The sequence below is a fragment of the Nonomuraea fastidiosa genome (genome assembly GCF_042751225.1).
In the GTDB taxonomy this organism is placed as follows: Bacteria; Actinomycetota; Actinomycetes; order Streptosporangiales; family Streptosporangiaceae; genus Nonomuraea; species Nonomuraea fastidiosa.
Genome location: NZ_CP170570.1, coordinates 3753328 through 3810674, shown reverse-complemented (window position 1 = coordinate 3810674; position 57347 = coordinate 3753328). Strand labels below are relative to the sequence as shown.

The window sequence follows — 57347 nt, the reverse complement described above, 5'->3', positions numbered from 1 at the left end:
ACGCGGCCCGGGGTGGCGCAGCCACCGATGGAACCCGGCGAGCGGTGCTTGCGCTGCGTACCGTGCGACGCGCCCAGACCACCGAAGCCGTGCCGCTTCATGACACCGGCGAAGCCCTTGCCCTTGCTCTTGCCAGTCACGTCGACGTACTGGCCGGCCTTGAAAGTGTCGGCCAGCAGCTCCTGGCCCAGGGTGTAGTCGCTCGCGTCGTCGGTGCGGATCTCCGCGAAGTAACGGCGCGGGGTGATGTCGTGCTTACGCAGGTAGTCGCCGAGCGGCTTGTTGACCTTCCGGGGGTCGACCTGCCCGAAGCCGAGCTGGATGGCGGAGTAGCCGTCCTTCTCGGGGGTACGGACGCGGGTCACCACGCACGGACCGGCCTCGACCACGGTCACCGGGACGATCCGGTTGTCCGCGTCGAAGACCTGGGTCATGCCGAGCTTCTTGCCCAGGACGCCCTTGATCGTCTTAGCCATGTCAGTGCGTTCCCTCAGAGCTTGATCGAGATGTCGACACCCGCGGGAAGGTCGAGTCGCATGAGCGAGTCGACCGTCTTGGGGGTCGGGTCGATGATGTCAATCAGCCGCTTGTGCGTGCGCATCTCAAAGTGCTCGCGGCTGTCCTTGTACTTGTGCGGCGAGCGGATGACGCAGTACACGTTCTTCTCGGTCGGCAGCGGCACCGGGCCCGCGACCTTCGCGCCAGTCCGCGTCACCGTCTCGACGATCTTCTTGGCCGAGCTGTCGATGACCTCGTGGTCATAGGCCTTAAGCCGGATGCGGATCTTCTGTCCCGCCATAGTGGCCTCGGTGTCCTTCGCTGTCGTCTGAAAAAGTATCGTGCGGCCTGTTGCCGCTGTTCTTGCAGGTAAAAGCCCGCGTAACCCCACGTGGCAGACGTAGTCGATCTGCCTTTTTCTTCCGTGATCCGGCAGTGACTTCGGTCACGTGGTACCGGCCGAAGCGACTGCTGGATCACGGTGTCCCGCGTGGGGCTTCCCGCGCCGGCTCCGCCCGCTCTCGCGTACGGGTTCCGGCTGGGACGTGGTGCGGCGGCCGGTCCCGGAGCCCGGGCCGGCCGCCGCCCCGACGGTCTGGCTACTTGATGATCTTCGTGACCCGACCGGCGCCGACGGTGCGGCCACCCTCGCGGATCGCGAACTTCAGGCCTTCCTCCATGGCGATGGGCTGGATCAGCTCAACGCGCATCTCGGTGTTGTCGCCCGGCATGACCATCTCGGTGCCCTCGGGCAGGTGCACCACGCCGGTCACGTCCGTCGTACGGAAGTAGAACTGCGGGCGGTAGTTGTTGAAGAACGGCGTGTGGCGGCCGCCCTCGTCCTTGGACAGGATGTAGACCTGGCCCTCGAACTCGGTGTGCGGGGTGGTCGTGCCCGGCTTGATGACACACTGGCCGCGCTCGACCTCGTCGCGCTTGATACCGCGCAGCAGCAGGGCGGCGTTGTCACCGGCGTGACCCTCGTCCAGCATCTTGTTGAACATCTCGATGCTGGTGACGGTGGTCGAGATCTTCTCCGGCTTGATGCCGATGATGTCGACCTGCTCGTTGACCTTGACGACACCGCGCTCGATACGGCCGGTGACGACCGTACCGCGACCGGTGATGGAGAAGACGTCCTCAACCGGCATGAGGAACGGCTTGTCCGTCTCACGCGGCGGCTCGGGGACGTTCTCGTCCACGGCGTTCATGAGCTCGATGATGCTGTCGGCCCACTTCTCGTCACCCTCAAGGGCCTTGAGGGCGGAGACGCGGACGACCGGCACGTCGTCGCCGGGGAACTCCTGCGCGGTGAGGAGCTCACGGACCTCGAGCTCGACGAGCTCCAGGATCTCCTCGTCGTCGACCATGTCGGCCTTGTTGAGGGCCACGACGATGTAGGGGACGCCGACCTGGCGGGCCAGGAGGACGTGCTCCTTCGTCTGCGGCATCGGGCCGTCGGTGGCGGCGACCACGAGGATGGCGCCGTCCATCTGGGCGGCACCGGTGATCATGTTCTTCACGTAGTCGGCGTGACCAGGGCAGTCGACGTGCGCGTAGTGGCGCTTCTCGGTCTGGTACTCGACGTGCGCGATGGAGATGGTGATGCCGCGAGCCTTCTCCTCCGGCGCCTTGTCGATCTTGTCGAACGGCGTGGCGGCGTTGAGGTCAGGGTAACGGTCGTGGAGCACCTTGGTGATCGCCGCGGTCAGCGTGGTCTTGCCGTGGTCGATGTGCCCAATGGTGCCGATGTTCATGTGCGGCTTAGTCCGCTCGAACTTGGCCTTGCCCACTGGTTCTCTCCTTAGAGAATCTGACTGACTTTCGTCTACACACTCGGGCCCGGGTGATCCGAACCCCTTGGCGGTGCGGCGGCCGTTGTGACCACCGCACCTAGGGACCAGGACGTACGCCCGGTCCGCCCGCTCGCGCGGCCGGATCGGAACTTACTCGCCCCGGGCCTTCGCGACGATCTCCTTGGCGATGCCCGGAGGCACCTCAGCGTAGGAGTCGAATATCATGCTGTAGCTCGCCCGCCCCTGCGTCTTGCTACGCAGGTCGCCCACGTAGCCGAACATCTCAGACAGCGGCACGAGCGCCTGGACGACACGGCGCCGGCCCGCTCGTCCATCGCCTGGATCTGCCCCCGGCGACCGTTGAGGTCACCGATGACATCACCCATGTAGTCCTCGGGGGTGGTGACCTCGACGGCCATCATCGGCTCGAGGAGCACCGGCTCGGCCTTACGGGCGGCCTCCTTGAAGGCCATCGAACCGGCGATCTTGAACGCCATCTCCGAGGAGTCGACGTCGTGGGCCTGACCGTCGACCAGCGTCACCTTGACGCCGACCATCGGGTAACCGGCCAGCACGCCGAACTCGGCGGCCTCCTGGGCGCCGGCGTCGACCGACGGGATGTACTCCCTCGGGACGCGGCCACCGGTGACCTTGTTCTCGAACTCGTAGCCGTCGTTGCCCTCGCCCAGCGGCTCCAGGTCGATGATCACCCGGGCGAACTGACCGGAACCACCGGTCTGCTTCTTGTGGGTGTAGTCGACCTTCTCCACCTTGCGGCGGATGGTCTCGCGGTAGGCGACCTGCGGGCGGCCGACGTTGGCCTCGACCTTGAACTCGCGGCGCATGCGGTCGACGAGGATCTCCAGGTGAAGCTCGCCCATGCCCCAGATGACCGTCTGACCGGTCTCCTCGTCACGGCGGACCTGGAAGGACGGGTCCTCCTCGGCCAGCCGCTGGATGGCGGTCGACAGCTTCTCCTGGTCGCCCTTGGTCTTGGGCTCGATGGCGACGTTGATGACCGGAGCCGGGAACGTCATCGACTCGAGCACGACCTGGTTCGCCGGGTCGCACAGCGTGTCGCCGGTCGTGGTGTCCTTCAGACCCATGACCGCGACGATCTGACCGGCGATCGCCGACGGGCGCTCCTCACGCTTGTTGGCGTGCATCTGGTAGATCTTGCCGATCCGCTCCTTCTTGCCCTTCACAGAGTTCATGACCTGTGAACCGGCCTCGAGCTTGCCCGAGTAGATGCGGATGTAGGTGATCTTACCCAGGTGCGGGTCGCTCGCGATCTTGAACGCCAGCGCGGAGAACGGCTCGTTCACGTCCGCGTGACGCTCGACGACCTTCTCCTCGTTGCCGACCGCGTGGCCCTTGAAGGACGGGATGTCGGTCGGGGCCGGGAGGTAGGCGACGATCGCGTCGAGCAGGGGCTGCACGCCCTTGTTCTTGAACGCGGTGCCGCACAGCACGGGGTTGACCTTGCCGGCCAGCGTCGCGCGGCGCAGCGCGGCCACGAGCTGGTCCTCGGTGGGCTCGGTGCCCTCGAGGTAGAGCTCCATCAGCTCGTCGTCGTTCTCGGCGACGGTCTCGATGAGGCGGTCGCGCCACTCGCGGGCGGCCTCGGCGTGGTCGGCGGGGATGTCGACGGTGTCGTACATCTCGCCCTTCGCCGCCTCGGCGCTCCAGACGAGGCCCTTCATCTTCACCAGGTCGATGACGCCCTTGAAGTCGGCCTCGACGCCCAGCGGAAGCTGGATGACGGCCGGCGTGGCGCCAAGACGGCTGACCATCATGTCGACGCAGCGGTGGAACTCGGCGCCGACGCGGTCCATCTTGTTCACGAAGCAGATGCGCGGAACGTTGTAGCGGTCAGCCTGCCGCCACACCATTTCCGACTGGGGCTCGACACCCGCGACGCCGTCGAAGACGGCGACGGCCCCGTCGAGGACGCGGAGCGAGCGCTCCACCTCGATCGTGAAGTCGACGTGGCCGGGAGTGTCGATGATGTTGATGGTGTGACCGAGCCACTCGCACGTCGTCGCGGCAGACGTGATGGTGATGCCGCGCTCCTGCTCCTGCTCCATCCAGTCCATCGTGGCAGCGCCCTCGTGGACCTCACCGATCTTGTAGTTGATACCGGTGTAGAACAGGATGCGCTCGGTCGTGGTGGTCTTGCCCGCGTCGATGTGGGCCATGATCCCGATGTTGCGGACCTTGGCCAGGTCAAGAGCGGTCGTGGTGGCCACTTCTCTCGCGTCCTCGTCGTCTCGTCGGATCCACTACCAGCGGTAGTGGGCGAAGGCCTTGTTGGACTCGGCCATCTTGTGGGTGTCCTCGCGCTTCTTCACGCTCGCCCCGAGGCCGTTGCTGGCGTCGAGGAGCTCGTTCATGAGGCGCTCGGTCATGGTCTTCTCGCGGCGGGCGCGGGCGTACTGCACCAGCCAGCGCAGGGCCAGGGTGGTGCTGCGCGCCGCGCGCACCTCGACAGGCACCTGGTAGGTCGCGCCACCGACGCGACGGCTGCGAACCTCAAGGGTCGGCTTGACGTTGTCAAGCGCGCGCTTCAGGGTGACGACCGGGTCGTTGCCCGTCTTCTCCCTGCAGCCCTCGAGCGCGCCGTAGACGATCGACTGCGCGATGGAGCGCTTGCCGTCCAGGAGCACCTTGTTGATCAGGGCGGTCACCAGCGGCGAGCTGTAAACCGGGTCAGCCATGAGCTGACGACGGCCAGGAGAACCCTTACGCGGCATTGTTAGCTCTTCTCCTTCTTCGCGCCGTAGCGGCTACGGGCCTGCTTGCGGTTGCGCACACCCTGGGTGTCGAGCGAACCACGGATGATCTTGTAGCGAACACCCGGCAGGTCCTTCACACGACCGCCGCGCACGAGCACGATGGAGTGCTCCTGGAGGTTGTGGCCCACACCGGGGATGTAGGCCGTGACCTCGATGCCGTTCGTGAGCCGAACGCGGGCCACCTTACGCAGTGCCGAATTGGGCTTCTTCGGGGTGGTGGTGTAAACGCGCTGGCACACGCCGCGCCGCTGCGGACTCCCCTTGAGGGCAGGAGTCTTGGTCTTCGCGACCTTGTCCTGCCGGCCCTTGCGGACCAACTGCTGAATAGTGGGCACTGCCACTCCGTTTCGTGCCTTGGCCGGTGTTACGTCATGTGTCTTGTCGCAGGTACTGCCGGTGTCATGACCTGCTGATTTTTCTTGCCTCGGTGCCCCCGCGCTCGGGCGTGTCGCGCTATTCGCACAGACACGTCCGCGAGGATTACGAGCCAGGAAGCCGTCCCGCGCCGCAATGAGCGCACGGTCGAGGGCCCGCTTACGACGGGCACGAAGCACAAGACTACCTACGCCTCTGCGACACGTCAAAGCGGCGCGGCAAAGCGGATAAGCCTTGCCACTCCGGGACGCCGAGCCTGTTCAGCCGGGCTCGGCTACAGCCCCGCGCCCATGATATCGGGACGGCGAGGTGATCTGTGACGGGTTCGCGAGTACTGCCAGAGCCGCCGCGTGCAAAGCGGTGACCCCCGCTCGCAACGTCGGCACCGGGTCGGGACAGAAGGTCCCGGTATGGGGGTGTCCGACCCGGCCGGTACGGGGGGCCGCGCCCACGTACCAATAGACGGACGGAACACCGTACAGGGGGAAGTCCTCGCAGGCGGCACCGCCCGGGGCGGTGACGACCGTGCCCAGGGCCGCCTCGTGCGCCTTGCGTACGGTAGCGGTGGCCACCGGGTCGTTCGCGCCCTGCGGCACCCGGGAGACCACGGTGACCTCGGCTCCCGCGTACTCCCCCGCCAGCCGCGTGATCCGCGCGACGGCGCGGTCCACCGCGTCCAGCGTGGCGGCCCTGACCGTCAACCCCGCCTCGGCGACGGACGGCACCACGTTCGGCCGCTCGCCCGCGTGCAGCGTCCCCACGGTGACGGTCGCCTCGTCGAAGGCCGTCCCGTCGATCCGGTGGACGAGCGCGGCGAGCGCCGGCACCGGGTTACGCGCGGCCCGTGCGGCGTGGCGGGTGACGTGGCCGCCGTCGCCCCTGACGACCAGGCGCAGCTCGGCCCCCGCCGCGGTGGGCGGGTCCGCGTAGGCGATCAGGCCGGCGGGGAAGGGCGAGACGTGCTGGGCCAGCGCCACGTCCGGCGTGCCGAACCGCTCGTACAGGCCGTCGGCGAGCATCGCCGCCGCGCCGTCCAGCGTCTCCTCGGCGGGCTGGCCGACCAGCAGGACGGTCCCCCGCCAGCCGTCCGACGCCGCCAGCCGCCCCGCGACGCCGGCGAGGCAGGCCAGGTGCAGGTCATGGCCGCAGGCATGCGACACGGGCACCGTCCTGCCGCCGGGCGAGGTCGCGGTGGCGGCGCTGGCGTACGACAGGCCGCTCTCCTCCTTGACGGGCAGCGCGTCCAGCTCGGCCCTGAGCATGACCACGGGCCCGTCGCCCCGCGACAGCCGCCCGACCACGCCGTGGCCGCCCACCCCGGTCGTGACCTCGCAGCCGGCGCTGGCCAGCCGCTCCGCCAGGCGGCCGGCCGTGCGCGACTCCTGATGGGACAGCTCGGGGTGCGCGTGCAGGTCGGCGCGGAAGATCGCCAGGTCGCGTAGCTCGTCCGTCATGGGAGGCCCGTCATGGGAAGGGGTGCGGATCGGGGTTCAGGTCGGCGGGCGTCAGCGGCGCGTCGCGGTGGCCCAGCCGATAGGGCACCTCAAGAGGCCGGCTCAGCCCATGGACCCTGCGGTTGCGATGGCCGAAGGTCATCGGCAGCGTCCCCGGCACCAGCACCTTGACACAGCGGAAGCCGCCCGCGCGGTGCTCCGGCGTCGTCTGGTCCACGACGACCACGTCCATGCCCTCGGCGAGGAAGCGGTCCACCAGCCGCCCGGTGTCGAACGGGCCCGGTACGCGCGCCATGTCCGGCAGCCGCCTCACGTCCGTGCCCCCTGTCAGGCCCCCTGTCAGGCCCCCTGTCAGGAAGGACAGCCGCTCGAAGGCGGCGTCCGCGCCGTACAGGGTGGAGTGGTCGTGCATGGTGGTCACGAGGTCGGAGTCCGCCACCATCTCCCGCGCTCTGTCCATCTCGTCCGGGTAGCGCCGGATGAGGTCGGCCAGCAGCGGGCCGAGCTCGCTCAGCGCGCTCAGCACGGCCTTCTCGGGATCGAGGTGCGCGCCCGCCGCGCACACCATGCGCGGCCTGCGCTGATCGCCGTCCTGCCGTACCCCCATCGCCCACACGCTGGGGATGCCGTGCTCCATCGTCGTGTCGTACAGCTCGACCCGGTAGCCGGTCTCCGCCGTGATGGCGGCCGCCTGGAGGGGGATGGTGCGGTCGCGGGCCGTGGCGAGGTCGATGCGCGGCACGGCGAGGCGGGCGTACCACGTCATGAGGAACGCGTCCCGCTCGACCGTCTCCAGCAGCCCGTACAGCAGGGCCTCGGCCATGCTGCCGCCGAGCGCGCACCCGTTGGAGATCTCGAACAGGAACGGCCGGTCCTTCCCGCGCACGTAGTAATACGCCACGCTCTCCGGCACCAGGACGGGGGCGCGGCGGGCGAAGGAGTACCCCCACACCCAGTCGCAGACGGCGTGCTCGGTGAACGGCCGGAAGCCGAAGCCCTCCCTGGCGTACGACGAGGGGTCGTGCACGCCCAGCGTCCGCGGGTCGAGCGCATCCTCGGCCACCTCCGCGTACGAGGCCCGCACGCGGGTGCGTTTGCCGCCCGGCTCGACGCCGCCCCACCGTTCGAGCGCCTCCAGCATGGCGGTGACCTCGCTGGAGCGGTATCCCCGCGTCCTGCCGACGCCGGGCTCGGAGCCGCCGTCGAAGCGCAGTGGCAGCATCGCCCCGGCGATCACCAGGCCACCGAGCGTGTCCCTGACGAGCGGCCTGATCAGGCCGCATTCGCCGTCCACGTACGTATCGAGCAGCTCGCCGTGCTCGGCGAGCACGTCCCTGACCCGGTAGGCGGGCGGCTGCGGGAGGTCTCCCGGCTCGAACACGGCGGACGCGCGGTCGTCGTCCGGCAGGTCGCCGCAGTCGGGGCAGTGCGGCTCCGGCAGGAACGGGTGGCGTTCGACCGTGAGCGTGCGCAGGTCGACGTACCAGACGGTGCACGTGGGGCCGTCCACGGCGTGCGCGGCCAGCGCCGCGACGGTGCCCGCCGCCAGCCGTCCGAGGTACGGCGACGGCCGCTCGGCCAGCTCCTCGCCGTGCGCGGCGAGGATGGCGGCCCGGTCTGCGCTGTCGGTCCTGATCCGCTCGCGCCGCGTCTCGAAGCAGGTGAGGCAGCCGGGCTCGCCGGGCCTGCGCAGCGGGCCGACGACGGCGACGTTGTACTCCACCCGCACCGGCAGCCACGCCGCCGCGCCGGTCTCCGGCGTCCTGTCGCACGCCCAGCCGTCTTCTGCGCTGATCACCACCTGGGACTCTCCCCGGTCGTCGCGGTGCTTCAGCGCGATCTCGATCTCCTCGGCCAGCAGGCCCGTGCCGATGACCTCAGCCATGAAGCGGCTCCTGGAGGGGGTGCGTGACGACGCGGACGACATGCGGCACGAGCGCGTGCACCGCCATGTCGTGGTCCAGCGGAACGGCGCTGACCCGCAGCCCCTCACCGGCCAGCGCGGCGGCGAGCCGCGCGGCGCTGAGCGGCTCCGCGTGCGCGTCCACCGTGATCGGTGGCCGGTCGGCGGCGGTCAGGTGCAGGTCGGGGAGCGGAGCGGCGGGTGGAATGCCCTGGTACGCGGCGAGCATCCCTTCGAGCGTGGCCCGCAGGGCGGCCAGGGGTGTGACGCCCGCCGCCCGCGCCACGAGCCTGCCGTCCAGCGTTCCCGCGTACACGGGCACGCCGGAGGGGCCGGTGGCGTCCAGCACCTGGTGGTCGAGGCCGGTCGCGTCCAGGAGCGCGAGCGAGCGGTCGGTCTCGGTGTCCGCCGCCCGCGCGCCGGCCGCGTCCACGGGCGGCAGCGGCCCGTCGCGTCCGGCGCTGGCGGCTGCGCAGTGCTGGAGCAGCGCCGCCACCAGCGCCTCCTCGGCCGAATAGCCGGCGGCGGCCCCGGTGGCGTGCGGGTCGAGGAACACCTCGCGCGCGGGCAGCAGGACCTCGTCGCCGTTGACGAGGTCCCGGCCGCGGACGAACGCCTCGGCCCGCCCCGCCGCGACGTCTTCGAGCAGGCTCGCGTCCATCACGGCGGCTTCGAGCAGGCTCGCGCCCGTCACGGCGGCTTCGAGCAGGCTCGCGCCCGTCACGGCGGCTTCGAGCAGGCTCGCGCCCGTCACGGCGGCTTCTGAGAGCGGCGGCGTGCTGTCGCCCGGCAGGCGCCCGTCCGGCGCGGCGGCCTCGGGGAGCAGCGGCTTGCCGTCCGCCGTGACGAGGCGGCGCGGGTCGCAGGCGAGCAGCCCGTGAACGGCGAGCGCCTTCAGCGCCGCCCGGTACCGCGCCACGGCGAAGTCGTGCCCCACGCCGATCACCCGTGGCCTGGCCTTGCCCAGCACGCCCATGGGGTCGGCCACCGTGGTGACCGACACGTGCAGCGGGAGCTGGCCGTACTCCCCCTCGTCGATCTCGGCGAACACGCCGGTCCGCGAGTCCATCAGCCTGGCGGCCCGCCGGGAGAACTCCTCCTCCGTCAGCTCCTCCATGAAGGGCCCCGCCTGCGCGCTCCCGGCCGGCCGCACCACCGCGGGATGCGGCAGGAAGGTGTGCGTACGGGTGTGCAGCCCGGCGAGGTCCACCACGTGCAGCCGGGGATCGCCGTCCGCCCGCGGCGTCCCCGACAGGCGGCGGCCCAGGTCCGCCGCGACCTGCCCGGCGACGACGGCGGCGGCGACGGACGACACGCGGGCGGGCCCGGCCTCGGGCGGGCCGGCGTCCATGGCGGCCAGCCGCCGCCAGCCCGCGGCCAGCGGTGGTACCTCGCGGCCCGCGATCCCCGCCTCGCTCCACCACGCCTCGCCCGCGCGCAGCAGAACGTGCGTGACGGGCACCCCGTGCTCGGCGCTCAACCGGTCGAGTTCCGCGGCGGCGGCCAGCCCGTCCGCGTCGGCCGCCGCCAGGTGCACCACCGCGTCGCACGCCCCTGGCAGGCCCGCCGCCCTGCCGGCCGCCGCGTCCGCCGCCCCGCCGGCCGCTGTGCCCCACGCGCTGCCGGCCGCTGTGTCCCCCGCGCTGCCGGCCGCTCTGACGACCTCCAGCCCGAGCCGGGTCAGGGCGTCGGCCAGAGCCGCGGGCAGCGCGCCGAAGCGGCCGCCGCCGCCCAGTAACGAGCAGCGCAGGCCCGCGGGCAGGTCCAGCGCCCCGGTCCGGGCGCGCCCGCCGGGCCGCGCCGCGTCCTCGACGAGGCCGCGCTCGTGCAGCTTGGTCAGCAGGCCCGTCACGAACGCGCGCCGCTCATCGGGCAGCCCGGCGGTCAGCTCGGCCACGGTCCTGCTCCCGTCAAGGTACGTGGCCAGCCGCTCCATCCACAGGTGGGCGGAGGCGCCGTTCATCCGCACGATGCCCTCCCTGGTGAGGAAGGCGACACCGCCGGAGGTGGGCGCGAAGCGGACGTCGGCCGGCAGTCGGGGCTTGAAGTCGATCAACGCGGTGCCTCCACGGTTCCGATCATGAATTCGCCCACCGCGCACTCCTCCAGCGGGTCCCGTCCGGTCGCCTCGGCGAACGCGACCGAGTCGCCGCTGCCGAGCCCGCAGGCGGCCAGGCCCATCGCCGTGGCCACGCAGTAGAGCGTCTGGTAGAGCACGCCCACGTGCTTGAGCGTCAGCGCGTACCCCATGCCTTCGTACTTCCAGAGCAGCCGGCCCGCCCTGCTGGAGATCGCGAGCAGGACCTGGGGGCGCTGTCCGGTGGCGGCGCCGTGGCCGGCGACGGTCAGCAGCCTGCGCACGGCGGGATGCGCGGCCTCGCGCACCTGCCGCAGGACGTGTTCGTGCGCGTCGTAGTGGTACATGCCGGGTTCGAGGCCGGCCACGTTCCGCACGACGGGGTAGATCTCCAGCTCGTAGACGGATCCGCCGGAGGGGTACGGCTTGCTGGTGTACTCGACGCCGTCCGCGACCCAGGTCTCGCGCACCCTGGACGTGCGGTAGAGCAGCTCGCCGAGCAGGTCCAGGGTGATCGGGCGGGTGTCGTCGTGCTCCCGCCTCGATCTGCGGCCTTCCAGGACGTCGGTGAGCGTGGGGTCCTTCTGCCGCAGCTCCTCCAGGTCGGGGACGCGCAGCCCGATCACCTCACCCGGGTACGGCTCCGGCCTGGCGCGCAGCGGCTCGAACCGGCCGCGCGCCCAGAACGTCCCGCCGAAACCGTCGCCCAGGTAGCCCCGGTAGCCGACGCGGCTGCGTTCGTGGAACTCCAGCTCGTGCGGCGCCCACTGCCTGACGCGCAGCTCGGCCTCCTCGGAGCCGCGGGCCACGGCCAGTCCCGCCCACGCCAGGTCGGCCAGCAGTGCGCCTGCGGGGCTGACCACCTCCGCCACCAGGGCCGGATCGTGGATCCGCAGGTCGCACCAGGCGAGCGGGGAGCTCGCCACCAGCGTCTCCCCGTCCCGCCGCAGCGCGGCGAACCTGGACAGGACCGGCTCCTCCGGCACCGGGGGCCGGGGCGGCGGCGGGCGGAGCGGGTCCAGGGTGTAGAGCGGCCGGTCCCCATCGGTCACCGTGATCTTGAGCCAGCCGCCCGCGCGGAGCCGTTCGACGAGCGGCCCCGAGGCCGGGCGGGGTCCCTTGGCCAGGTCGCGGAGCAGGTCCAGCTCGGCCTCGGTCAGGTCGCCGAGCGTCTCGGCGTGCGGCCAGGCGAACAGGCGGGCTCCTGAGCCCAGCCTGGCGAGGTGCACGCCGGGCCGCAGCTCGTACCGTTCCTCTCTTATAAGGAGACTCATGAGGCCACCGCCCGGTAGACGTCGTCGGCGGCGTTCGCGGCGAGGTAGCAGACGAGGAAGCGCCGGTCGGGCGAGAGCCCGAGCCGGGTGAGGTGGAGGTACGTGCAGTTCAGCACCAGCCGGTACGCGGCGAAGGCAGGGGTGTCCTTGACCGCCAGCCAGGTCTCGTCGGTCTCCAGGCGGCGGTGGAACGCCGAGACCTCGGCGAGCGGCGGCTGCGTGGCGGTGCCGCCGGTGTCGTAGCCGAGGCGCAGGCGGCCCTCGTCGATGAGCGCCCTGCCGCGGTCACGGGTGCGGCGCAGCGTGTCCAGCCAGCCGGCGGGCTCGGCGGTGGCGGTCAGGGCCTCGATCCTGGCGGTCAGCGCCGCCCTGTTGCGTTCGTAGTGCGCCTGCCAGCGCTCGCGCAGGCCGGGCGTGCGCGCCAGGTACGCCTCGGCGTGCGAGCGCAGCGACGTCCTGGCGGCGGGCAGGCCGCCACCGGACAGGTGGTGCACGGTGGAGACCACCAGGTCGAAGGCGATCCCCGGCAGGGGCGTGCCGCCGCGCACCCGGTCGAGCGCCTCGAAGGCGGCCTCGGTGGTGTCGGCGTAGAAGCCGGCCAGGAACCGGTCGAGCTCGGTGTCAATGCCGAGCGGCTCGGCGGTGACCGTGTTGTCAGGTTCCCACGGCATCAGCGGCCTCTGCTCGCCTTCCAGCTCGGCCAGGCGCTCGTGCAGAGGGAGCAGCGACTCCGGCGCGGTGGTGCCCGCGGACGGATGGGCCGCCAGGTACCGCTCGATCGCGCGGACGGTCCGCCTCGCGTCGCCGTCCACGAAGACCCGCAGGTGGGGGCCGCGTATCCAGTGGCGGACGAAGTATCCGCGGGTACCCTCGCGCCAGGCCGGGCGCAGCGCGTCCAGGATGAGGTCGTCCATCGGGCCGTCGTGATAGTCGACCCGCAGCCGTGTCCACGTCATCCGACGCTCACCTCCGGCTCCCGCACGGCTCCCGTCGCCAGGTGGCGCAGGCGCGCCTCCTCCTGCACGCGGATGCCGAGCCTGTTGGCCAGCAGATGGGCGGCGAGATCGACGGTCTCGCCGGTCCGCCGCGCGTCGAACCCGGCCGCCGCCAGTTCATCGGCCAGCCGGGCGATCGAGGCGTACCAGCTCGCGACCACGCCGGCGGGCTCGCTCTGCGGTGGCTGCGCCGTCACCGTACGAGCGTGCGCCGCCAGCGCCGCCAGCCGCTCGCGGGTCGCCCGGTCGTGCGGCGCTTCGACCGGCGCGCCGGGCGGCGGCGCGAACATCCGGCCTTCCCCCGCCACCTGCCAGGCCACCAGCAGCATGGTCAGCCAGGCCGCGCCCCGGCGCGCGGGAGGAAGCCCGGATCTGATCAGCTCAAGGGCGATCCTGCTGGACTCGTGGAAGTGCCGCTCCGCCGCGTCGAGCGAACGGCCGGTGCCGTAGCGGTGGTGTTCCGGCCGGTATGGGATGAGGTGCACGGAGTCGTTCGGATAGAGGCGGCCGGTGTGGCCGGACAGCCCTTCGCGGGCGGCGAGGGTGGCGGCGAGCCTGGCGTACTCCTCCGGGTCGATCACCGCCTCGGACGGGTGGTCGCGCAGGTACGCCTCCGCCCGCGCCACGACGTGCTCGGCCGGGTGCGACTTGACCCTGATCCGCAGGTGCGGGCCGCCCTCCCAGTAGCGCAGGAAGAAGCCGTCGTCCCCGAGCAGCGGCCCGGCCAGCTCCATGATCATCTGGTCGAGCGGTCCCTGCGAGAAGACGTGCACGCTCACCCAGCTCATCGGCCCCCCATCTCGATCAGGTATTCGGTCACCCGGTCCGGCCCCGGATCGGGCAGCGCCTCCTCGAAGAGCGCGAACGCGCAGCCGCGTATCTGGCGCTCGAAGTTCTTGACCAGGAACAGATCGGCCAGGTCCAGGAAGAGTGGCTTGCGCGCCTTGTCCTGGCCGGCCTGTCCTGTCTGCTCCGGCCAGGCCCGTACGAACGAGCGGTGCGGCACGCCGTACTGATCCGCCCACGCGATCAGCCGCACCAGGTACGCCGCGTCGTCCTCGCCCTTCGGCCGGACCGGCAGCGTCGCGGCGGGCGCCAGCCAGCGGCGGCGCTGCACGACCACCCGCCCGGCCTCGACCCGCGGATAGCGGGTGACCTCCGGCGGCACCCTGCCCATCCGGACCAGCGGCGGCGAGCTGGGATGGAGCAGGAAGCCGGGCCCGAAGACGCGTTCGAGGAACCGCGCGGCCGGCGGGAGCTGGAACTCGGCGGCCATGCCGAGGTGCAGCGGGATCACCCGGCGGCCGAGCCGCTTGGAGCGCAGCTCGGGCAGGCCGGTCCCGGAGCCGAGCGTCACGTGCAGGTCCGTGAGCGGCAGCCGCAGCTCGGGCGGGCGGGTGCCGGGCGAGTGCGGGTAGTCGATCTCGTAGCGGGTGCTCGGCGGGCGGGCGTTGAGGCTGGAGCCCAGGTCGCCGGAGATCTCGGCGTACACCGCGTCAGGCGGATCCTCGACACGGTGCGGCGTGGCGCGCTCGGCCGGGTGGCCGGTACTGGCCCGCACGACGCTGCCGGCGGCGCGCTCGATGAGGTGGTCGAGCCTGCGCAGGGCCCGGCCGTGGCCGCAGTGGATCACGTTGAGCACCAGCGAGCCGCCGGCTGCCTGCACGTAGCAGGCGGAGGACTCGGGGATCGCAAGCCAGGAGGGCCACGACTCCAGCTGCTCGGCCAGCATCCCGGGCGCGACACGGCAGGTGCCGTCGGGGTCCTCCACGCGCAGCGCCAGCTCCCGCGCCCCGGCGCGCAGGCGTTCCAGCTCGCGGATCCTGGGCACGGCCGACGCGGCGAGCGGCTGCGTCCAAGCCGCCGTCGGGCCGAGGAAGGCCCGCAGTTCCTTGCCCGCCTCGCCGGTGCCGGCGAGCTCTTGCTGTACGTGGCGGTGCAGGGTGAGGAACGGCACCGCGGGGTCAGGGCCGTAACGGGTGGTGAGGTAGTCGGCCACGGCCAGGCGCATGGCGTGCTTGGGATCGAAGACGGCCAGCCAGCGGCGTACGACGTCGAGGTCCGCCAATCCGTCGCGCCACCGCTCGAGGTCGAGCTCCGCGACGGGCCGCGTGGTGACGGTCACCTCATGGACCGCCGCCGTCTCCTCGACGCCCTTCTCCGCGCCGACCGCGCTCTTCTCTGCGCCGCCCGCGCTCCCGCCGACCGCGCCTTTCTCGGCGCTGCTCGCGCCGCGCGCGTGAGCCTCCGCACCGCCCGCGTGCGCTCGCGCGGCGGCGGTGAGCCGGCGGAGCTCACGGCGGTAGGCGGCCGGATCGGCGGCGCGCTCGGCACGGGCGATCCCCTCCCGCAGCTCGGCGGGCAGGCCGGCCGGGCGGGCTTCGAGCAGCCCGGCCGCGATCAGCTTGCCGACGAACGCGGCGACCGCGGCAGGCTCGGCACGCAGCTCCTCGGCGAACCGATCACGGTGCACCCAGTCCCCGCCCGCCACGACGCGCAGGCACGCGGCGACGGCCTCGGTCGTCCCGATCGACACCAGCGCCTCCCCCGGCGGCGGCCCGATGAACTCCACCTTGCCGCCCGCGACCGTGGCCGACGGGTTGAGCCGCACCCACTCGCCCGCATGCGTCCTGACGCCGTCGAGCTCCAGCACCGGCACCGGCTCGCCAGCGTCGAGCGGCCGCTCCGCGCTCCCCCAGAGCGCGGGCCCGGTGCTGGTGAACGTGCTGTACGGGCTGGTCTTCACCGCCGCCCGCGCCAGGTATTTCGCCAGCCTGAGGAGCTTCTGCGGCTTGGGGCGGCGGCGTGGATCGGCGAGCCAGCGCTCCAGTTCGGCCGCGAGCTCCGGCCCGGCGAGCGACAGCCCGCGGCGGAAGGCGGGGTCACCGGCCACCGCGCGCAGGCGTTCCTCCCGCTCCAGGCTCTCCTCGGCGACCACCTCGGGCAGCCGCGACCGCAGCTCCGCGCACTCGCGCGCCCGCCGCACCCACGCGGCCACCTCTTCCTTCAGCTCGTACGGCAGCGCCGCCTCGACCTCCGGCCCCCACTCGCGCCCCGCGGGCAGCCGCCCCGCGTGCAGCGCCCTGCGCAGCCCGACGAGCAGGGGCCGAGGCCCGGAGGCGCCGAGGCCACCGATGACGTCACCGATCTCCACGGCCAGCCGCCGCCCGTCGGCCTCGACACCGGCGGTCTCGGCGAGCAGCCGGGTCGCCAGTGTGTAGGACTCCTCCCAGCGCAGCGATTCCAGCCTCTCCGTCGCGACCCCGCACGTGCGCACCGCGACCGGCGGACCTTCCCGTTCGGTAAGCGTCATCACCTGTGCCCCATTCGCTCCTTCACCGGCAGGAAAACGGGCGCGGACGCCGCAGCGGCACGGCGTCCGCGCCCGTGGGTCAGGCGCTCGAGCAGGAGCAGCAGATGTAGCAGAAGCAGTTGCACGAGGCGCCGACCTCGGTCATGCCGTGACCAGCGGTAAGGGACTCCACGGCGAGGTCGTCTCCGGCGAGTTCGAAGACGTCCATGGGCAGGTCATTGAGGTCCATTAGGACTCTCCTTCCCGGGGGTGGATACCCCCATCGACTTTCCACGCAAACGCACAGATGTGCATCGCTGGGGGGTGATCGCCGGGTATGTAACACCCTTGCGACATCGCCGACGCTAGGTGTACATATGGATAAGAGTCAATAATGCGAACTGTCTGACTGAAATCGAAGATTGGTCAGACGGTCAGGGGGAGGACACAAGGGGGACATCCGGCTGCTGGGAGCCGGACATTTCAACTTATTTGAAAGCTACCCTCTATAAGGAGCCAGAGCCGGCGTCGGCTTCTGACATGCCGCTATCTCGATTGCACAAAGGGGGCCAATTAGCGATCGGAACTGTCGGGAATCCGGCAGGCGCACCAGCTCTTACGGGGAGGAGTCACCCAGCCATGAGCACCGTCTCGACCGGCAGCACGGGCGGGAGGACCAGTGACGACCGCGTACGCAGGACGATGGACGTCACCAGGAGCCTGCTCCTGCGGTCCGGCTACAAGCGGACCACGATGGACGAGATCGCCCGCCGAGCGGACATCGGAAAGGGCACAATTTATCTCAGCTGGGACACCAAGGACGATCTGATAAGAACACTCGTCATCCAGGAAATCGCCGGAGTGTGCCAGGACATTTCCCGGATTGCGCTCCTGCGGCCCGCCGTCGCGCGGCTCTCGGAACTGACCCGAGAACTTTTCACGCTGGTCTTCAGATATCCACTTTTCCGAGCGCTCTACACTCACGACAAAGAGATCCTCGGAAAGGCGTGCGACGACCCGCGGTTCGATTTCCAGTGCTACCGCTTCACCACGTTCGCGCCATTCCGTGAGTACCTCGGGATGCTGCACGGCAAAGAATTGTGGAACCCCTGTGACGGCTTCGCGCTCGATGCCGTTCTCTCCGGATTCATCAAGCTCCATCTGCACGCCGAGATCGCGGGGGCGACGTTAGACGCGGGTGCCCGCGCCGACTGCCTGGCCGGCGTGGTCAGGAGCTCGTTCGAACCCGCCGTCCGGCTCCCCGCCGAGGAGCTGAGCGAGGCCGCCCGGCGTACCGTCGAGATCTTCGACGAGGCCGCGGCGAATTACCGGGCGCAACTGATCCGCCTGCCCATGGCCGCCTCCGTCTAAGGAGCCGAAAGTGAACGAGACCCACGTGCGACCCGACGCGACCATGCCGATGCCCGCCGACGCCCGGCCACGAATCAAGGACGGCGGCGGTGCGCTGCTCAAGTGGCTCGGCACTATGCGGGACGAACAACCCGTCTGGCGCGACGTATTCGGCATCTTCCACGTTTTCCGGCATGCCGATGTACAGCGGGTGATGTCGGACTACGCGACGTTCTCTTCGGACATCAACCGGCTGCGTCCCGGAGGCGACCCGTTCAGCGCGGGCAGCCTGATGCTCACCGACCCTCCGGAGCATCGCAAGCTCCGCAAACTCATCAGCCAGGCGTTCACCCCGAAAATGTCCGCCGACATGGTCCCCCGGATCGCGGAGCTGACGACAGCGCTGCTGGACGACATCGACGAGGACGAGTTCGACCTGGTCGAGAAGATCGCGCACCCGCTGCCCGTGATGGTGATCGCCGAGCTGCTCGGCATCCCGATCCACGACAGGGAGATGTTCCGCACCTGGGCCGACCGGCTGGTCGCCCTGCACGTCGAGGACCCCAGGGACATCGAGATCGGGCGCATGGTCGGCCAGGCCATGCGCGAGATGGGCGAGTACGTCCTCACCCACGTGCACGAGCGCCGCGCCCGGCCGCAGGACGACCTGGTCAGCCGGCTCATCGCGGCCGAGGTGGACGGCGACCGGCTCACCGACGCCGAAATCGTCAACTCCTCGTGCCTGCTGCTGCTCGCCGGCCAGATCACCAGCACCATGGCGCTGGGCAACGCGTTCCTGTGCTTCCGCGACGCGCCCGGCGTCGAGAGCGCCATCAGAGCCGACAGGGAGCTGATCGGGGCGGCGTTCGAAGAGGTGCTCAGGCTGCGTCCGCCGCTCACTCAGGCGGCCCGGCTGTGCACGACCGACGTCGAGGTGGCGGGAACGCCGATCCCGGCCGGGTCCATGGTCATCAACTGGCTGCTGTCGGCGAACTACGACGAGCGCCAGTTCCCCGACCCCTACCGGCTCGACCCGAGCCGCCAGCCCAACCGCCAGTTCGCCTTCGGCCACGGCATCCACTTCTGCCTGGGCGCCCCGCTGGCCAGGGTAGAGGGCAAGGTCGCGCTCGACCTGGTGTTCGACCGGTTCGAGCACATCGAGATCCGGCCGGACGCGACGCTGGAGTACTACGAGGACCCGATGTTCGGCGTGAAGAGCCTTCCGGTACGCGTCAAGCGGGCGGCGCGATGACGGCCGCCGCCCACTCCCCCGCAGAGCCCCCGGCCAGGCAGCCCTCGCCCGCTCCAGCGGATCTTCCCGCCATGCCGCCCTCGCCCGCTCCAGCGAGGCCCCCTGCCGGACCACCCGCCGGACCACCCGCCGGACCGCCCGCAGGACCGGCCGCCGGACCACCCGCCGGACCGCCCGCGCCTGCCCTGGCGGGGCCCCAGGCAGGGCTCCCCGCCGGGCCGCCTTCGTCCGCCGACGGCGGTACCACGCTCTTCGCTTGGTTACGCACGATGCGGGACGAACATCCCGTCTGGCGGGACTCGTACGGGATGTATCACGTGTTCCGCTACGACGACGTCCGTGCCGTCCTGGCGGACCACGAGCGGTTCTCCTCCGACCGCACCAGGCTCATGGGGCAGCAGCCGTTCGGGCAGGGCGGCATCACGATGATCGACCCGCCTGAGCACCGCCACCAGCGCCGGCTGATCACCGCCGCCTTCACGCCCGCCTCCATCGCGGCGCTGGAGCCGCGCATCGCCGCGATCGCCGACGAGCTGCTCGACGCCCTCCCGGGCCCGGACTTCGACCTGGTCGAGCACCTGGCCTACCCCCTGCCGGTCATCGTCATCGCCGAGCTGCTCGGCATCCCGCCGGGTGACCGCGACCTGTTCCGCACCTGGTCGGACCGGCTCATGTCGCTGCAGGTGCCCGACTTCACCGACCCCTCGCTCGCCCGGCGGGTGGCCGAGGCCATGGCGGAGATGAACGCCTACCTGCGCGCGCACTGCGCCGAGCGCCGCACCCGCCCCCGGGACGACCTGCTGAGCCGCCTGGTCCACGCCGAGGTGGACGGCGAGCGGCTGGAGGAGGAGCAGGTGGTCAACACCGCGAGCCTGCTCCTCCTGGCCGGGCACGTCACGAGCACCGTGCTGATCGGCAACACCGTGCTCTGCCTGGCCGAGGCCCCCGAGGCCGAGCGCCGGGTCAGGGCCGACACGTCGCTCGTACCCAAGGCGCTGGAGGAGAGCATGCGCCTGCGCTCGCCGTTCATGCAGGCGGGCCGGGTGACCACGCAGGACGTGGAGCTGGCCGGCGAGACGATCCCGGCCAACAGGTTCGTCATGGCCTGGCTGCTGTCGGCCAACCACGACGAGCGCCAGTTCACCGACCCCGAGCTGTTCGACCTGGACCGGCGGCTCACCGGCCAGCTCGCCTTCGGCCACGGCGTGCACTTCTGCCTGGGCGCCCAGCTCGGCCGCCTGGAGGGCCGCATCGCGCTGGAGCGGCTGCTCGGGCGCTTCACCGAGCTGCGACCGGCCAAGCTCGCCTTCTACGAAAGCCAGATCTTCGGCGTCAGGGAGATGCACGTGAGAGGTTCCTCATGACCAAGCCCCTGCTCATCTACGCCAACGTCCCGTTCTGCAACTCCAAGTGCCACTTCTGCGACTGGGTGGTCCAGGTCCCCGTACGCGACCTGCGGCTGAACGAGCAGAGCCCGGGGCGGGTGGCGTACCTGGAGGCCATCAGGACCCAGATCCGCGTGCAGGCGCCCGCGCTGAGAGAGCACTATCACCCCGAGATCGTCTACTGGGGCGGCGGTACGGCGAGCATCCTCGGCCCTCAGGAGATCGAGTCCCTGTACGGCACGCTGTCGGCGGAGTTCGACCTCAGTACGGTCAAGGAGGCGACGATCGAGGGCAGCCCGGAGTCCCTCGACCCCGGCAAGCTGCGCCTGCTCCGCGAGCTGGGCTTCAACCGGATCAGCATCGGCGTCCAGTCGTTCGACGACACGCGCCTGCGCCGCCTGGGCCGCGCCCACGCCGCCGCCCAGGCCGTGGCCGCCGTCGAGAACGCCCGCGACGCCGGCTTCACCAACATCAACATCGACCTGATCGTCGGCTTCCCCGGCCAGACCGGAGACGAGGTCGCCGAGTCCGTACGCAGGGCCCTGGCCCTGCCCATCAACCACTTCTCGATCTACCCGTACCGGGCGAGCCCTGGCACGGTGCTGCGCAAGCAGGTCCACAGGGGCGCCAAGCTCGACCTCAACCAGCAGCTCCAGGCGTACGCCATCACCAAGGAGCTGCTGGAGGACGCGGGCTTCCCCGAGTACGCCATGTCCTACTTCGGCGCGCCCCGCTGCCAGTCGGACGAGGCGTACTACCAGCTCCGCATGGACTGGATCGGCTTCGGCTCGGGTGCCAACTCCCTGATCGGCCGCCGCTACCTCAGCTACCAGAAGGGCAAGCTGGCCCATTACAACGCCAACCCGCTGGCCTTCGACGTCAACGCGCCCGCGGACGCGCCGCAGCTCACGCTGCACTTCCTGTCCCAGGCGCTGACCACGGTGGAGGGCATGGACGCCCGCCTCTACCAGGAGCGCACCGGCGTCCCCCTGCGCACCGCCTGCGAACAGCCGGAGGTCATGGCGTACCTGGAACGCATGAACAGCCACGGCCGGGTCATCGTGGACCGCACCGGCATCCGCATCCACCCCGACGACCTCGCCCGGGTCTTCATCGCGCTCAACTGGATCGACACCCCGGACACCACGGCCGGCGAGGTCATCCACCTGGAGCCGACCCGGGCCTGAGCCCGCCGTCCGCACCGCCCGGCCGCCGCCACAGCGCGGCGCCGGGCCCGGCCCGGCCACACGTCGCGACGCACTCAGCCCAGGCCGGGCATCACCACACGGACCCGACACACGCCGGACATCACGAAGCTGAAACAGCAGCGCGCCCGGGCCCCTCTTTCGGGGGACCCGGGCGCGTCGCTCTTGGCTATGTCAGCCGCTTACCGGTTGTACTGACCGAAGTCGTACTCCTCCAGCGGCACGGCCTCGCCGCTGCCGGTGCCGAAGGTGTAGTCGGCGGCCGAGCCGTCGTAGCCACCGACGGTGTACATCGCGGCCTTGGCCTCCTCGGTCGGCTCGACCCGGATGTTGCGGTACTGCGGCATGCCGGTACCGGCCGGGATGAGCTTACCGATGATGACGTTCTCCTTCAGGCCCAGCAGCGAGTCGGACTTGGCGTGGATCGCCGCGTCCGTCAGCACCCTGGTCGTCTCCTGGAAGGAGGCCGCCGACAGCCAGGACTCGGTGGCCAGCGACGCCTTCGTGATGCCCATGAGCACCGGGCGACCGGCGGCCGGCTGGCCGCCCTCGGCCACGGTCTCGCGGTTGATCTGCTCGAACCGCGGCCGCTCGACGAGCTCGCCGGGCAGCAGGTCGGTGTCACCGGACTCCAGCACGTTCACGCGCTTGAGCATCTGCCGCACGATGATCTCGATGTGCTTGTCGTGGATCGACACACCCTGCGAGCGGTAGACCTGCTGGACCTCCGCCACCAGGTGCAGCTGCACGGCGCGCGGACCGAGGATGCGCAGCACCTCGTTCGGGTTGACCGCACCGGCGACCAGCTGCTGGCCGACCTTGACGTGCTGGCCCTCCTGAACGAGCAGGCGCGAGCGCATCGACACCGGGTAGGCGACCTCCTCCGACCCGTCGTCGGGGATGATCACGACCTTCCTGGTCTTGTCGGTCTCGTCGATCCTGACGCGGCCCTCGGCCTCGGAGATCGGGGCGACACCCTTGGGGATGCGGGCCTCGAAGAGCTCCGTGACACGCGGCAGACCGTGGGTGATGTCGGCACCGGCCACACCACCGGTGTGGAAGGTACGCATCGTCAGCTGCGTACCGGGCTCACCGATGGACTGGGCGGCGATGATGCCGACGGCCTCACCGACGTCCACCAGCTTGCCGGTGGCCAGCGAGCGGCCGTAGCACTTGGCGCAGACACCGATCTTGGCCTCGCAGACGAGCGCGCTGCGGGTGCGGACGGTCTCGACGCCCGCCTCCACCAGCTTCGTCACGTGGCTGTCGTTGATGTCGACACCCGCCGGGACGATGACCTTGCCGTCGACCACGACGTCCTCGGCCAGGATGCGGCCGTGCACGTTGGACTCGGCGTTCTCCGCCTTGACCAGGTTGCCCGCGGCGTCGCGCTCGGCCACGTTGAGCGGGACCGCGCGGTCGGTGCCGCAGTCGACCTCGCGCACGATGACGTCCTGGGCGACGTCGACCAGACGACGGGTCAGGTAACCCGAGTCGGCGGTACGCAGAGCGGTGTCGGCGAGACCCTTCCGCTGACCGTGGGTGGAGATGAAGTACTCCAGCACCGACAGGCCCTCGCGGAACGAGGCCTTGATCGGCCGCGGGATCGTCTCACCCTTGGTGTTGGACACCAGGCCGCGGATACCGGCGATCTGCCGGACCTGCATCTTGTTACCACGGGCGCCGGAGTTGACCATCATCCAGACCGGGTTGGTCGCCGGGAAGGCGTTGACCATGTCGGTCTCGACGTCGGCCGTGGCGTGGGTCCAGATCTCGATGAGCTCCTGGCGGCGCTCCTCGTCGGTGATCAGACCACGCTCGTACTCGCGCTGGACCTTGTCGGCCCGGCGCTCGTAGTTCTCCATGATCTCGGTCTTGTTCGGGGGCGCGACGACGTCCTCGATCGAGATCGTGACACCGGAGCGGGTCGCCCAGCGGAAGCCGGCGTCCTTGAGCGCGTCGAGCGAAGCGGCCACCTCGATCTTGGGGTAGGTCTCCGCCAGCTCGTTCACGATCTGCGACAGCTGCTTCTTGCCGACCTGGAAGTCGACGAAGGGGTAGCTGTCCGGCAGCGTCTGGTTGAACAGGCACCGCCCGAACGTGGTCTCCAGCCGGATCGGGTCGCCCGGCTCCCAGCCCTCGGGGGCCACCCAGTCGCGCGGCGGCAGGACGTCCTTGAGGCGAATCTGGATCTTCGCCTGGATGTCCAGCTCACGACGGTCGAAGGCCATCTGCGCCTCGGCGATCGAGCCGAACACGCGGCCCTCGCCCTTCGCGCCCTCCTTCATGGTGGTCAGCCAGTAGAGGCCGATCACCATGTCCTGGGTGGGCATGGTGACGGGCTTGCCGTCGGCCGGCTTGAGGATGTTGTTGGTCGAGAGCATCAGGATGCGCGCCTCGGCCTGGGCCTCAGCCGACAGCGGCAGGTGCACCGCCATCTGGTCGCCGTCGAAGTCCGCGTTGAACGCGGTGCAGACGAGCGGGTGGATCTGGATGGCCTTACCCTCGACGAGCTGCGGCTCGAACGCCTGGATGCCCAGACGGTGGAGCGTGGGCGCGCGGTTGAGCAGGACCGGGTGCTCGGTGATGACCTCTTCGAGCACGTCCCACACCACGGGGCGGGCACGCTCGACCATCCGCTTGGCCGACTTGATGTTCTGGGCGTGGTTGAGGTCGACCAGCCTCTTCATCACGAACGGCTTGAACAGCTCCAGCGCCATCTGCTTGGGCAGACCGCACTGGTGCAGCTTGAGCTGCGGACCGACGACGATGACCGAACGGCCGGAGTAGTCGACTCGCTTGCCCAGGAGGTTCTGGCGGAAGCGACCCTGCTTACCCTTCAGCATGTCGCTGAGGGACTTCAGCGGCCGGTTGCCGGGACCGGTGACCGGGCGACCGCGGCGGCCGTTGTCGAACAGCGCGTCGACGGCCTCCTGCAGCATCCGCTTCTCGTTGTTCACGATGATCTCGGGCGCGCCGAGGTCGAGCAGACGCTTGAGGCGGTTGTTCCGGTTGATGACCCGGCGGTACAGGTCGTTGAGGTCGGAGGTCGCGAACCGGCCACCGTCGAGCTGCACCATCGGGCGCAGGTCCGGCGGGATGACCGGGATGCAGTCGAGCACCATGCCGCGCGGCGAGTTGGTCGTGTTGAGGAACGCCGACACGACCTTGAGCCGCTTGAGCGCGCGGGCCTTCTTCTGGCCCTTGCCGCTGCGGATGGTCTCGCGCAGGCTCTCGGCCTCGGCCTCGAGGTCGAAGTTGATCAGGCGGTCCTGGATCGCCTGCGCGCCCATGCCGCCCTTGAAGTAGCGGCCGAAGCGGTCGCGCATCTCGCGGTAGAGCAGCTCGTCGCCCTCGAGGTCCTGGACCTTGAGGTTCTTGAAGCGGTTCCAGACCTCCTCGAGCCGGTCCAGCTCGCGCTGGGCACGGTCGCGGATCTGGCGCATCTCGCGCTCGGCGCCCTCGCGGACCTTGCGCCGCTGGTCGCCCTTGGCGCCGGCGGCCTCGAGCTCGGCCAGGTCGGCCTCGAGCTTCTTCTGCCTGGCCTCGATGTCGGCGTCGCGGCGCTGCTCGATGTGCTGCCGCTCGACGGAGATCTTCGCCTCCAGCGAGGGCAGGTCACGCTCACGCATCTCGGTGTCGACATGCGTGATCATGTACGCCGCGAAGTAGATGACCTTCTCCAGGTCCTTCGGAGCCAGGTCGAGCAGGTAACCGAGGCGCGACGGCACACCCTTGAAGTACCAGATGTGCGTGACCGGGGCGGCCAGCTCGATGTGGCCCATCCGCTCACGACGCACCTTGGCTCGGGTCACCTCGACACCGCAGCGCTCACAGATGATGCCCTTGAACCGGACCCGCTTGTACTTACCGCAGTAGCATTCCCAGTCGCGGGTCGGACCGAAGATCTTCTCGCAGAAGAGCCCGTCCTTCTCCGGCTTGAGGGTGCGGTAGTTGATGGTCTCCGGCTTCTTGACCTCGCCGTGCGACCACTGACGGATATCGTCGGCCGTCGCCAGCCCGATCCGAAGCTCGTCGAAGAAGTTGACGTCCAGCATTTGTGCGATCTCCCCCTCAGACTTCTTCCACGCTGCTCGGCTCACGCCGGGACAGATCGATACCGAGCTCTTCCGCCGCGCGGAAGACGTCCTCGTCGGTGTCGCGCATCTCGATGGACATGCCGTCGCTGGAGAGCACCTCGACATTCAGGCACAGCGACTGCATCTCCTTGATGAGGACCTTGAAGGACTCGGGGATGCCCGGCTCGGGGATGTTCTCGCCCTTGACGATGGCCTCGTAGACCTTGACTCGGCCGAGAACGTCGTCGGACTTGATGGTCAGCAGCTCCTGCAGAGCGTACGCGGCGCCGTAGGCCTCAAGGGCCCACACCTCCATCTCTCCGAACCGCTGGCCGCCGAACTGGGCCTTACCGCCCAGCGGCTGCTGCGTGATCATCGAGTAGGGGCCGGTGGACCGCGCGTGGATCTTGTCGTCCACCAGGTGCAGCAGCTTCAGGATGTAGATGTAGCCCACCGCGATCGGGTAGGGGAACGGCTCGCCGGAACGCCCGTCGAACAGCTGCGCCTTACCCGTCGGCTCGACCATGCGCTGGCCGTCGCGGTTGGGGATGGTGTTCTTGAGCAGGCCGACGATCTCCTCCTCGTGGGCGCCGTCGAACACCGGCGTGGCCACGTTGGTGCGCGGCTCGACCTTCTCGAAGCCCTTCTCGCGCAGGCGCTCGGCCCACGCCTCCTGGACTCCGGAGATGTCCCAGCCTCTGGCGGCGATCCAGCCCAGATGTGTCTCCAGGACCTGACCGACGTTCATTCGGCCGGGAACGCCCAGCGGGTTGAGGATGATGTCGACCGGGGTGCCGTCCTCCAGGAACGGCATGTCCTCGACCGGAAGGATCTTGGAGATGACGCCCTTGTTGCCGTGACGGCCGGCCAGCTTGTCACCGTCGGTGATCTTGCGCTTCTGCGCGACGTAGACGCGCACCAGCTCGTTGACACCGGGCGGCAGCTCGTCGCCCTCCTCGCGGGAGAACACGCGGACTGCGATGACCTTGCCCTGCTCGCCGTGCGGCACCTTCAGGGAGGTGTCGCGCACCTCGCGGGCCTTCTCACCGAAGATCGCGCGCAGCAGCCGCTCCTCCGGGGTCAGCTCGGTCTCACCCTTCGGGGTGACCTTGCCGACCAGGATGTCACCGGGCACGACCTCGGCGCCGATGCGGATGATGCCGCGCTCGTCGAGGTCGGCCAGCACCTCCTCGGAGACGTTGGGGATGTCGCGGGTGATCTCCTCAGGGCCCAGCTTGGTGTCGCGGGCGTCGACCTCGTGCTCCTCGATGTGGATCGAGGAGAGCACGTCGTCCTGCACCAGCCGCTGGGACAGGATGATCGCGTCCTCGTAGTTGTGGCCCTCCCACGGCATGAACGCCACCAGGAGGTTCTTGCCCAGCGCCATCTCGCCCTGGTCGGTGCAGGGACCGTCGGCGATGACCTGGTTGACCTCGACCCGGTCGCCCTCGGAGACGATCGGCTTCTGGTTGAAGCTCGTGCCCTGGTTGGAGCGCTTGAACTTCGCCACGCGGTACGTCGTCCGCGTGCCGTCGTCGTTCATGACCGTGATGTAGTCGGCCGAGACCTCCTCGACCACGCCGGCCTTCTCCGCGCTGATGACGTCGCCCGCGTCGGTCGCGGCACGGTATTCCATGCCGGTGCCGACCAGCGGCGCCTCGCTCTTGAGCAGCGGCACCGACTGGCGCTGCATGTTGGAGCCCATGAGCGCGCGGTTGGCGTCGTCGTGCTCGAGGAACGGGATCATCGCGGTGGCCACCGACACCATCTGGCGCGGCGAGACGTCGATGTAGTCGACCTCCTCGGCGCGGGCCAGCTCGGTCTCACCGCCCTTGGTGCGGACCAGGACGCGGGCCTCGGCGAACGAGCCGTCGGGGTTGAGCGCCGTGTTGGCCTGCGCCTTGACGTAACGGTCCTCCTCGTCGGCGGTGAGGTAGTCGATCTGGTCGGTCACCTTGCCGTCGACGACCTTGCGATACGGCGTCTCGACGAAACCGAAGGCGTTGATCCGGCCGTAGGAGGCCAGCGAGCCGATGAGGCCGATGTTGGGGCCTTCAGGGGTCTCGATCGGGCACATCCGGCCGTAGTGGGACGGGTGCACGTCACGGACCTCGAAGCCCGCCCGCTCACGCGACAGACCACCGGGGCCCAGCGCGGACAGACGCCGCTTGTGCGTCAGACCGGCCAGCGGGTTGGTCTGGTCCATGAACTGCGACAGCTGCGAGGTGCCGAAGAACTCCTTGATCGAGGCCACCACGGGGCGGATGTTGATCAGGGTCTGCGGCGTGATCGCCTCGACGTCCTGGGTGGTCATGCGCTCGCGCACGACCCGCTCCATGCGGGCGAGACCCAGGCGGACCTGGTTCTGGATCAGCTCGCCGACGCTGCGCAGGCGGCGGTTGCCGAAGTGGTCGATGTCGTCGATCTCGACCAGAACGTCGCCGTTGGCGCCCGGCATCGACTCCTCGCCGGCGTGCAGGCGCACGATGTACTCGATCGTGGCGACGATGTCGTCCTCGGTCAGCGTGCCCTGGGTGATGTCGGCGTCGACGCCCAGCTTCTTGTTGATCTTGTAGCGGCCGACCTTGGCCAGGTCGTAGCGCTTCGGGTTGAAGTACAGGTTTTCGAGCAGGGTCTGCGCCGACTCCTTGGTCGGCGGCTCACCCGGCCGCAGCTTGCGGTAGATGTCGAGCAGCGCGTCGTCCTGACCGGCCGTGTGGTCCTTCTCCAGGGTGGCCCGCATCGACTCGTACTGGCCGAAGCGCTCGAGGATCTGCTCGTTGGTCCATCCCAGAGCCTTGAGAAGCACGGTGACGGCCTGCTTGCGCTTGCGGTCGATGCGCACACCGACGCTGTCGCGCTTGTCGATCTCGAACTCCAGCCACGCACCCCGCGACGGGATGACCTTGCAGCCGTAGAGGTCCTTGTCGGACGTCTTGTCGACGGTCCGCTCGAAGTAGACACCGGGCGAACGGACGAGCTGGGACACCACGACACGCTCGGTGCCGTTGATGATGAAGGTGCCCTTGGGCGTCATGAGCGGGAAGTCGCCCATGAACACCGTCTGGCTCTTGATCTCACCGGTGGTGTTATTGATGAACTCCGCCGTGACGAACATCGGGGCGGAGAAGGTCATGTCCTTCTCTTTGCACTCATCTACGGAGTACTTCGGCGGCTCGAACCGGTGGTCACGGAACGACAAGGACATGGTCCCCGAGAAGTCCTCGATAGGACTGATCTCTTCGAAGATCTCTTCGAGACCCGACTGGGTCGGGACGTCCTTGCGCCCGGCCTGACGAGCCGCCTCTACCCGGGCTTTCCACTTCTCGTTGCCGAGCAGCCAGTCGAAGGACTCGGTCTGCAGAGCAAGGAGGTCAGGAACCTCGAGGGGCTCCTGGATGCGCGCGAAAGAGACGCGACGGGGACCGGCGGGTACGGCGGAGGCGTTGCGCGAGGCTGCCAACAGATGTCCTTCCGAGGGCTCGCGGCGGACTGACTACACGCACGCCAGACAACCTCGCAACGTGAGCAAGCATCGCGGGTCGTCAAAGGGCAGCGCAAAGGGGCAGTGTAGCCGAACGGCACACGCCTGTCCACTTCGCCCTCGCTGCATGCTCCACGTTGGTCGCAGCATCGCCCGTTCAGGCGGAAACGTCAAGCCCGCGAACCCGACTTTCAGCCGACTCAGGGCCCGGACGCTGGGTTTTCTCCCCTGCGTGACTGATCGCCTACCGCCAGGCCCAAGACGATACCCGCGAACGGGGGCGGCTAACGCTCCGTCACACCGGGAGGCGAACCCATGCCGACAACCGGTGTTGCTGTGACTGAGGTACCCCCGCCAAAGGCTGCGCTAAACCTGAATTTTGGTAACAATTGAAGATAGCGGCGCGCCGGTGATCTCCACGACCTCAGGCGGTGCCCAGCAGCGTGGACAGGCCCGCCACCAGCCAGCGCGAATCTTGCCGGACCATGACGAACCTCGCCCGGTTCTGGGTGAACTCTTGCTGGAGCCCTTCTTTGCCGGGGATCTCCTTGACCGTACCAGTGTTCACGAACAGCAGAACCTCTACCCTGCCGGGTTCGGCGCGCTCGACACCGGCCGCCGCCACGGAGACGTTCTGGACGATCTTCTGCTCTTTCGCCCGGGAGACGAGGGTCTTGGCCAGTTCCTTGTAGTGCTCGGTCAGCTCGCCCGTGGTGAACGTGCCGGCGCGCGCCAGGTCCTCCTCGACCGTGCGGTAGTCGTACGAGAGCAGGTCGGGCGCGAGCTTCTTGGCCGCGGCCACGGCCGCGACGGCGGAGGCCTCGGCGTCGCGCACGTCGCGCAGGTTGAACCACATCGTCGGCACGAGCACCGCGCCCACGGCCACGAGCAGGCTGAGCAGCACGATCGCGAAGATCCTCACGGCACCTGCACCACCTTCGACACCAGCCACCGCCCGCCGGTCTTCGTCAGGTCCATCTGCCAGCGGTAATAGCGCTCCTGAGGCTTGCTGCGCGAGCCCTCCCAGCGGATCTCCACGTCGGCGACCACCAGCACCCGCGCCGTCGTCGCGGTCATCGAGACCATGCCGGTCGCGCGCAGCACGCCCTGCTGGACCACCTTGTTCTCGACCGTGGTGGTCTTGAGCTTGGCGGCGTTGGTCTCGTACTCCTCGTGCGCCTCGCCCGTGGAGGTGTCGAGTATGCGGCGCAGGTCGGCGTCCACGCTCTTGTGATCGAGCGACATGAGGTTCTTGGCGTGCTCGCCCGCCGCGATGAGCACCGCCCGCCTGTCGCCCGCCCTGCCCTGCTCGTCGCGCGCCTGGGCCGCGATCCACACGCCCGTGCCGACCAGGACCGCCAGCACCCCGCTGAGCGCCGCGATGAGGATCCGGGCGGGCCGAGCACCGAGTCCTGCCACCTGCTCACTCCCCTCCCGGCCGGCCGCTGCCGGATCATAACGCGACACCCGCCGCCGAATCCCTCCAAACGACAGAGGCGGTTGGTGACCGCGGAGACCCCGCTCTCGGAGATGAAGGAGAGCCCGCTCTCGGGGATGAAACGGTCAGGGCATGCCTATTCCCCGCAAATGCCACCAGGAGGCCCTGAGAGGGCTCCAGGAGGCTCTCAGAGCCCTCGGGCGGCTTGTGGGGTGACCTGCGGGCTTTGCGATGGCCTGAGGGCTCCTCGCTGGCCTGGGGCGCCAGGAGCGCCAGGAGGCGCGGCCGGAGGCCAGGCGATCCCGTGAGCCCCGGCCAGGCGATGCCGCGCCGTGAGGGCCACGGCCGGGCCGATCACGCGAAGCCGCGCCGTCGAGGCCACGGCCGGGCCGGTCAGGCGACGCCGTGCAGGTGGGACGAACGGCCGCATCGTCCACACCAGGGACTACATGGACGCCACCGCCATCGCCCAGGTACGCGCAGCCGCGGCCTGATCCGCCCGCGCCACCGCACCGAAAACGACAGGGGCCTGGCCCGGCGCACACCGGTACGCGGAAAACCGCCCCGGCCTGGCCGACCACACCTGAAACACCCCGGAAACGCGAAAAGAGGCGGCACACCCGGCACCAGGGTGTGTCCGCCTCTTCTCGTTGAGCTGTGCGTGAAGCGAAGGGGAAGTTACTTCACGGTCACGGTGGCGCCGGCGCCCTCGAGGGCAGCCTTGGCCTTCTCCGCCTGCTCCTTGTTGACCTTGCCGTCGAAGACCGGCTTCGGAGCGCCGTCGACCAGGTCCTTGGCCTCCTTGAGGCCCAGGGACGTCAGGGCGCGGATCTCCTTGATGACCTGGATCTTCTTGTCGCCGGCGGCCTCGAGGATGACCTCGAACTCGTCCTGCTCCTCGGCGGCGGCGGCCTCACCGCCGGCGGCGCCGGCAGCCGGAGCGGCAGCGGCGACCGCGACCGGGGCGGCGGCCTTGACGTCGAAGGTCTCCTCGAAGACCTTCACGAACTCGGACAGCTCGAGGAGGGTCATCTCCTTGAAAGCGTCGAGCAGCTCGTCGGTGCTGAGCTTCGCCATGATGGTTTCCTTACGCTAGGAACTGCTTGAAAACTGGTAACGGGACCGCGGTGTACTGCGGCAACCCCCGTGCTACTCGCCCGCCTCTTCGCGCTTGGCGCGCAGGGCCTCGGCCAGCTGAGCCATCTGCGTGGGCAGAGCGGCGAACATCGCGGCAGCGGCGCTCTGCTTGGCCTTCAAGGCACCGGCAAGCTTCGCGAGGAGAACCTCGCGGGATTCGAGATCGGCAAGCTTGGTGATCTCGTTGGCGTCGAGCGTCTTGCCCTCGAGAACGCCACCCTTGATCACCAGGAGGGGATTGGCCTTGGCGAAGTCACGCAGACCCTTGGCCGCCTCGACAACGTCGCCGTTGACGAAAGCGATCGCGGTCGGACCGGTGAGCAGGCTGTCGAGGCCCGACACGCCGGCCTCGTTGGCCGCAATCTTGGTCAGGGTGTTCTTCGCCACGGCGAACTTCGCATTCTCACCGAGAGTGGTGCGCAGTTCCTTGAGCTGCGCGACGGTGAGACCGCGGTACTCGGTCAGAACGGCGGCGGCGCTGCCCTCGAACTCGCGCTTGAGCTCGGCAACCGCTGTCGCCTTATCCGCCCTCGCCATGGGCCTCCTTCCAGATGTGCCACCGGCGAAGGCCCCCGACATGAGAACAGCCCCGGCGCAGGGCGCACGGGGCTCACGCACACGGATCGACCATGTGGGAAACTCGCATCACACACCTGCGCGGGCCGTCCACATGACGTGGATCCTTCGGTCGCCAGATTTAGGCACCTGACGACGACCGGCGGTCTTCGGCACCGACCAGAGTACGTGCTGGCCGCCGAGTTTCCAAATCGCTCTCAGTTGGTGGTGTCCTTCGGCAGCTCGCCGATCTGGTCGGCGGGCGGCGCCTGGATGCTCACGGGCTCGTTGAAGCCCTTGAAGAACAGGGTCGCATCGAGGCTCGCGCCGTCCTTGGCGCCGTTCATGGCGAGCTTGCGGGGCAGGCCGTCGGCCGCCACCCAGATGTCGAACTTGACGTCCTTCAGCTCGGCCAGGTGGTCGCGGGCCTGCTCCTGCTCGTCGGCGGGAAGCTGCTGGACGGCGGCGTCCACCGGGAACGTGCCGGTGTAGTGGGTGGTGTCCTCGCCGTTGACGGTCTCGTTGCCGGCGGCCTTGACGTCCTGCGAGGCCGTGACGAGCTGGGTCATGTTGCCGAGGTCGAACTGCTGGATACGGGAGAGCAGCTCGTTGACCTCGCCGGAGCCGCCGTCCGCCTCCTTGAGCGGGACCTTGATCCACGGCTTGGTGGCGCCCACGAGCTCCTTGAGCGCCTCGACCTTCACATAGACGGTGTCGCCCTGCAGCACGGCGCGGACACCGCCGGGCACGCTGCGCTGCCCGAAGTTCACGGTGTCGAGGGTGACGTCGGCGGCGAGCTGCGGCTTGCTCTGGTAGAGCATGCGGCCCTGGACCGTGCCGCTGCCCTCCTGGGGGTGCGTCAGGTTCACCACGGCGTCGACCGTGTAGCTCGTGACCTCCGCGGTCTTCTGCGCGGCCAGGGTGAGCACCTCGGACGCGGCCAGGTTGACCTGGATGGGCTGGGCGTTCGATCCACAACCGGCGACCGCGGCCATCACCAGTGCGGCCCCGGCCGCGGTCATACTCATCGTGCGCTTCAGCATGTTCTTGACCCTACGTTTATCTTTCCCGATATGGCGGCTTCCCCCGGCAAATAGGGGAAAACCCAGGGTTATCCCTCACATCCTCTGCACACTTTCCGCACAATCCTCCGAAGAGGCAGCTCAGCGCCCTTGTCCTCGGGTACGCCGGACTCAGGGCCTCTCTTCACCTACGGCATATGCCCCGCGACCGCCTGCGAGAACCTGTACGGAAACGCAAGCGCCCCCGCCCGAGAGGCTCGGACGGGGGCGCAGGGAAAAGCGGAGGCTCAGCTCTCCAGCTCGGCCGTGATGCCGCGCGTGATGTTGGGGTCGACGGGAACGCCCGGCCCCATCGTGGTGGAGAAGGTGACCTTCTTCAGGTAACGGCCCTTGGCCGCCGACGGCTTGAGACGCAGCACCTCATCGAGGGCGGCGGCGTAGTTCTCCACGAGCTGGCGCTCGCCGAACGACGTCTTGCCGATGATGAAGTGCAGGTTGGCCTGCCGGTCGGTGCGGAACTCGATCTTGCCGCCCTTGATGTCGGACACGGCCTTGGCGACGTCGGGCGTCACGGTGCCGGTCTTGGGGTTGGGCATGAGACCACGCGGGCCGAGCACGCGACCGAGGCGGCCGACCTTGCCCATGAGGTCAGGCGTGGCCACGACGGCGTCGAACTCGTTGAGGCGGTTGCCCTTGGAGATCTCGTCGATCAGCTCGTCGGCGCCGACGATGTCGGCGCCGGCCTCGCGGGCCGCCTCGGCACGGTCACCGGTCGCGAAGACCAGGACCCGGGCGGTCTTACCGGTGCCGTGCGGGAGGTTGACCGTGCCGCGCACGATCTGGTCGGCCTTACGAGGGTCGACACCCAGCCGGAGCGCGACCTCGACGGTGGCGTCGAACTTCGTGGTCGACGTCTCCTTGGCGAGCTTCGCGGCCTCGGCGGGCGTGTAGAGCTTGTCGCGGTCGATTTTGGCGGCCGCGTCCTTGTGCGCCTTGCTGCGCTTCATTTCTTACTCCTAGTGGTGCGCGGGCCGTGTCTCAACGGCCCTCCCACGATGTCTGGGGAAGGTCTTACTCGGCGATCGTGATGCCCATCGACCGGGCGGTGCCGGCGATGATCTTCTCGGCCGCCTCGATGTCGTTGGCGTTGAGGTCGGGCATCTTGGTCTCGGCGATGCTGCGCAGCTGCTCGCGGGTGAGCTTGCCCACCTTGTCGCGGTGCGGCACGGAGCTGCCCTTGTCGATGCCCAGGGCCTTCTTGATCAGCTCGAGGCCGGCGGCGTCTTCGTGATGAAGGTGAAGCTGCGGTCCTCGAAGATCGTGATCTCAACGGGGATGATGTTGCCCCGCTGGGACTCCGTCGCGGCGTTGTACTGCTTGACGAAGTCCATGATGTTGACGCCGTGAGGACCGAGGGCGGTACCCACCGGCGGCGCCGGGGTGGCCTGGCCAGCGGGGAGCTGGACCTTCACCAGTGCGGCGATTTTCTTCTTCGGAGGCATGTGTCCTTCTCCGGGTCCTGATTGCGATGCCGTCAGAGTCGCGGTTGCGCCCCTGACATGTCGGCGGCCGCCCTTCGCGAGAGGCGGCCGGCCGAACGTCTAAGTGTATGTGATGGTCTCAGATCTTCGAGACCTGGTTGAACGAGAGCTCCACAGGAGTCTCGCGGCCGAAGATCGACACGAGCACCTTGAGCTTCTGCTGCTCGGGGCTGATCTCGCTCACCGAGGCGGGCAGCGTGGCGAACGGGCCGTCCATGACGGTGACGGACTCGCCGATCTCGAACTCGACGGCCGGGCCGGCGGCGGCCTTGGTGGTGGCCTTCTTCGTCTCCTCGGTCGGCTCGGGCGCCAGCAACTTGGCGACCTCGTCGAGGCTCAGCGGGCTCGGCTTGTTGGACAGGCCCACGAAGCCGGTCACGCCGGGCGTGTTGCGGACGGCGGCCCAGGACTCGTCGGTGAGCTCCATGCGCACCAGGACGTAGCCGGGCAGCACGCGCTCCTTGACCGGGACCTTCTTGCCGCTCTTGAACTCCTGGACGGTGTGCGTGGGCACCTCGACCTGGTAGATGTAGTCCTCCATGTTGAGCGACACGTTGCGGCTCTCGATGTTGGACTTCACGCGGTTCTCGTAGCCGGCGTAGGAGTGGATGACGTACCACTCGCCGGGCAGCCCGCGCAGCGACTCCTTGAACTCCTCAACGGGGTCGACGTCGGGAAGAACCGAACCGTCCTCGACGGCGGCGGCCTCTTCGTCAGCCGCCTCGTCGCTCTCCTCGACCTCGGCCTCCTCGGACGCCGCCGCAGCGGACTCCTCGGTGGCCTCTTCCAGCTCGCCGTCCCACTCTTCGCGGGACTCGCCGGCCGGAACTGAAGACTCGGACACGGTGACTCTTCCTCTTTCGTGGTTTCGAATGGCGACTCCGTCAGGCGATCACCGGCGAAGTCTTCGGTCAGGATCCGCCGAAAACGCGGAGGACCGCCCATCCTAGGGCGCTGTCGAGCCCGTACACGATCGCGACCATGATCAGAACGAAAACCAGAACGACCGTGGTGTAGGTGACGAGATCCTTACGAGTCGGCCAGATGACCTTACGAAGCTCGTTGACGACCTGCCGGTAGAAGAGGGCAGGGGTGGTGCGGGTCTTCTTCTCGCCGCTCGGCTTGTCTGCGGTCTCGCCGCGCGTGTCGATCGCCACAGTCCTCACCTGATCAGTCGTATCCAACGCAGTTTTGCGGCGCGCTCTTACACGCCATTATTGCGCGGACCGCACTCGCAGGGCACGAGGGACTCGAACCCCCAACCGCCGGTTTTGGAGACCGGTGCGCTACCAATTGCGCCAGTGCCCTATGTCGTAGACCAGACTACCCTGATCGACTCACTGCCTGGACCGAACCGCTCGCCGACATGCGGCGGAAGGACCAGGCGAAAGCATACGGGTCATTGCCCGTCACGTCGAACCAAAACCTGATCCCCCAGGTCACGCGCGTGTGGCGGCCCCGTGGGACCATGGACGCATGTCCACCCGACCCCGCATCTCCGCGAGAATTTCCGCGATTTCCGAGTCCGCCACGCTCGCCGTGGACGCCAAGGCGAAGGCGATGAAGGCGGCCGGGCGGCCCGTCATCGGCTTCGGCGCGGGCGAGCCCGACTTCCCGACGCCCGGCTACATCGTCGAGGCCGCGGTGGAGGCGGCCCGCGATCCGCGCTTTCACAAGTACACGCCGGCCGGCGGCCTGCCGGAGCTGAAGAAGGCGATCGCCGAGAAGACGCGCCGCGACTCCGGCTACTCCGTCGAGCCCTCGCAGGTGCTGGTCACCAACGGCGGCAAGCAGGCGGTCTACGAGGCGTTCGCGACGCTGCTCGACCCGGGTGACGAGGTGCTGGTCGTCGCCCCCTACTGGACGACCTACCCCGAGGCGATCAAGCTGGCGGGCGGCGTCCAGGTCGACGTCGTGACCGACGAGTCCACCGGCTACCTCGCGACCGTCGAGCAGCTGGAGGCGGCGCGCACCGAGCGTACGAAGGTGCTGCTGTTCGTCTCGCCGTCCAACCCGACGGGCGCGGTCTACTCGCGCGAGCAGACGGTGGAGATCGGGCGCTGGGCGGCCGAGCACGGGCTGTGGGTGGTCACCGACGAGATCTACGAGCACCTCGTGTACGGCGACGCCGAGTTCACCAGCATCGCCACGGCCGTGCCCGAGCTGGGCGACCAGGTCGTGATCCTCAACGGCGTGGCCAAGACGTACGCGATGACGGGCTGGCGGGTCGGCTGGCTGATCGGGCCGTCCGACGTCGTCAAGGCGGCCACCAACCTGCAGTCGCACGCCACCTCGAACGTCTCCAACGTGGCCCAGATGGCGGCGCTCGCGGCGGTCTCCGGCGACCTTTCGGCGGTGGCGGAGATGCGGGCGGCCTTCGACCGGCGGCGGCAGACGATGGTCAAGATGCTCAACGAGATCCCGGGCGTGTTGTGCCCGGAACCTAAGGGGGCGTTCTACGCATATCCCTCGGTCAAGGAGCTGATCGGCAAGGAGCTGCGCGGGCGGCGGCCGCAGTCGTCGAGCGAGCTGGCCGAGGTGATCCTGGAGGAGGCCGAGGTGGCGGTGGTGCCGGGTGAGGCGTTCGGCACGCCGGGCTACTTCCGGCTGTCGTACGCGCTGGGCGACTCCGACCTCGTCGAGGGCGTCAGCCGCCTCGGCAAGCTGCTCGCCGAGGCCCGCTGAGGCCGACGAGCCCCAGGGGCCACGCACCCGGAAGAGCTTCCAAGAGGCGACGCACCCGGAAGAGCCTCCAGGAGGCGACGCACCCCGAAGAGCCTCCAGGGGGCGGCGCGCTCAGAAAAGCGCGTGCCGAGGGGTCAGCCCGCCGTGATGTCGGCGGCGACGGGCTTGATCTCGCCGCTGAGGCCGGGTGTGGCGCCGATGTAGACGGCGGTGCCCGGCCTCTCCAGCCACATGAAGCAGCGCACGCCCGTCCGCGTGGTCCAGCGCAGGGCGGGCTTGCCGCCGTACAGGGTGAGCGTGGCCTTCGCGACGAGCGTGACGAACTGCTCGGCCGTGCGCGGGCCGCAGACCACGCCGACGTACAGCCGCTCGTCGTTGTCGCTCCAGATGCGGCCGCGCACCTTGAGCGGGCGGCGCAGCGAGTCGAGGCGGCTGAACGTGCCCGCAGGGCTGAGCCCCGCCGGCGACTCCGGCAGCCGTATGCCGGGGCCGTCGCAGGAGAGCACGGTGCCGTACTTGCCGGTGAGCGCCGGTTTGGGCGCGGGCGAAGTGGTGGTCGGCGACGCCACGGGAGGAGCGCCGCCGACGCCGCATGACACCAGCGCGAGCATGACGAGCACCGCAGCCGGCCGCCGCATCCACACCCCCCTTGACATGACCGATGACCGGAGTAAACCGGGGTAAAGGTCTTTAGTCTCCTACAGCAGCCCTGATGGAGGCGGCAAGAGCGAGCAGCTCGCCGCCCAGCGACTCGCTGACCCGGATCGACACGCCCGTATCCGGACGTTCCAGCCAGGCGATCATCCGGCCGCCCTGCGGGTGCCTGCCGGCCACCGCGGGCCTGCCGCGCACGGCGGTGGGGCGGGCGTCACGTACCGCGATCCCGCCGCGGAACCGCGCCCAGTCCAGAGCCGCCGCGCCCCGCGTCACGCGGGCCTCGACGAACCCGCCGGCCGCCGAGGCGAACCGCGCGGTGCCGCCGTCGCCGCCGGTCCGTACCAGGCCGCCGGGCAGGTACGTGAGCCACAGCCGCTCGGAGACGACCGCGACCGTCTCAGCGGGCCCTGGAACCGCCACGGAGCCCGCTGCGGGCGGAGTCGTGGCTGGGAGGGGCGCGGGGACGGGCAGGGGCTCGGGGGCACGTATCGCGGCGCGCGGAACGCGTCCGAACCCCGACGAGAAGATCGCGTAAATGGCCAGCGCGGCCGCCGCGAAGGAGAGCGCCGCCAGCGCTCCGCGCCCGGCTTGTCCCAGGTCGCGCCGCGACGGCGAGCGTACGGGCGCCAGCGCTCCGCGCCCGGCTTGTCGCAGTTCGCGCCGCGACGGCGGGCGTACGGAACGACCTGCGTCACAGACCGCGTCCGGCCGGCCGCTCGACCTGGATTCTTTGCTCCCCCACACTCGCACCGGTGGCAAGATATGCCAATGCCACGGCCTCTGCACGCGCTTCCCAAGGCCCACTTGCACCTGCACTTCACCGGTTCGATGCGGCACGCCACGCTCATCGAGCTGGCCAGGGAGCAAGGGATGCATCTCCCCGACGCGCTGGAGCAGGACTGGCCGCCCAAGCTGCGGGCCACCGACGAGCGGGGCTGGTTCAGGTTCCAGCGGCTCTACGACATCGCCAGATCCGTGCTGACCAAACCGGAACACGTCTACCGGCTGCTGCGCGAGACCGCCGAGGACGAGGTGGCGGCGGGCTGCCAGTGGCTGGAGATCCAGGTGGACCCGTCGGGCTACGCGCAGCGCTTCGGCGGGCTGACGGCCACGCTCGAGCTGATGCTGGACGCGGTGGATCAGGCGGCCGCGCACACCGGCATCGGCATCGCGGTGATCGTGGCCGCCAACCGCACCCGGCACCCGCTCGACGCGAACACCCTGGCCCGCCTGGCCTCCCAGTACGCCGGCAAGAACGTCGTCGGCTTCGGCCTGTCCAACGACGAGCGGCGCGGCCAGGCGCGCGAGTTCGAACGGGCCTTCCGCATCGCCAAGCGTGCCGGGCTGCTGTCGGTGCCCCACGGCGGCGAGCTGATGGGGCCGCGCAGCGTCGCGCAGTGCGTGGACGACCTGGGCGCCGACCGGGTTGGCCACGGCGTGCGCGCCGCCGAGGACGAGCGGCTCATGCAGCGGCTCGCCGACCGGCAGATCTGCTGCGAGATCTGCCCCACGTCGAACGTCGGGCTCGGCGTCGCCGAGGAGCCCAAGGACGTGCCGCTGCGCAAGCTGTTCGACGCGGGGGTGCCGATCGCGCTGGGCGCCGACGACCCGCTGCTGTTCGGCACGCGGCTGCTGCGCCAGTACGAGCTGGCCAGGGAGGTCTACGAGTTCTCCGACGCGGAGGTGGCCGAGCTGGCCCGCCAGTCCATACGGTCCTCGACCGCACCCGAGTCGGTGCGCAAGGAGCTGCTCAAGGGCGTGGACGACTGGCTGGCCGGCTCACCCGAGTGACTCCGCGATCCTGACGGCCTCCTCCTTGCTCTCCAGCCCTTCAAGCCGGAGGGTGAGCATGCCGTGCTGCCAGATCAGGGTGGGCCCGGCCTGGCGCAGCGGCACCTCGGTGCCGTCATCCCGCTTGATGTAGCCGAGCGGGTGCTCGCCCTCGATCCACCACGCGGTGCGCCCGCCGACCTCGGCGAAGTCCGGGTACGGCGGGCCGAGCTTCTTGAACATGATCGGGTCCATCGTGCCGACGAACTGGTCGAGCCTGATCCCGCCCGGCCAGAACATCGACACGACCCGGCCGCCGTCGCTCACCGTGGTCCGCCGCGGCGGGCCCAGCGCGGCCGGGGTCCTCGCCAGGCGGGGCACGTCGGCGGGTGCGACCGTGTGCTCGCCCGGCAGCGGCGCCGTCGTGGTGACCGGCGGCGGCGTGGCGTCGCCCACCCGCAGCTCGATCCCCGCGAACCGCAGAACGCGCTCCACCGCCGCCCTCCCCTGCGGGGTGGCCGCGACCAGCGCGGCGACCGCCACGACCACGGCGGCCGCGACTTTCCACCGCGCCGGTCTCATCCGCCGCCGCCTCTCCGGCACGTCTTCCGTGCCGCCTGCTTGTGAGGTGTCCGGTGCCGGGGTGGTGAGGCGGGCGCGGACGGCGGCGGCGACGTCGGCAGGCGCCGGGGCCGGGGGATCAAGGAGGTCGCCGAGGGCGCGCAGCTCGGCCTCGATCGCCTCGTACTCCGCCTGCTCCTCGCGCCGCTCAGGCCGTGCGTACGGCTCGTCGCCCTCGTGCGGGTCACGCGAGCTCATCGCCCACCTCCTCCCTCAGCCGGGCCAGCCCCCGGTGGGTGCTGGACTTGACGGTGCCGATGGGCCAGTCGAGCACCTGCGCGGTCTCCGCCTCGCTCAGCTGTAAGAAGTACCGGCAGACCACGGCCTGACGTTCCCGATCAGGCAGGGCGCGGACGGCGGCGAGCAGCCGGGTGCGGCGGTCGGTGGCGACGGCGGCGCCTTCGGGGTCGTCGGGCGCGCGCACATCTTCGCCGGCGGTCAGCCGCAGCGCGAGGTCGCTCCTGCGTCCACGGGCGCGGGTGAGGTTGTGGGTCTCATTGGCTACGATGCGCAGCAGCCAGGGTTTGAACGGCGCGCCGGGGCGAAAGCCGGCCAGATGGCGAAACGCCTTGACGAACGCCTCCTGCACGACGTCCTCTGCCTCGTCGCCCGCGCCGAGCATGGCGGCCGTGCGGTGGGCGAGCGTGCTGTAGCGGGCGACCAGCACCTCGTAGGCGGCCAGGTCTCCCTTGAGCGAACGGGCGATCGCCTCGTCGTCGTCCATGCCGTCTCGGATTCCACCGCATCACGGGCGGGGTGGGAAGGGAGTTTCGCTGATCGTGTCATCCTGGTGACCGGCGTGGGCATTAGACTCTGGCAATCCATGTGCCCCTTGAAGGAACGGGATTATGTCTTCTGGGTATGACCGTGTAGTGCAACCGGCGGCCGGTGACGAGGCCCTGGAGAACCACCTCGGTGGGGACGAGGCCAAGAACTACCGGCAGTACGAGTTCGACATGGTCGCCCCGCACGTCGGGCGTTCGATGCTGGAGATCGGCTCGGGCCTGGGGCACTTCGCCGAGCAGTTCCTGCCGCGGCTCGACCGGCTCGTGGTCAGCGACTTCGACCCCTACTGCGTCGAGCAGCTCGAAAAGCGCTTCGCCGCCCGCGACGACGTCGAGGTTTTGCAGTTCGGCCTGCCGACCGACATCCCGCTGCGGGACAAGGTCGACACGGTCGTCATGATGAACGTCTTGGAGCACATCGAGGACGACGCCGAGGCGCTGCGCTCGCTGGCGCGCGTCACGTTGCCGGGCGGGCGCATCGTCATCTGGGTGCCCGGCTACATGCAGCTGTACGGCGACTTCGACCGCAAGGTGGGACACGTGCAGCGCTACACGCCGAAGACGCTGGCCACCACGGTCGCCAAGGCCGGGCTCGACGTCGAGGTGCTCAAGCCGATCAACTTCCTGGGCGGCATCGCCTGGTGGGTCGCGGTCCGCCGGGGCGGCGTCGGCTACCCCGACCCCCGGCTGGTGAAGATCTACGACCGCACGGTGGTGCCGATGACGCGGCTGATCGAGCGGTTCGTGCGCCCGCCGTTCGGCCAGACGGTGTTCTGCGTCGCGCGCGTGCCCGTGCCCAAGAGCTGAGCGAGAACTGAGCGGAAACGCGTCAGGCCGCCCCCTTCGGGTGCCCTGGGGCGGCCTGACGGGTCTACGTGATCGGGCCTACTTGATGGAGCCGGCGGTCAGGCCGCCGACCACCTTCCGCTCGATCAGAGCGAACAGGATGATCACCGGGATGGTGGCGATCACCGAACCGGCGAACAGGTTCTGCCAGTCCACCTGGTACTGCCCGATGAACGAGTTGAGCGCCACGGGCAGCGGCTGGTTCTCGGGGGTCGTGGTGAGCGTGAGCGCGACCACGAACTCGTTCCACGCGGCGATGAACGTGAAGATCAGCGCGGTGATGACGCCCGGCATGGCCAGCGGCAGCGTGATCCTGAACAGCGCGCCGAAACGGCCGTTGCCATCGATGAACGCGGCCTCCTCCAGCTCACGCGGGATCGAGGAGAAGTACGCGTTCAGGATCCACACCGCGAACGCGAGGTTGAACCCGCCGTTGACGAGGATCAGCGCCCAGATCGAGTCCACGAGCCCGAACTGGAAGAACTCGCGGTAGATGCCGACCACCATGGCGGTGGGCTGGAACATCTGCGTGATCAGCACGAGGATCAGGAACGCGGTGCGGCCGCGGAAGCGGTGGCGGGCCGTGTAGTACGCGGCGGGCAGCGCGACCAGCAGTACGAGCAGCGTCGCCCCGGCCGCCACTTTGATCGTCACCCACAGGTTCCCGGCCAGGCCGCTGCCCCAGAACTCGGTGAGGTTGCTCCACACCCATTCCTCTGGCCAGAACGTCACGTCGCGCAGCGACTCCTGCGAACGCAGCGAGGTCAGCAGCATGACCACGTACGGGAACAGGAAGATGAACGCGATGACGTACGCGGTGGCCGCGATGAGGACGGTCTTGAGCCGCGGCGTGCTGTTCGGGCCGCGTACCGTGCGGGGCTGGGAGCGCCGCTCGACCGGGGCCGGCGCGGTCTCGACGGCCATCACGCCACCTCCCTGTTCCACCGCGACACCCGCAGGAAGATCACGGTGAGCACGATGACCATGCCGAAGTTGACCACGGACATGGCGGCGGATTCGCCGATGTCGGAGCCCTTGAGGATGTACATGAAGATCGTCGAGGTGGCCGTGGAGTAGCCGGGCTGCCCGTGCGTCATGGCCCAGATGATCGGGAAGCTGTTGAAGACGTTCATGACGTTGATCAGCGTGGCCACGGTGAGCGCGGGACGCAGCAGCGGCAGCGTGATCGACCAGTACGTCCGCAGCCGCCCGGCTCCGTCCATCTTGGCGGCCTCGTAGACGTCGGCCGGGATGGTGGCCAGGCCGGCGAGCAGCGCGTACGTCGTGAACGGCACCGACACGAACACCGCGACGAAGATCAGCCACGGCATGGCGGTCGAGGCGTCACCGAGCTGGTCGGCCGAGGCCCCGCCCATCGCGTCGATCAGCCCGAGTTTCAGCCGGATCTGGTTGATCACGCCGACCTCGGGGTCGAGCATCCACTTGAAGATGATCGCGGTCATCAGCACCGAGGCGGCCCACGGCGCGATGAGCGCCCAGCGGGCGACCTTGCGCAGCGGGAAGTGCTGGTTGAACAGCTGGGCCAGGGCGAGCGAGACCAGCACGGTGAGCGCGACGACCGCGATCACCCAGATGACGCTGCGGACCATGATGTCCGCGAAGTCCTTCTCGGCGAAGAGCTTGTCGTAGTTCGCGAGCCCGGCGGAGCCGCGTACCACGCCCAGACGGCTGATCTCGAGGAACGACGACCTGATCATCTCGATCACGGGCCAGAGGACGACCAGGGCGATCAGCGCGATGGCGGGCCCGACCCATACGAGGGGTTCGAGGGCGCGCAACCTTCTCATCAGTCACCTTTCCAGGACGGTACGGCCGGCGACGCGCCGGCCGTACCTTGGTCCTGCTGGATCAGCCGGCGGCCGACTCGGCGGTCTTCTGCAGCTCACCGAGGACCTTGGCGGGGTCGTCCTTGACCGCGCCGCCGATGGTCTGCTTGATGGCCGGGTTCACCTCGGCCCACTTGGGGTCCTGGAAGGGGTAGAAGCTGGCGTTGGGCAGGGCGTCGAGGAACGGCTTGAGCTTCTCGTCGCCGGACAGCTTCTCGATGCCGCTCTTGGTGACGGGCAGCAGCTTGTAGGTGTCGGAGATCTTCTGGGCGGCGTTGCCGGTGTAGAAGAAGTCGAAGAACTTCTTGATCTCGGCGGCGTGGCCGTTCTTGTTGAACGCCATGATCCAGTCCATGACGCCGAGCGTGGTGTCGAGCGGGCCGTTCTTGCCCGGGATGGGCGCGACGCCGTAGTTCTTCAGCCCGGCCGCGTCGAAGATCGGGATGGACATGGGGCCGCCGTTGACCATGCCGACTTTGCCCGCGCCGAAGTCCTCCCAGACCGTCTTGCGGTCCTTGGTGCCCGGGTTGGGGGTGGTCAGGCCGGCGTCCACCAGGCCCTTGATGTAGGTGAACGTCTCGACGTTCTGCGGGGAGTCGATCGCCCAGTTGCCGGAGGCGTCCTTGTAGCCGCCGCCGTTGCCCAGCATCCACAGGAACGACTCGGCCTGGGCCTCCTCCTGGCCGAGCGGCAGGCCGAACGGCTGGGTGACGCCGACGGCCTTGAGCTTCTCGGCGGCGGCCTTCAGCTCGTCCCAGGTTTTCGGCGGCTCGGCGATCTTGGCCTTGTCGAACAGGTCCTTGTTGTAGAACAGCGCGCGGGCGGAGGAGACGAACGGGATGCCGTACGCGGTGCCGTCCACCTTGCCGAACTCGGCGAACTTCTCCAGCAGGTCGCCGGAGACCTCGGGCGACAGGACCTCGTCCACCTTGTAGAGCAGGCCGTCCTTGACGAAGCCCGAGTAGTCGCCGGTCTGCAGGATGTCGGGCACCTGACCGTTCTGGATCATGGTGGCGACCTGCTTGTCGATGTCGTTCCAGTTGATGACCTGGACGTCGACCTTGATGTTCGGGTTGGCCGCCTGGAACTCGTCCACGACGCCCTTCCAGAAGTTCTCGCCCGAGTTCGGCTTGCCGGGACCGTCGCCGTAGTCGGCGGCGACCATCTTCAGCGTGACCTGGCCGTCGCTCGCCTGGGAGTCGTCTGCGCCGCCGCCGGCGCCGCCACCGCAACTGGACAGGACCAGCATGGTCGCGATGCCGAGAGCGGCGCCGCCCACAAGCTTGATGTTCACTGCAGATACCGCCTTCTCGTCCTACTCGCCGGACGGGTCGAGCTGGTCCGTACCAGTTAGGCCGACCCAGCCCAGAGGGATGTGGCACGCGAGTCACGGCTTGCCCGCGTTTTGCGTCAGCGTAAGCCTGAGATAAGTGGCCGGTCTATACCGGTCCGTCTCGTTTTTGCAACACCTGACGAAAGGCGGGATCACAACCGGTCTAGACCGGATGTCAGGAGATCTTCCTCCGGACGCTCTCGCCGCCCTCCGGCGTGCCGATCCACGGGCCCTCGATCGACGGGTCGAGGATGCCCTCCTCCAGGAACGTGTAGCGGCCGTCCAGCACGTACCCGGCAAGGCGTACGTCCTGGTTGTCGGTGTTGTCCCAGAGCCTGGCGAACAGCGCGTCCACCCGGCGCCTGGCCTGGTGGCAGAAGGTGTCGGCCAGCTCGTACGGCCGCCGCCCCAGGTCCCGCGCGTCCTCCTCGGCCTTGAGGCAGGCGGCGGTCATGGCGTACAGCTCGGCCCCGATGTCCACGATGCGCCCCAGGAAGGACTGCCTGTGCTCCAGGCCGCCCTGCCAGCGGGACATGCCGTAGAAGGTGGACCTGGCCAGCTTCCTGCTGGTCCGCTCCACGAAGCGCAGGTGGGCGGCGAGCGGGCCGAACGCGGCGTACGAGGTGGGCAGGTTGCCCGTACCGGCGACCAGGGTGGGCAGCCAGGTGGCGTAGAAGCGGCCGGCCCGGCGCAGCGCCTGGGCGCGCTCGTGGCGGCCGGCGTCCGGGTTGATCAGCTCGCCCGCGGCCGTCAGGTGCGCGTCCACCGCCTCCCTGGTGATGGCCAGGCGCATGATCTCGGACGAGCCCTCGAAGATGCGGTTGATGCGGGAGTCGCGCAGCATCTGCTCGGCGGGCACGCCGCGCTCGCCCCGTGCGGCCAGCGACGCGGCCGTCTCGTAGCCGCGCCCGCCGCGAATCTGGACCAGCTCGTCGAGCACCCGGTACGACAGCTCCGACGCGTACAGCTTGGCCAGCGCCGCCTCGATCCTGATGTCGTTGCGCCGGTCGTCGGCGAGCCTGCTGGTCAGCTCGCAGACGGCCTCCAGGGCATACGCACTGGCCGCGATGAAGGCGATCTTGGTGGCGACGGCCTCGTGCCGCCCGACCTGGCGGCCCCACTGCACGCGCGCGCTCCCCCACTCGCGGGCGATCTTGACCGCCCACTTGGCGTTGCCCGCGCACGTGGCGGGCAGGGAGAGCCTTCCGGTGTTGAGCGTGGTGAGCGCGATTTTGAGCCCTTCGCCCTCCTTGCCGATGAGATTCCTGGCGGGCACCCTGACCTGGTCGAACACGGTGACGCCGTTCTCGATGCCGCGCAGGCCCATGAACTCGTTGCGCCGCTTGACCATGATGCCCGGCGTGTCGGCCTCGACGACGAACGCGCTGATCTTCTTACCGGTCCTGGCCATGACCACCAGCAGATCGGCGATGACGCCGTTGGTCGTCCACAGCTTGACGCCGTCGATCACGTACTCGTCGCCGTCGCGTACGGCAGTGGTGGCCAGGCGCGCCGGGTCGGAGCCGACGTCGGGCTCGGTCAGCAGGAACGCGGAGATCTCCCCCGCCGCGCACCTGGGCAGGAACTCGCGCTTCTGCTCCTCGGTGCCGAACAGCTTGAGCGGCTGCGGCACGCCGATCGACTGGTGCGCCGACAGCAGCGTGGCCAGCGCCGGGCAGTAGGAGCCGACCAGCATGAGAGCGCGGCAGTAGTACAGGTACGGCAGGCCGAGCCCGCCGTACTCCTCCTTGATCGTGATCCCGAACGCGCCGAGCCGCGCCAGCCCTTTGACCACGTCGTCGGGCACCTGCGCGGTGCGCTCGATGAGCTGGGGATCGACGTGGGCGTCGAGGAAGCGGCGCAGCGACCTGACGAACTCCTCGCCGCGCTTGGCCGCGTCGCCGGGCGGCGTGGGGGCCGGATGCACCAGGTCCAGCCGATAGTCGCCGAGGAAGAGCTGCTTGGCGAAGCTGGGACGGGTCCACTCCTTCTCGCGTGCCTGCTCGCCGACTTCCCGGGACTCCGCGTACTTGGCGTGCTCGGTCATGGCACCTCCGGACGTTGCGCCGTTCTGTGCTCATGGGTACTGCCCGCCGTGATGGCACCCTGTCGCCGTTATAGCCCGATTTCACGGGAACGGCGAGCTTTGCGACGCCACCTGGGCGCGAGAAAGATGTCCGGCGCGAAGCAGCTCATCGGCCAGGTGCGGGGCACCGGCGAGGCCGCCGACGGGTTCATCCGGGTCACGGCCGGAGCGGGCGGCGTCCTGACCGGCATCGATCTGAACCCGCGTCTGCTCCGCCTGTCCCCCGCGGTCATCGGCCGCGAGCTGACGAAGGCGATCCAGCAGGCACAGGACGACGCGGCGCGGCGCTCGCAGGAGATCGTGGACGGCGTCGCCCCGCACGTCGCGGCCCTGCCGGAGCCGCTGGACGAGACCTTCGTCCGGCGGCGCGTGGACGCGGCGATGCGTGACCTGAACGGGGGAGATCTGTGAGATTCGGCTACGAGATCGACAAGAGGAACAACCGTCCTGAGGACATCGACCGCGCCACCGAGCAGGCCGCGCGGCGTCGCTGCTGGACGAGGTCCCCGCGCTGCTCGCACACCCGCGTAACCAGGTGCGGTTCTTCGCCATCACGTTCGTGCTGTTCGCCGCCGAGGAGCCGGAGGACGCTCCGGTCCTCGCCCAGGCCATCACCCTGAGCCGCGATCCCGACACCGCCGTCCGGTGGAAGGTTCTGCACTTCCTGGCGATGGCCTCGACCGAGCAGCTCATGGCCGGGCTGTCGCAGCTCACCGATCCCGAGCTCCGGCGGCACACCGAGGCGCTGATCGCCGCCGACACCGGCGAGCCCGACCCCGGCGAGGTGGTCGCCGGGCTGGCGAGCGACGACCCGGTGGCCCGGCTGTTCGCGGCGGCGATCGCGGCCCGCATGGCCGAGGACGACCCGGCGCTGCTGCGCCATGCCGCCCGGTCACGCGACGAGCAGATCAAGACGTTGGCGGAGTGGCGGCTCGGCCAGCTGGAGGAGTAGCGTCCGCGCGAGCCGCCACTGTCGTGGCGGCTCGCGCACGGATACGGAGCACCGGCACGGACGGCTCACACACTCACAGACACCGGGCACCGGCACGGACGGCTCACACACTCACAGACGCCGCATACCGACACGGACGGCTCACACGCTCGCGGGCGCGGGGCGGCGGGGGATGGCGGCGTAGCTGATGGCGAGGGCGACGAGGCTGAGCCCGGCGGCGGCCAGGCCGAGCCAGCGCAGCCCGTCTGCCGCCACCAGGCCGCCGCCCAGCGCCGACCCGGCCGCGATGCCGATGTTGAATGCGCACACGTTCACCGACGTCGCGAGCATCGGAGCCTGACCGGCGTGCCGGAGCAGCAGGCTCTGCAGCGCGGGCGTGGTGGCCGAGGTCAGCACGCCCAGCGCCAGCACCACCACGACGGCGGTGCCCGCCCACGGCACGGCGAACGGGAACGCGGCCAGCACCACCGCCAGGCCGATGAACGTGCCGCGCACCGTGCCCGCGAGTGAACGGTCCGCGAGCCGCCCGGCCACCAGACCGCCGGCCAGGCTGCCCGCCCCGTAGACGAGCAGCAGCGTCGAGACCGCGCCGGGCCCGAGGCCGGTGATGCCGGTCAGCGCCGGCGCAAGGTAGGTGAAGACGGTGGAGGTCGCGGCCAGGCCGACCGCCGTGGTGGCGATCACGACCAGCACGCGGCGGCCGAGCACCGTGGCGATCTCCTCGCGCACGCTCGTGGCCGGCGCGTCCTGGCGCGGCAGCGCGGCGGCCAGCGCCCCGGCGACGGCGAGCGCCAGCGCGGCCAGCACCGCGAACGGCGTGCGCCACCCCGCGCCCTCCCCCAGCAGCACGCCGAGCGGCACGCCCAGCAGCGTGGCGGCGGAGAAACCGGCGGCGACGGCGGCGATCGCGCTGCCCGCACGGTCCGGCGCGACCACCCGCGTGACCATCATCAGCGCCACGGTCAAGAAGGCGGCGTGGCTGAGCGAGGCGACCACCCGCCCGGCGATCAGCACCTCGTACGACCCCGCCACCGCGCAGACCGCGTTCCCCGCGGCGAACAGCACCAGCAACCCCAGCGCCAGCCCCTTGCGCGGCAAGCGCACGGTCGCGATCGTCACCAGCGGCCCGCCGATCACGACACCGAGCGCGTACGCCGTCACCGCCTGACCCGCCGTGGACACCGAGACTTCCAGGTCGGCGGCCATCTGTGGGAGCAATCCCGCGATCAGATACTCGGACGTGCCGACCACGAACACGCTCGCCATGAGCACGGCCGGCACCAGCACACTGCTTCTCATGCGGGAACGCTAGAGTCTCACATGGATGTGAGAGTCAAGGCGCGGTGAGGGAGATCACATGCGGATCGGGGAGCTCGTCCGGCGCACCGGCGTGCACGAGCGGCTGCTGCGCTACTACGAGGAGCAGGGGCTGCTGCGGCCCGAGCGCTCGCCGAGCGGCTATCGGGAGTACACCGAGGCCCACGTCGAGACCGTGCGCCGCATCCGCTGCCTGCTCGCCGCCGGGCTGGGCACGTCCGCGATAGCCACCGTGCTGCCCTGCCTGGAGAGCGAGGGCGAGCGCCTCGCGCCCACCTGCCCGGACGTGCTGGGGCAGCTCCGCGCGGAGCGGGACAGGATCGACCGCGCGATGGAGGCCCTGCGCGAGTCGCGCGACGCCCTCGACCGCGTGATCTCCGCAGGGATGCGCGAAAGGGCCGGCTGACGCGGCACCCGCCTCCTGCGCACCGGACGCCGTCGTGCCCGGCCCGCACATCGGGCGCCGGCCTTTCCGGCATGCCGGATAAATAGGTTGCACGGGTTCCGAGCGCGCCCGTAGCCTCATGCGCATGGTCCTTTACCTGTGATTCGCGCCCGACGCGACCCGTCCGTCCCCCGTCCACTCAGTGACGCGGTAGCTGACGTCGCCCGCCGGCTCTCGATCGACATCGTCGAGCCGCGTCGCCGAATTACGTAAAGGAGCCTTTTATGCGCGCTCGCGCCACCAAGCACAACCGTCCGCACCTGCCCGTGGTGCGACCCATGCCCAAGATGCCGAAGCGGCCCATCATGCCGCCACGCCGCATCCCGCCCAAGGGGCGATAGAAGCCAACTACCGGGATGGGTAGTTAGAAGCGGGCGCCGCCTCCCCTTGTTACGCCTGGAGGCGGCGCCCGCACCGCTTCGGGAAACCGGTCAGAGCCGTTCGATGATCGTGACGTTGGCCTGGCCGCCGCCCTCGCACATCGTCTGCAGGCCGTAGCGGCCGCCGGTGCGCTCCAGCTCGTGCAGCAGCTTGGTCATGAGAATCGCGCCCGTGCCGCCGAGCGGGTGGCCGAGCGCGATGGCGCCGCCGTTCGGGTTGACCTTGGCCGGGTCGGCGTCCAGCTCGCGCATCCAGGCCAGCGGCACCGGGGCGAACGCCTCGTTGATCTCCACCACGTCGATGTCGTCGATCGACATGCCGGCCTTCTTCAGCGCCCGCCGCGTCGCGGGGATCGGCGCGGTCAGCATGTAGACCGGGTCGTCGCCCATGAGCGCGAGCTGGTGGATGCGGGCCCTCGGGGTCAGGCCATGGTCGCGTACGGCCTGCTCGGAGGCGATGAGCACGGCACCGGAGCCGTCGGAGATCTGCGAGGAGGTGGCGGCGGTGATCTGGCCGCCCTCCTTGAGGGTCTTCAGCGCGGCCATCTTCTCCAGCGTCGTGTCGGGCCGCGGGCCCTCGTCGTCCTCGACGCCGTTGATCGGCTCGATCTGGTCCTTGAAGTAGCCGTTGGCGATGGCCTTGGCGGCCCGCTGGTGGGACTCGAGGGCGTACTGTTCGAGGACGTCGCGGGTGAAGCCCCACTTCTCGCACATCAGCTCGGCACCGCGGAACTGCGAGATCTCCTGCTTGCCGTAACGCTCGACCCACTTGTCGCCGAACGGGAACGGCATGCCCATGTCGAGCGCCGCCTTGATCGAGGAGCCCATGGGCACGATGCTCATCGACTCGACGCCGCCCGCCACGACGAGGTCCTGCGTGCCGGAGAGCACGCCCTGCGCGGCGAAGTGGATGGCCTGCTGCGAGGAGCCGCACTGCCGGTCGATGGTGACGCCCGGAGTCGTCTCGGGGAGCCCGGCCGAGAGCCACGCGTTGCGCGCGATGTCCATGCTCTGCGGGCCGAACTGCATGACGCACCCCATGATGACGTCCTCGACCGCCTCGGGGTCGACGCCGGTGCGGTCGATCAGCGCCTTGAGGGTGTGCGCGGCCAGGTCAGTGGGGTGGACGGTGGACAGGCCACCCTTCTTCTTGCCGACCGGGGTGCGGACCGCCCCGACGATGTACGCCTCTGCCACAGTGCCTCCTGAGAACCGAGCATTATTCGGTTACTAGAGGCAGCGTACAACAGGATTTCATTCGGCCGCAGGTCGCTCCGGGGCCACGAGATCCTCCGCCGCGTCGATCCTGAACCGCCACCGATCCACCGCGATGCCGTTGAGCGACTCCGCCAGCTCCAGCGCCAGCGCGCCCAGCTTGACCGGCTCGGCGCCGCGCAGCTCGATCGCCGTCAGCTCGGTGGCGAACGGCAGCAGCTCCTCCGCGGCCGGCGGCTGCCCCGCCTGCGGCACCAGCACCGCCTTGATGTCGCCCGCCGTGAACGCGGGGCCGTCCTCCTCCTGCGCCAGGTGCGGCGACAGCTCCTGGGGCGCCGGGCGTACGGGGAGGATCACCGCGGGACCGCCCTGGTCGTCATCGGCGGGATCGCTCACCTCGCCCCGGCAGATCGCCAGCCCGCCCAGCCGGAACGCCAGGCCCTCGGCGAGATAGCGGTCGAAGTAGTTGAGCGGCAGCGGCCCCTCGGCGGACACCCGCACCGCCCACACCTTCTCCAGCACCCCGCCCGTCAGCTCGGGCTCGGCCTCGACCGGCGCGTGCACGCGCACGTCGGTGGCCACGATGTCGTCGCCGTCGAGCCGGGCCTTCGGGTCGGCGAGCCGGACCAGCCGCAGCAGCTCCGCCTGAGCCGGTTTCGCGGGAACGGCCGCCGTCGGGCCAGTTCGCAGTCTCCGCTTCGCCATCCAGCCCATGCCAGCCTCCGCGCTCAGCTTCGATAGGAGCTCGTCATCGTCGCGTAGACGATCAGGTTGTCGGTGTAGTGGCCAGTGGTGCGATCGTAGGTGCCACTGCAGGTGATCAGGTGGAGCTGCGCGTTCTGCTGGCCGCCATAGACGCGCTGGGTCGGGAACGTCTTCTTGTTCGCCTGCTCCACGCCACCGACGGTGAACACCGCGGTCGTCTTGTCCTGGCGCTTGACCTCGATGGTATCGCCGTTCCTGATCTCCTTCAGCCTGGCGAAGACCGCGGGGCGCGTACGCGTGTCCACATGCCCGAGGAGCACCGCGGGACCCGCCTCACCCGGCGTGGACATGTTGCGATACCAGCCCACAAGGTTGGGATTGTCCGGCGGCGGCACCTCGATCGTGCCGTTCTTCCGCAGGCCCACGGATTTGATCGGCGCGTTGACGCCGAGCCGCTTGATCACGATCCGCACCGGAGTCGAGGGCAGCATCGGCGGGGCCGGGTTGATCTGCGGCAGCGGAGGCGGCACGTTCGCCGGCGCCTGGAAGTACGCCTGCTCCTGCTGGGCGGTGCTCTTCGGCTGCGCCTGCAGGTCGAGGCTGTCGCGGCTGCTCTGCAGGCCGTACTCGGCCGGCGAGCGCAGCACGATCAGCAAACCGGCCACGACCGTGGCGACCCCGGCGATGGCCGCCACGATCAGCACCGCCCTCAGCGCCACGCTGCCCTTGTGCTCCGGAGGAGGAGGGACCGGAGCCTGGGCGCCGCCGTACGGGTAGTAGCCGGACACCGCGGATCAGCTCCTGATCGAGCGCCGGCGCAGGACCAGCCCGCCGATCGCGGCCGCCGCCACCAGCGCGGTGCCCGTCAGGATGAACAGCCGCCCGTCAGGGCCCGCCATGCCGCCCGCACCCGTGTCCGCGCCCGCCTTGGGGGTCTGGGAGTTCCTGGTGGGGGTGCTGGTCGAACGGGTGGCGCTCGGCGTGATCGTCACCGTCGCGGTGTGCGTCTGCGTCGGACGCGGGGTGGTCGTGGTCGGGCTCGGGCTCGGCGTCGGACTGGTGGTGCTGTTGCTGACCGTGAACGAGTACTCCTTAAGGCCCGTCGTGGGAGCCGTGCACTTGAGCGCCGGGCTCGTGGACGAGGTGCCGAACGCGAGGTCACCGGCCGTCAGCTTGACCGTGCCCGTGGTGGTGGGCTTCACCTTGATCGTGACCGTGGGGAGCGTCGTGACCGTGTTACCCGTGGTCGGCGGCGTGAAGGTCGCCTCGCCGGTCGCCGTCGAGGGAGCGCCCGCACCGCTCGCCTTGATCGTCGCGAACATCTTCGCGCCCGTGGTGGGGAAGCCCGTCGGCAGGGTCAGGGTGTCGCCGGTGGACTGGATGGTGCCGGTCCAGGTGATGGAGGCGTCCGCGTTGGCGGTGGCGGAGCTGGGCGGGGTCAGGACGACCTTGATGTCGACCTCGCGCGCCTCGTAGCTGGTGTCGGTGGAGCCGGTGGGGACGTCACAGCTGTACTTGACGACGTCGGTCCCGGTGTCATCGCTGTTGCCGATCGGCACTTCCAGGACCTCGGTGGAGGACGTCGGGGTGCAGGTCGCACTGGTGCTCGGCGTGGAAAGGAGGCTCAGCTCAAGCTGCGTGGGCCGGACGCTGACCTTGCCGGTCGTGCCCGTGGCCACGGGGATCTTGTACACGACCGCCTTCGCCGGAACGGTGGTGCTCGTCGTGACGTCGGCCCCCTCCTTCGCGCCCGAGTCCTGTGGCGTCGGCGTCAGCGTGGCCTCTACCTGCAGCTTCGTGGCGGCGGCAGGAGCCTGCGCAAGAGTCAGGGTCGGAATGCCCACGGAGAGGTCGAATGCCTGACCTGCAGTGACAGAGTCAGGCGCACTTAGTGTGACAGTGATTGACCGCGCGGTCTGAGCCAGCAACGACCCGTTGCACGTGAAAGCGAACTGCTTCTGCACCGCAGCCGATGCCGTGGAGGGCGTCGAGACGACGAAGAAGATGGAGCAAACGAAGACGACGAGCGTACCCATCAATCCCAATGCGGACGTCTTCTGGGCGAGGCGGCGCCCCACCTGGGACATAAGCACGGGTCCTTCTCCGTTTCACAGCGGTGTCAACAGTCGTGCCAGAATTCCAGCCGTTGGTCACGGTCAGGTAGAGATCCTACGAACTGTCTCGGTCAACTTCCCGTAAACCGGCGAATCCACCCCAACTTTCCCACACTCACCCCTTCTTCTTGGACAGCGTCGCGTACACCACGATGTTGTCCGTGTAGTGGTGGGTCTTCTTGTTGTAGACCCCACCGCAGGTGATGAGCCTGAGCTGGGCGTCCTTGGTGTTGCCGTAGACACGCTTGGTCGGGAACGCGTTCTTGCTGGCCTGCTCGATTCCGCTGACCGTGAAGCGGGTGACCTTCCCGTCCGATCGGTACACGTAGATGTGGTCGCCCTTGGCCAGTTCGCGCAGGCGGTCGAAGACGGCGGGGCCCCTGCGGGTGGTGACGTGGCCGTTGATGATCGCAGGACCGGCCTCGCCGGGGACCGGTGAGTACTTGTACCAGCCGGTCCTGTTGGGCCGATTGAGCGGCGGCGTGCCGAGAGCGCCCTTCTTGTCCACCGTGACCGCGCCGATCGGGGCGTTCACCTTGATCTTGGGGATCTTGATGCGGGTCGGCCGCACCCGCGTGGTCTTGGTCTTGGGCTTGGGGATGGCCGGGACGATCGGCGCGGCCGCCGGCGGAGGCGGCGCGTCCAGGCGGGCCGGGGTCAGGGGCACGTTCTTGCCACCGGGCCCGACGGTCGGCGGGAGCACGAACGCGCCCGCGTTCTGCATCTCCACCGTCGTCGGCTCCGCCTGCGCCACCACGCGCGGCTCGGAGCCGTCGTCCACCGGCGGCGCGAGCGACAGCAGGGTCACCATGACCAGGCCGACACCGCCGAGCGAACCGGCGACGAGCAGGCCGGGCATCGCCCGCTGCATCGGGGTCTTCTGCTCGGTCATCGCTTACGCACCTCCCGCGTGCGCGGCCCGCCGCCGCCGCAACAGCAGCCCGCCGCCGGCGCTGCCCGCCACGACGACCATTCCGGTAGCCATCAGTCCGTACGGCGGCCGGTCGTCCTCGTCGGGGGCCACGCCGGTCTCCACGCCACCGCTGGGGGTCTTGGCGACCTGGGCGCGGTAGTACTTGGTCGCGGTCGGGCCGGTGCTCGTCGGGCTGGACGAGGTGCTGCTCGACGCCTGCGGCACCACCCTCACGTGCTCGCCGATGGTCCCGACGTCGTTGTTGTCACCGTCCTGGCCAGGGTCGTTCGGGTCATTGGGGTCCTCACCGGGGTCGGTGGGCTCGTCGGTGGGGTCCTCAGTCGGGTCCTCGGTCGGGTCGTCCGTGGGGTCCGTGGTGGGGCCGGGGACGTTGACGTCGATGGCACCGGGGTCGCCCTGAAGCTCGCAGGTGGCCTCCCCGTACTCGGGCGGCTCGCTGATGCCGCTGGTGGTCACCTGGAAGGCGTCCACGTAGGCGCGCTTGTCCTCGGTGTTGATGACCTCGATCCAGTGGGGGCCGTATTTGAGCGGCGGCGAGGTCCAGAGCACTTGCTGGGTCTCGGTGCCGGTCATCGGGTTGCCGCTGCGGTCCTTGCCCGGCTCGACCAATCCGTCGGTGACGTGCTGACCGTCGATGAGCACCCTGACCGGGCCCAGGTCCTTCTCACGCCGGCCGATGTAGGCGACCTGGGTGCCGACGAAGTCCAGACGCGCCGTGGCGTCCTTCTCCCTGGTCACGTTGATGTCGTGCTTGTAGTCGTCGTACTCGTTGCCCGTGTACCGCGAGCGCCACGTGCCGGTGTAGGTGACCTCGGACTCCGAGTTGTTGACCATGGCCTCGCCCTCGGCGGGCGTGAAGCGGACGGTCAGTTTGCCGGGCTTGAAGCGGATATTCCCCGCACGGGTGATCGAGGCGTTGTCGGAGAGACCTTCCGGCAGGTCAAGGAAGTCACCGGGCACCAGCTCGCCCTGCGGCTGGCCGCCCCTCGGCCGGAGCTGGCCGACCCAGGCGCCGCTGACGTCGACGGTGCCCTCCAGGTCGAGCGAGGACCCTTCGGGGAAGAAGCCGGGCGAGCCGAACCGCTGCACGCTCGTGTACTTCATGTCCCAGCGCACGTTCATGGTGCCCGACTCGATCTGCGGCGTCATGCGTGCTTCGAGATCGACGCCCGCACCGGCGATGCCGCCCGTGCAGTGGTACTTCATGACCAGCGAGGACTCGGCCTGGCCGGGAATCGTGGACGTCGCGACGAATGCCGCCGTTGCCGCTAAGCTCACCGATCCGGCGATCAAAACCCTGCGCCACCGACTCACGGAGACTCCGATCACCCACAAATAGACCGAGGGTAGATCTTATGGCGGGAAACACCGCAACACATGCTGATTCCCCCTCCTTCCAGCACTTGTGATGAACCCGTGTCCGGGTCCCCCACGAGTCTGCGAAAGCGGGTATACGTGGCGGTAACAGAATGGAGTTCTGGCCCGGGAGGCGTTGATGGAGCGTGACCTCTTCGACGAGGAGCACCTGCTCTTCCGCGAGACCGTCCGCGAGTTCATGGCCCGCGAGGTCGTGCCGCACCACCCCCGATGGGAGAAGGACGGCATCGTGCCGCGCGAGGTCTGGAAGAAGGCTGGGGAGCTGGGCATGTTCGGCTTCTCGGTGCCGGTGGAGTACGGCGGCGCGGGCGTCAAGGACTTCCGGTACAACGCGATCATCGTCGAGGAGATCATGCGCCACGGCGCGACCG

Annotated in this window: 50 protein-coding genes, 1 tRNA gene and 2 pseudogenes (2 of these 53 only partly in view); 12 read left to right on the top strand and 41 right to left on the bottom strand. The window is 69.5% G+C overall.

What is annotated here, in order from left to right; genetic code table 11:
• The 14 genes and pseudogenes from rplC to ACFMQL_RS17590 all read right to left on the bottom strand — a co-directional run.
• Positions 1-476: the 5' portion of a 50S ribosomal protein L3 gene (gene rplC, locus ACFMQL_RS17655; RefSeq protein ID WP_378786102.1), read on the bottom strand. 178 nt of this gene lie to the left of the window's left edge; only the first 476 of its 654 coding nucleotides appear in the window; the start codon lies at positions 474-476; its stop codon lies beyond the left edge, outside the window.
• 14 nt (positions 477-490) lie between these two features.
• Positions 491-799 (bottom strand): 30S ribosomal protein S10, encoded by a 309-nt coding sequence (gene rpsJ / locus ACFMQL_RS17650; protein ID WP_012887830.1) that lies wholly within the window; start codon positions 797-799, stop codon positions 491-493.
• Between the two features lie 298 nt (positions 800-1097).
• Complete coding sequence (gene tuf, locus ACFMQL_RS17645; protein WP_364068663.1) at positions 1098-2291, bottom strand: elongation factor Tu; 1194 nt, start codon at positions 2289-2291, stop codon at positions 1098-1100.
• Between the two features lie 153 nt (positions 2292-2444).
• A pseudogene (gene fusA / locus ACFMQL_RS17640) lies at positions 2445-4492 on the bottom strand (elongation factor G).
• Between the two features lie 84 nt (positions 4493-4576).
• On the bottom strand, positions 4577-5047 hold the full coding sequence (gene rpsG / locus ACFMQL_RS17635) for a 30S ribosomal protein S7 (protein WP_364068667.1): 471 nt from the start codon (positions 5045-5047) through the stop codon (positions 4577-4579).
• A 2-nt stretch (positions 5048-5049) separates the two neighbouring features.
• A complete protein-coding gene (gene rpsL, locus ACFMQL_RS17630; protein ID WP_043623420.1) occupies positions 5050-5424 on the bottom strand; it encodes a 30S ribosomal protein S12 in 375 nt (124 codons plus the stop codon).
• Between the two features lie 300 nt (positions 5425-5724).
• Positions 5725-6918 carry an amidohydrolase gene (locus tag ACFMQL_RS17625; protein ID WP_378786101.1) on the bottom strand — a complete coding sequence of 398 codons (1194 nt, stop codon included), beginning with the start codon at positions 6916-6918 and terminating at the stop codon, positions 5725-5727.
• A gap of 10 nt (positions 6919-6928) precedes the next feature.
• Entirely contained in the window at positions 6929-8803 is a 1875-nt protein-coding gene (locus tag ACFMQL_RS17620; protein WP_378786100.1) for a TOMM precursor leader peptide-binding protein, read from the bottom strand.
• Positions 8796-10877 carry a hypothetical protein gene (locus tag ACFMQL_RS17615; protein ID WP_378786099.1) on the bottom strand — a complete coding sequence of 694 codons (2082 nt, stop codon included), beginning with the start codon at positions 10875-10877 and terminating at the stop codon, positions 8796-8798. Before ACFMQL_RS17615 ends, ACFMQL_RS17620 begins: the two co-directional genes overlap by 8 nt.
• Positions 10874-12172 (bottom strand): SagB family peptide dehydrogenase, encoded by a 1299-nt coding sequence (locus ACFMQL_RS17610; RefSeq protein WP_378786098.1) that lies wholly within the window; start codon positions 12170-12172, stop codon positions 10874-10876. The genes ACFMQL_RS17615 and ACFMQL_RS17610 overlap by 4 nt, the downstream gene beginning before the upstream one ends.
• Positions 12169-13128 carry a lantibiotic dehydratase C-terminal domain-containing protein gene (locus ACFMQL_RS17605; RefSeq protein WP_378786097.1) on the bottom strand — a complete coding sequence of 320 codons (960 nt, stop codon included), beginning with the start codon at positions 13126-13128 and terminating at the stop codon, positions 12169-12171. The genes ACFMQL_RS17610 and ACFMQL_RS17605 overlap by 4 nt, the downstream gene beginning before the upstream one ends.
• The gene (locus ACFMQL_RS17600; RefSeq protein WP_364068679.1) at positions 13125-13955 is read right to left on the bottom strand and encodes a thiopeptide-type bacteriocin biosynthesis protein; all 831 of its coding nucleotides are present in this window, start codon (positions 13953-13955) and stop codon (positions 13125-13127) included. Before ACFMQL_RS17600 ends, ACFMQL_RS17605 begins: the two co-directional genes overlap by 4 nt.
• Positions 13952-16480 (bottom strand): lantibiotic dehydratase, encoded by a 2529-nt coding sequence (locus ACFMQL_RS17595; protein WP_378790172.1) that lies wholly within the window; start codon positions 16478-16480, stop codon positions 13952-13954. Before ACFMQL_RS17595 ends, ACFMQL_RS17600 begins: the two co-directional genes overlap by 4 nt.
• 79 nt (positions 16481-16559) lie before the next feature.
• Positions 16560-16709 (bottom strand): thiomuracin/GE37468 family thiazolyl RiPP peptide, encoded by a 150-nt coding sequence (locus tag ACFMQL_RS17590; protein ID WP_364068681.1) that lies wholly within the window; start codon positions 16707-16709, stop codon positions 16560-16562.
• Positions 16710-17098: 389 nt separating this feature from the next.
• Between ACFMQL_RS17590 and ACFMQL_RS17585 the strand changes: the two genes are divergently transcribed.
• The 4 genes from ACFMQL_RS17585 to ACFMQL_RS17570 all read left to right on the top strand — a co-directional run bounded on the left by ACFMQL_RS17585 (position 17099) and on the right by ACFMQL_RS17570 (position 21633).
• The gene (locus ACFMQL_RS17585) at positions 17099-17830 is read left to right on the top strand and encodes a TetR/AcrR family transcriptional regulator (protein ID WP_378786096.1); all 732 of its coding nucleotides are present in this window, start codon (positions 17099-17101) and stop codon (positions 17828-17830) included.
• A gap of 10 nt (positions 17831-17840) precedes the next feature.
• Positions 17841-19061, top strand: a complete 1221-nt coding sequence (locus tag ACFMQL_RS17580; RefSeq protein ID WP_378786095.1) for a cytochrome P450 — start codon at positions 17841-17843, stop codon at positions 19059-19061.
• A 269-nt stretch (positions 19062-19330) separates the two neighbouring features.
• Positions 19331-20425, top strand: coding sequence for a cytochrome P450 (locus tag ACFMQL_RS17575; RefSeq protein WP_378786094.1), 1095 nt, complete (start codon positions 19331-19333; stop codon positions 20423-20425).
• Positions 20422-21633: a coproporphyrinogen-III oxidase family protein gene (locus tag ACFMQL_RS17570; protein WP_378786093.1), complete on the top strand. Its 1212-nt coding sequence runs from the start codon at positions 20422-20424 to the stop codon at positions 21631-21633. The genes ACFMQL_RS17575 and ACFMQL_RS17570 overlap by 4 nt, the downstream gene beginning before the upstream one ends.
• A 200-nt stretch (positions 21634-21833) precedes the next feature.
• Here the strand turns inward: ACFMQL_RS17570 and ACFMQL_RS17565 are convergent, their stop codons facing one another.
• The 4 genes from ACFMQL_RS17565 to ACFMQL_RS17550 form a co-directional block, all read right to left on the bottom strand.
• Positions 21834-25709, bottom strand: a complete 3876-nt coding sequence (locus ACFMQL_RS17565) for a DNA-directed RNA polymerase subunit beta' (RefSeq protein ID WP_364068691.1) — start codon at positions 25707-25709, stop codon at positions 21834-21836.
• A 16-nt stretch (positions 25710-25725) separates the two neighbouring features.
• The gene (gene rpoB / locus ACFMQL_RS17560; RefSeq protein WP_364068693.1) at positions 25726-29193 is read right to left on the bottom strand and encodes a DNA-directed RNA polymerase subunit beta; all 3468 of its coding nucleotides are present in this window, start codon (positions 29191-29193) and stop codon (positions 25726-25728) included.
• 445 nt (positions 29194-29638) lie between these two features.
• Positions 29639-30136, bottom strand: coding sequence for a hypothetical protein (locus ACFMQL_RS17555; RefSeq protein ID WP_378786092.1), 498 nt, complete (start codon positions 30134-30136; stop codon positions 29639-29641).
• A complete protein-coding gene (locus ACFMQL_RS17550) occupies positions 30133-30633 on the bottom strand; it encodes a hypothetical protein (protein ID WP_378786091.1) in 501 nt (166 codons plus the stop codon). Before ACFMQL_RS17550 ends, ACFMQL_RS17555 begins: the two co-directional genes overlap by 4 nt.
• A 351-nt stretch (positions 30634-30984) precedes the next feature.
• Here ACFMQL_RS17550 and ACFMQL_RS17545 point away from each other — a divergent pair, with 351 nt between their 5' ends.
• On the top strand, positions 30985-31146 hold the full coding sequence (locus ACFMQL_RS17545) for a hypothetical protein (protein ID WP_378786090.1): 162 nt from the start codon (positions 30985-30987) through the stop codon (positions 31144-31146).
• Positions 31147-31330: 184 nt separating this feature from the next.
• On the opposite strand, the gene rplL is transcribed toward ACFMQL_RS17545, so the two are convergent.
• From rplL to ACFMQL_RS17505, 8 genes and pseudogenes are all read right to left on the bottom strand, one after another.
• On the bottom strand, positions 31331-31729 hold the full coding sequence (rplL, locus tag ACFMQL_RS17540) for a 50S ribosomal protein L7/L12 (RefSeq protein WP_364068701.1): 399 nt from the start codon (positions 31727-31729) through the stop codon (positions 31331-31333).
• A 72-nt stretch (positions 31730-31801) separates the two neighbouring features.
• A complete protein-coding gene (gene rplJ, locus ACFMQL_RS17535) occupies positions 31802-32326 on the bottom strand; it encodes a 50S ribosomal protein L10 (RefSeq protein WP_364068703.1) in 525 nt (174 codons plus the stop codon).
• A 236-nt stretch (positions 32327-32562) separates the two neighbouring features.
• Positions 32563-33387 (bottom strand): LppX_LprAFG lipoprotein, encoded by an 825-nt coding sequence (locus ACFMQL_RS17530; RefSeq protein ID WP_364068705.1) that lies wholly within the window; start codon positions 33385-33387, stop codon positions 32563-32565.
• A gap of 266 nt (positions 33388-33653) precedes the next feature.
• Positions 33654-34373 (bottom strand): 50S ribosomal protein L1, encoded by a 720-nt coding sequence (rplA, locus tag ACFMQL_RS17525; protein ID WP_364068707.1) that lies wholly within the window; start codon positions 34371-34373, stop codon positions 33654-33656.
• A 64-nt stretch (positions 34374-34437) separates the two neighbouring features.
• A pseudogene (rplK, locus tag ACFMQL_RS17520) lies at positions 34438-34868 on the bottom strand (50S ribosomal protein L11).
• A 118-nt stretch (positions 34869-34986) separates the two neighbouring features.
• Positions 34987-35751, bottom strand: coding sequence for a transcription termination/antitermination protein NusG (gene nusG, locus ACFMQL_RS17515; RefSeq protein WP_364068711.1), 765 nt, complete (start codon positions 35749-35751; stop codon positions 34987-34989).
• Positions 35752-35818: 67 nt separating this feature from the next.
• Positions 35819-36064, bottom strand: a complete 246-nt coding sequence (gene secE / locus ACFMQL_RS17510; RefSeq protein ID WP_364068713.1) for a preprotein translocase subunit SecE — start codon at positions 36062-36064, stop codon at positions 35819-35821.
• A 78-nt stretch (positions 36065-36142) separates the two neighbouring features.
• A tRNA-Trp gene (locus tag ACFMQL_RS17505) sits at positions 36143-36215 on the bottom strand.
• 168 nt (positions 36216-36383) lie between these two features.
• Between ACFMQL_RS17505 and ACFMQL_RS17500 the strand changes: the two genes are divergently transcribed.
• Positions 36384-37592, top strand: a complete 1209-nt coding sequence (locus ACFMQL_RS17500) for a pyridoxal phosphate-dependent aminotransferase (RefSeq protein ID WP_378786089.1) — start codon at positions 36384-36386, stop codon at positions 37590-37592.
• A gap of 134 nt (positions 37593-37726) precedes the next feature.
• Here the strand turns inward: ACFMQL_RS17500 and ACFMQL_RS17495 are convergent, their stop codons facing one another.
• Together ACFMQL_RS17495 and ACFMQL_RS17490 are read right to left on the bottom strand one after the other, a co-directional pair.
• Positions 37727-38230, bottom strand: a complete 504-nt coding sequence (locus ACFMQL_RS17495) for a hypothetical protein (RefSeq protein ID WP_378786088.1) — start codon at positions 38228-38230, stop codon at positions 37727-37729.
• A 52-nt stretch (positions 38231-38282) separates the two neighbouring features.
• Entirely contained in the window at positions 38283-38669 is a 387-nt protein-coding gene (locus ACFMQL_RS17490; RefSeq protein ID WP_378786087.1) for a hypothetical protein, read from the bottom strand.
• A 348-nt stretch (positions 38670-39017) separates the two neighbouring features.
• Between ACFMQL_RS17490 and ACFMQL_RS17485 the strand changes: the two genes are divergently transcribed.
• Positions 39018-40040, top strand: coding sequence for an adenosine deaminase (locus ACFMQL_RS17485; RefSeq protein ID WP_364068721.1), 1023 nt, complete (start codon positions 39018-39020; stop codon positions 40038-40040).
• Here ACFMQL_RS17485 and ACFMQL_RS17480 read toward each other — a convergent pair.
• Positions 40029-40838, bottom strand: a complete 810-nt coding sequence (locus tag ACFMQL_RS17480; RefSeq protein WP_364068723.1) for a hypothetical protein — start codon at positions 40836-40838, stop codon at positions 40029-40031. The genes ACFMQL_RS17485 and ACFMQL_RS17480 overlap by 12 nt on opposite strands.
• Positions 40825-41364, bottom strand: coding sequence for an RNA polymerase sigma factor (locus ACFMQL_RS17475; RefSeq protein WP_364068725.1), 540 nt, complete (start codon positions 41362-41364; stop codon positions 40825-40827). The genes ACFMQL_RS17480 and ACFMQL_RS17475 overlap by 14 nt, the downstream gene beginning before the upstream one ends.
• A gap of 124 nt (positions 41365-41488) precedes the next feature.
• Between ACFMQL_RS17475 and ACFMQL_RS17470 the strand changes: the two genes are divergently transcribed.
• Positions 41489-42232 carry a methyltransferase domain-containing protein gene (locus ACFMQL_RS17470; RefSeq protein WP_364068727.1) on the top strand — a complete coding sequence of 248 codons (744 nt, stop codon included), beginning with the start codon at positions 41489-41491 and terminating at the stop codon, positions 42230-42232.
• Positions 42233-42310: 78 nt separating this feature from the next.
• On the opposite strand, the gene ACFMQL_RS17465 is transcribed toward ACFMQL_RS17470, so the two are convergent.
• The 4 genes from ACFMQL_RS17465 to ACFMQL_RS17450 form a co-directional block, all read right to left on the bottom strand.
• On the bottom strand, positions 42311-43195 hold the full coding sequence (locus ACFMQL_RS17465) for a carbohydrate ABC transporter permease (protein ID WP_364068729.1): 885 nt from the start codon (positions 43193-43195) through the stop codon (positions 42311-42313).
• Positions 43195-44079 carry a sugar ABC transporter permease gene (locus ACFMQL_RS17460; protein WP_364068731.1) on the bottom strand — a complete coding sequence of 295 codons (885 nt, stop codon included), beginning with the start codon at positions 44077-44079 and terminating at the stop codon, positions 43195-43197. The genes ACFMQL_RS17465 and ACFMQL_RS17460 overlap by 1 nt, the downstream gene beginning before the upstream one ends.
• Before the next feature lie 61 nt (positions 44080-44140).
• Positions 44141-45412, bottom strand: a complete 1272-nt coding sequence (locus ACFMQL_RS17455) for an extracellular solute-binding protein (RefSeq protein WP_364068733.1) — start codon at positions 45410-45412, stop codon at positions 44141-44143.
• 214 nt (positions 45413-45626) lie between these two features.
• Positions 45627-47498, bottom strand: coding sequence for an acyl-CoA dehydrogenase family protein (locus ACFMQL_RS17450; protein WP_364068735.1), 1872 nt, complete (start codon positions 47496-47498; stop codon positions 45627-45629).
• Positions 47499-47624: 126 nt separating this feature from the next.
• Here ACFMQL_RS17450 and ACFMQL_RS17445 point away from each other — a divergent pair, with 126 nt between their 5' ends.
• Together ACFMQL_RS17445 and ACFMQL_RS17440 are read left to right on the top strand one after the other, a co-directional pair.
• On the top strand, positions 47625-47948 hold the full coding sequence (locus tag ACFMQL_RS17445; protein WP_364068737.1) for a YbaB/EbfC family nucleoid-associated protein: 324 nt from the start codon (positions 47625-47627) through the stop codon (positions 47946-47948).
• A 124-nt stretch (positions 47949-48072) separates the two neighbouring features.
• Positions 48073-48489, top strand: a complete 417-nt coding sequence (locus ACFMQL_RS17440) for a hypothetical protein (protein ID WP_364068739.1) — start codon at positions 48073-48075, stop codon at positions 48487-48489.
• Positions 48490-48630: 141 nt separating this feature from the next.
• Here the strand turns inward: ACFMQL_RS17440 and ACFMQL_RS17435 are convergent, their stop codons facing one another.
• Positions 48631-49788, bottom strand: coding sequence for an MFS transporter (locus tag ACFMQL_RS17435; RefSeq protein ID WP_364068741.1), 1158 nt, complete (start codon positions 49786-49788; stop codon positions 48631-48633).
• A 58-nt stretch (positions 49789-49846) separates the two neighbouring features.
• On the opposite strand from ACFMQL_RS17435, the gene ACFMQL_RS17430 reads away from it, so the two are divergent.
• Complete coding sequence (locus tag ACFMQL_RS17430) at positions 49847-50212, top strand: MerR family transcriptional regulator (protein WP_364068743.1); 366 nt, start codon at positions 49847-49849, stop codon at positions 50210-50212.
• Positions 50213-50682: 470 nt separating this feature from the next.
• On the opposite strand, the gene ACFMQL_RS17425 is transcribed toward ACFMQL_RS17430, so the two are convergent.
• The 6 genes from ACFMQL_RS17425 to ACFMQL_RS17400 all read right to left on the bottom strand — a co-directional run bounded on the left by ACFMQL_RS17425 (position 50683) and on the right by ACFMQL_RS17400 (position 56877).
• On the bottom strand, positions 50683-51828 hold the full coding sequence (locus ACFMQL_RS17425; protein WP_364068745.1) for an acetyl-CoA C-acetyltransferase: 1146 nt from the start codon (positions 51826-51828) through the stop codon (positions 50683-50685).
• Positions 51829-51885: 57 nt separating this feature from the next.
• Entirely contained in the window at positions 51886-52551 is a 666-nt protein-coding gene (locus ACFMQL_RS17420; protein ID WP_364068746.1) for a hypothetical protein, read from the bottom strand.
• A gap of 23 nt (positions 52552-52574) precedes the next feature.
• Positions 52575-53339 (bottom strand): class F sortase, encoded by a 765-nt coding sequence (locus ACFMQL_RS17415; RefSeq protein ID WP_364068748.1) that lies wholly within the window; start codon positions 53337-53339, stop codon positions 52575-52577.
• Positions 53340-53345: 6 nt separating this feature from the next.
• Entirely contained in the window at positions 53346-54395 is a 1050-nt protein-coding gene (locus tag ACFMQL_RS17410; RefSeq protein WP_378786086.1) for a hypothetical protein, read from the bottom strand.
• A gap of 385 nt (positions 54396-54780) precedes the next feature.
• Positions 54781-55557: a class F sortase gene (locus ACFMQL_RS17405; protein WP_378786085.1), complete on the bottom strand. Its 777-nt coding sequence runs from the start codon at positions 55555-55557 to the stop codon at positions 54781-54783.
• A 3-nt stretch (positions 55558-55560) separates the two neighbouring features.
• The gene (locus ACFMQL_RS17400) at positions 55561-56877 is read right to left on the bottom strand and encodes a hypothetical protein (protein ID WP_364068754.1); all 1317 of its coding nucleotides are present in this window, start codon (positions 56875-56877) and stop codon (positions 55561-55563) included.
• Between the two features lie 217 nt (positions 56878-57094).
• Here ACFMQL_RS17400 and ACFMQL_RS17395 point away from each other — a divergent pair, with 217 nt between their 5' ends.
• Positions 57095-57347, top strand: the 5' end (the start) of a protein-coding gene (locus tag ACFMQL_RS17395; protein WP_378786084.1) for an acyl-CoA dehydrogenase family protein. The gene runs 893 nt beyond the window's last position; only the first 253 of its 1146 coding nucleotides appear in the window; it begins with the start codon at positions 57095-57097; its stop codon lies off the right edge, out of view.

Bases quoted from the DNA above. Each gene is read 5' to 3' on its own strand.
- ACFMQL_RS17530 (WP_364068705.1), bottom strand. From the start codon at position 33,387: ATGCTGAAGCGCACGATGAGTATGACCGCGGCCGGGGCCGCACTGGTG.
- ACFMQL_RS17485 (WP_364068721.1), top strand. From the start codon at position 39,018: ATGCCACGGCCTCTGCACGCGCTTCCCAAGGCCCACTTGCACCTGCAC.
- ACFMQL_RS17445 (WP_364068737.1), top strand. From the start codon at position 47,625: ATGTCCGGCGCGAAGCAGCTCATCGGCCAGGTGCGGGGCACCGGCGAG.
- rplL (WP_364068701.1), bottom strand. From the start codon at position 31,729: ATGGCGAAGCTCAGCACCGACGAGCTGCTCGACGCTTTCAAGGAGATG.
- ACFMQL_RS17435 (WP_364068741.1), bottom strand. From the start codon at position 49,788: ATGAGAAGCAGTGTGCTGGTGCCGGCCGTGCTCATGGCGAGCGTGTTC.
- ACFMQL_RS17420 (WP_364068746.1), bottom strand. From the start codon at position 52,551: ATGGCGAAGCGGAGACTGCGAACTGGCCCGACGGCGGCCGTTCCCGCG.
- ACFMQL_RS17405 (WP_378786085.1), bottom strand. From the start codon at position 55,557: ATGACCGAGCAGAAGACCCCGATGCAGCGGGCGATGCCCGGCCTGCTC.
- rplA (WP_364068707.1), bottom strand. From the start codon at position 34,373: ATGAAGCGCAGCAAGGCGCACAAGGACGCGGCCGCCAAAATCGACCGC.
- ACFMQL_RS17570 (WP_378786093.1), top strand. From the start codon at position 20,422: ATGACCAAGCCCCTGCTCATCTACGCCAACGTCCCGTTCTGCAACTCC.
- ACFMQL_RS17585 (WP_378786096.1), top strand. From the start codon at position 17,099: ATGAGCACCGTCTCGACCGGCAGCACGGGCGGGAGGACCAGTGACGAC.
- ACFMQL_RS17625 (WP_378786101.1), bottom strand. From the start codon at position 6,918: ATGACGGACGAGCTACGCGACCTGGCGATCTTCCGCGCCGACCTGCAC.
- ACFMQL_RS17610 (WP_378786098.1), bottom strand. From the start codon at position 12,172: ATGAGTCTCCTTATAAGAGAGGAACGGTACGAGCTGCGGCCCGGCGTG.
- ACFMQL_RS17575 (WP_378786094.1), top strand. From the start codon at position 19,331: ATGCGGGACGAACATCCCGTCTGGCGGGACTCGTACGGGATGTATCAC.
- ACFMQL_RS17450 (WP_364068735.1), bottom strand. From the start codon at position 47,498: ATGACCGAGCACGCCAAGTACGCGGAGTCCCGGGAAGTCGGCGAGCAG.
- ACFMQL_RS17430 (WP_364068743.1), top strand. From the start codon at position 49,847: ATGCGGATCGGGGAGCTCGTCCGGCGCACCGGCGTGCACGAGCGGCTG.
- ACFMQL_RS17620 (WP_378786100.1), bottom strand. From the start codon at position 8,803: ATGGCTGAGGTCATCGGCACGGGCCTGCTGGCCGAGGAGATCGAGATC.
- ACFMQL_RS17605 (WP_378786097.1), bottom strand. From the start codon at position 13,128: ATGACGTGGACACGGCTGCGGGTCGACTATCACGACGGCCCGATGGAC.
- ACFMQL_RS17475 (WP_364068725.1), bottom strand. From the start codon at position 41,364: ATGGACGACGACGAGGCGATCGCCCGTTCGCTCAAGGGAGACCTGGCC.
- ACFMQL_RS17565 (WP_364068691.1), bottom strand. From the start codon at position 25,709: ATGCTGGACGTCAACTTCTTCGACGAGCTTCGGATCGGGCTGGCGACG.
- ACFMQL_RS17500 (WP_378786089.1), top strand. From the start codon at position 36,384: ATGTCCACCCGACCCCGCATCTCCGCGAGAATTTCCGCGATTTCCGAG.
- ACFMQL_RS17590 (WP_364068681.1), bottom strand. From the start codon at position 16,709: ATGGACCTCAATGACCTGCCCATGGACGTCTTCGAACTCGCCGGAGAC.
- ACFMQL_RS17460 (WP_364068731.1), bottom strand. From the start codon at position 44,079: ATGAGAAGGTTGCGCGCCCTCGAACCCCTCGTATGGGTCGGGCCCGCC.
- ACFMQL_RS17595 (WP_378790172.1), bottom strand. From the start codon at position 16,480: ATGACGCTTACCGAACGGGAAGGTCCGCCGGTCGCGGTGCGCACGTGC.
- ACFMQL_RS17495 (WP_378786088.1), bottom strand. From the start codon at position 38,230: ATGCGGCGGCCGGCTGCGGTGCTCGTCATGCTCGCGCTGGTGTCATGC.
- rpsG (WP_364068667.1), bottom strand. From the start codon at position 5,047: ATGCCGCGTAAGGGTTCTCCTGGCCGTCGTCAGCTCATGGCTGACCCG.
- ACFMQL_RS17470 (WP_364068727.1), top strand. From the start codon at position 41,489: ATGTCTTCTGGGTATGACCGTGTAGTGCAACCGGCGGCCGGTGACGAG.
- ACFMQL_RS17480 (WP_364068723.1), bottom strand. From the start codon at position 40,838: ATGAGCTCGCGTGACCCGCACGAGGGCGACGAGCCGTACGCACGGCCT.
- rplJ (WP_364068703.1), bottom strand. From the start codon at position 32,326: ATGGCGAGGGCGGATAAGGCGACAGCGGTTGCCGAGCTCAAGCGCGAG.
- rpsJ (WP_012887830.1), bottom strand. From the start codon at position 799: ATGGCGGGACAGAAGATCCGCATCCGGCTTAAGGCCTATGACCACGAG.
- ACFMQL_RS17465 (WP_364068729.1), bottom strand. From the start codon at position 43,195: ATGGCCGTCGAGACCGCGCCGGCCCCGGTCGAGCGGCGCTCCCAGCCC.
- ACFMQL_RS17600 (WP_364068679.1), bottom strand. From the start codon at position 13,955: ATGAGCTGGGTGAGCGTGCACGTCTTCTCGCAGGGACCGCTCGACCAG.